The sequence below is a fragment of the uncultured Brevundimonas sp. genome (assembly GCF_937863155.1).
GTDB lineage: Bacteria > Pseudomonadota > Alphaproteobacteria > Caulobacterales > Caulobacteraceae > Brevundimonas.
On the sequence record NZ_CALMFB010000020.1, the window covers coordinates 1 to 45294 of the forward strand.

Sequence of the window (45294 nt, forward strand, 5' to 3'; positions counted from 1 at the left end):
CGCCAGGGTCAGGGCGTGGTCGATCCCTGGTTCGGCGACGAGGCCGGCTTTGACGTCACCTGGGCCGAGGTGACGGCGGCCGCGCAGGGGCTGACGGACCGGCTTCAGCGTCCGTTTTAGAGACTCAGCGCCTCGACCACGCCGCCAGCCAGGCCGCCGGACACGACTTCGCCGCCCGCCAACGCATAGACCACGCCGCCTGCCGCCACGCCCGCCAGCCCATGCCGGGGCGTTCGCATCGGCGGCCCGGATCGCCAGGCGTCCCGCTGCGGCTCATAGATCCAGGTTTCGGCGAAGACGCCGCCGCCCGAGCCTCCGCGTGGGCCGAACCATTCCCCGCCAAAAGCGACCAATCGCCCCCCGACCGCCGCCATGGCCAGACCGCCGCCCACCTGTTGGCCGCCCGCCGACACTGGAATGGGCGCCAGGGTGTCCCAGCGGTCGCCTGCGGGATCATAGCGATCCAGTCGGCCCGTGCCGCCGCCTTCGACGGTGCGGCCGCCCGCGACATAAAGGGCGCCGTCCAGCACCGCCCCGGCCGCGCTGTTGCGGGCCATCGGGCAAGGGCGCGCCTGATCCCAGACGCCGTCGGCCGGATGGAAGACCAGATGGGTCGCCACGTCGCCCTGATCGTTCCAGCCGCCATTGGCCGCCCCCTTGGGCGAACGACCGGTGACCAGGTGGATGCGGTCGCCCAGCACGGCGCCCACGGTTTCGCTTAGGAGCTGCGGCATGGCCGAGACCGGGGTCCAGCCGTCATCATCCAGTCGCCAGACCTCGCTCATGGCCGTCCAGTCGCCGCCTTCGCCCGCGCCATAGCCGCCGAAGGCGTGGATGCGTCCGGCCACATCGGCCACGATCATCGGATGATGCCGCGGCGACGGCAGGCGCGGCCCCTCGGCCCAGGCGTCGGCGGCGGGATCGTACAGCCCCGTACGATCCTCGATCCGCAGGCCCCGCCCCTGGCGCACCAGCCCGCCGGTCAGGACGATCCGGCCCCGGCCATCGACGGCGGCGTAGATTTCCTGAACCGGCCACGGCAGAGCGGCGCGCGGCGCCCAGGACCGACCCAGTTCCGCCTTCGCCCAGGCCAGGGACGGACCGGCGGCCATCGCGGCGGCCAGCAGGGTGCGACGATCAATCAGGGTCATGGCGCCAGCCTAGGCCGGGACTGCCTGTCGCGCTATCCCGCCGCGACCCGCAGGAACAGCACCCGCGCGGCGCCATAGTCGCGCGCGTCCAGCCGCTGATAGCCGGGTGTGTCGATCTCAGGCTCGTCCGATCCCCGCTCGAACACCACGAGGGCGCCGGGGACCAGCCAGTCGCCTTCCAGCAGTTTCGCCAGCGTCTGTTCCCCCAGCCCCTTGCCATAGGGCGGGTCCAGGAAGGCCAGGGTGAAGGCTTCGCCCGCCGAACCGGGCCGGGCGCCCAGGTCGGTGGCGCTGCGGCGATGCACGCGGGTGCGGCCCATCAAGCCATAGGCGTCGGCGTTCTCGCGGATGGCGCCGCGCGCCTCGTCGTCGGTTTCCACGAACAGGGCGAAGGCCGCGCCCCGGCTGATCGCCTCGAAGCCCAGGGCGCCGGAGCCGGCGTACAGGTCGATGACCCGCGCATCAGCGATCGGTTCGGCCCAGGCGGCGTGTTCCAGCACGTTGAAGATGGCCTGGCGCGCGCGGTCGGACGTGGGGCGCGTGCCCTGCCCGTCCGGCGCCACGATGGCCCGGCCCTTCAGAGATCCGGCGACGATCCGCATGGATCAGCCGCCCGAACGCGGTCCGCGCGGGCCGCCGGGCCGGCCGCCGCCAGGTTTGGCGCCGCCCGGCTTGCCGCCACCGGGACGCCCCTTGGCGAAGCCGCCGCCCGGATCTTTGCGAGGCCCGCCCGCGCCACGAGGCGCGCCGTCGCGGGGCTTGAACTCGCGCTTGGGTCCGCTGCGGCCGGCAGGCTTGCCGTCACGGGCCCAGGTGTCGGATTTCGGCCCGATGATCTTGTCCTCGCGCGGCTTGAAGGCGCGTTTCGGACGCTCGCCTTCGGTTTCCGCGCCATCAGGGCGGGCGCGGGGTTTGAAGTCGCGTTTGGGATGCTCGAACTTCGGCTTGGCCTTGGCCCAGCCGTCGGGTTTTTTCGCCGGGCGTTCGCGCTTGGCCACGGCGTCTTCCTGGGCGGCCTCGGCGGCGCGGACCCGGCTGGGCTTGCGCGAGGGGTCCGACATGGCCGAGCCGGACTTGCCGCGCACGACCGGGCCGCTGGGCCGACGCCCGGGAATGGGCGCAGGGGTTTCGACCGTGTTGCCGGTGGGCAGGTTCTCGGGCCGGATGTGGTCGGCCAGCAGTTCGCGGATCACGCGGGGGCCGACCTCTTCCACCGTGTTGACGTCCAGCGTGCCCAACTGGAACGGGCCATAGGCCAGGCGGATCAGGCGGTTCACCCGAAGGCCCAGATGCTCCAGCACCTTGCGGACCTCGCGGTTCTTGCCCTCGGTGATCGAGACGCTGATCCACAGGTTGGCCGGGGCCTTGCCGTCGTCGGATGTCTCCTTGGCCTTGTCCAGCTTGGCCTCGATGGGGCCATAGCTGACGCCGTCCACCGTCACGCCGTCTTTCAGCGTATCCAGCTTCTCCTGGGTCACCCGGCCATGGGCGCGCGCTCGATACTGGCGCACCAGGGCGGTGGTCGGCAGCTCAAGCGCGCGGCTCAGCTCGCCGTCATTGGTCAGCAGCAGCAGCCCCTCGGTCGCCAGGTCCAGCCGCCCGACCGAGATCACGCGCGGCAGGCCCGCCGGCAGGGCGTCGAACACCGTCGGACGGCCCGCCGGGTCGTTGTGGCTGGTCAACAGACCCGCCGGCTTGTGATAGCGCCACACCCGCGTGGCCTGGGCCGCGCCGATCGGCTTGCCGTCCACGGTGATGACGTCGTCGCGGGTGACCAGAGTGGCGGGCGTGTCCAGGATGCGGCCGTTCACCGCCACCTTGCCCAGGCCGATCAGCCGCTCGACCTCGCGGCGCGAGGCGATGCCGGCGCGGGCCATGGCCTTGGCGATGCGTTCGGTGCGCTTGGGTTCAGCCGGCGCCTTGGCGTCCTTGCCGCCCTTCCCGCCGGGCTTGTCGGCGGAATAGCGCTTGCCGCGGATGCCGCCGGCGTCGGATTTGCGCGGGCCGCGCTCGCCATCGGCTTGACGCGGGCGGGGCTTCTTGTCGTTGTCGGAGGTATGACGGACCATGATCTGCGGTTCATGCGCATGGCGCTGGACCTAGCGCAAGCGGCGGCGGACGCCGGAGAGGTGCCCGTGGGCGCCGTCGTGGTCGATCCGGCCACGGGTCAGGTGGTCGCCACCGGCTTCAACGCCCCGATTTCCGGGCACGACCCCACCGCCCATGCGGAGATTCAGGCCATCCGCGCCGCGGCCCAGGCGCGCGGCAACTATCGGCTGATGGACCTGACACTGTACGTCACGCTGGAACCCTGCGCCATGTGCGCCGGGGCCATCAGCCACGCCCGCATCGGCCGCGTGGTCTGGGGCGCCGACGATCCCAAGGGTGGGGCGGTGATCCATGGCCCCCGCGTGTTCGACCAGCCGACCTGCCACTGGAAACCCGCGATCCAGGGCGGGATAGAGGCCCAGGCGGCGGCGGAACTGCTGCGGTCTTTCTTTCGCCTCAAGCGGGGCGGAACGGCGGCGCCGGCGTCGCGTTAAGGCGGCATGAAGTCGTCCCTGAACGTCGATCCCCAGGTCATCGTCTATGTCGGTCTGGGCCTGTTGGCCCTGATGGTCGGGCTGTCGGCCTGCAGCGCCGAGCCGCGCGCGGCCCCCACCGATGGCGAAGCGGTCAAGCAGCGGGCCATCGAGGCTCAGACCGCCAAGCGCCGCACGGGCGCCGAGCTTCAGGACCGGGCCATGAACCGCACCATCCGCGCCGTCTATCTGTGCAACGACGGGGAACGGCTGTCGGTCGATTTCGACAATCCGCGCCAGATGGCCACGGTGCGAAACTCCACCGGCGAGGCGGTGGACCTGTTCCAGGCCCGCGCCGCCGACGGCATCTGGTATCGCGCCTCGGGCTATGAACTGCGCGGACGCGGGGCGATGGCCAGCTGGTCCGCCGACGGCCGCGCGCCAACCGACTGCCGCGCGGTGGATTAGGCCCCGGCCCCTTCGGTCAACAGAAACGCGCGCAACGCCGCCGGATCGACATCCCGGGCCACAAAGGCGCGGCCGATCCCGTGGGCCAGGATCAGCGTCAGCCGCCCGCCCTCGGCCTTCTTGTCGCCTGCCATCCGCTTCAGCAGGGCGTCGGCGTTGAACGCCCCGGCCTGATCCAACCGCGTCGGCAGGCCGGATGCGGCGATGCCCGCCTGCGCCCGCTCGGCCTCGGCCGCGTCGCACAGCCCCTGGGCCGCTGAAAAGCGGAAGGCCATGGCGCAGCCGATAGCCACCGCCTCGCCATGGGTCAGGGCGTCGCCAAAGCCCAGCTCGGCCTCCAGCGCATGGCCGAAGGTGTGGCCCAGGTTCAGCAGGGCGCGGCGGCCGGATTCGCGTTCGTCCTGACCCACCACCTCGGCCTTGATCTGGACCGAGCGGACCACGGCCCGCTCCAGCGCCGCCGCATCGCCCGCCGCCCCGGCCGCGCCCGCCCCGCCCAGCCATTCGAACAGGTCGGCGTCGCAGATCAGCCCATGCTTCAGCACCTCGGCCCAGCCGGATCGCAGCTGGCGCGGCGGCAGGGTGGCCAGGGCGTCGATGTCGGCGATGACCCGGCGCGGCTGGTGGAAGGCGCCGACCAGATTCTTGCCGCGCGGCGTGTCGATGGCCGTCTTGCCGCCCACAGAACTGTCGACCTGGGCCAGCAGTGTGGTCGGAACCTGCACGAAGTCGACGCCGCGCATGAACAGGGCCGCCGCCAGACCGGCCAGGTCACCCACCACGCCGCCGCCCAGGGCCACGACCAGATCCGACCGGTCCAGCCCGGCCGCCAGCATCCGATCCAGCACCCGCTCCAGCTCGGCGAACGACTTGGACGCCTCGCCCGCCGGAACGGCGACCAGACGCGGCTTCAGCCCGGCGGCCTCCAGCGCCTCCAGCACCGTCGTCCCATGCAGGGCGGCCACCGTCTCGTCCGTGACCACCGCCACCCGCCCGCGCGCGAACGGCGCACAGAGCGCGCCCGCCTGGGCCAGCAGGCCGCGGCCGACCACAACCTGATACGGGCTGAACCCCGCCCCCCGGACCTCGATCATTGTCATGATGCGGCCTGCCGTTCTGTCTGGCGCCAGTGACGGCGCAACTGGCGCAGGATGGCCTCGACCGCCTGGGCATGGGCGCCGGCGCCGACATCGACCGTCAGATCCGCCTCGGCGTAGAGCGGATAGCGCGCCTCGGCCAGGGTCGTCAGCGTCTGAAGCGGATCGCGGCCGCGCAGCAGGGGCCGGGTGTCGCGCCTCTGCACCCGTTCGGCCACCACGGCCAGGTCGGCGCGCATCCAGACGCTGGTGGCGGCCTGTTTCATCAGGGCGCGGGTATCGGGGTTCAGCATGGCCCCGCCGCCGGTGGCCAGGACGATAGGCGGGCCTTCCAGCAGCCGCCGCATCACCCGCGCCTCGCCCGCGCGAAACTCGGCCTCGCCCAGGCTGGAGAAGATGTCGGCTACCGTCATGCCGGCGGCCTCCTCGATCTCGTGGTCGGCGTCGACGAAGGGCATGGTCAGGCGCTGGGCCAGGCGTCGGCCCACGGTCGATTTCCCCACCCCCATCAGCCCGACCAGGGCTATGGTGCGTCGCGCGGGGGCCGCGGCCGAATCGACGGCGCTCATGGCCTTGCTCGCAAGGCGATGGAAACAGGACGGACGGCCAAGGCGGACATGATCGCCCTACCCTCTACACCAAGCCCGGCGGCAGGCCAGCGGTGACCACGCCCCAGATCGAGGCCTTTCTAGAGATGATGGCCGTCGAACGCGACGCCTCGCCCCACACCCTGGCCGCCTATGGGCGCGATCTGGCCGATGCTGAGGCCGGAACCGGTGGCCTGATGACGGCGGACGCCGAGGGAGTAGAGGCCTGGTTCGCCGACCTGTCGCGGCGCGGCCTGTCGGCGGCGACGGCGGCGCGGCGGCGCTCGGCCGTGCGGCAGTTCTATCGGTTCGCCCTGTCCGAGGGCTGGCGCGCCGACGACCCCACGCGGCGGCTGGATGCGCCGAAACAGGGCCGCCCCCTGCCCAAGGTGCTGAGCCGCGACGAGATCGACCGCCTGCTGGCCGCCGCCGCCACCCATGAAGGGGCCGCCGGGCCGCGCCTGCTGGCCCTGATGGAGCTGTCCTACGCCTCGGGCCTGCGGGTGTCCGAGCTGCTGGCGCTGAAGGTCGAGGCGGTGCGGCGCGATCCGGCCTTCCTGATCGTGCGCGGCAAGGGCGGCAAGGAGCGTCTGGCCCCCCTGAACACCGCCGCCCGCACCGCCGTCCAGGCCTGGCTGGCCGTGCGCGACGCCGGAAAAAAGCCCGAGGCGCCCGACAGTCCGTGGCTGTTCCCCTCCAGCGGCGCATCCGGCCATCTGACGCCGCGCCGGTTCGCCCAGTTGCTGGACCAGGCGGCGATCCAGGCCGGGATTGAGCCTTCCCGCGTCAGCCCGCACGTCCTGCGCCACGCCTTCGCCACCCATCTGCTGGAAGGGGGCGCCGACCTGCGCGTGGTCCAGACCCTGCTGGGCCACGCCGACATCGCCACCACCCAGATCTACACCCACGTCGCCACCGACCGTCTGAGCGAAGTGGTGCGGTCCAACCATCCCTTGGCGCGTGACGACTGAGAGCGCATAGTCAGGCCATGACCCAGTCTTTCTACGTCAAGGCCATCTGGGACGCCGAGGCGAGCGTCTGGTGCAGCGAGTCCAATATTCCAGGGCTGGTGATCGAGACCGCGACGTTGACGGAGTTCGAGTCCCTGGCCCGTCATTTTGCTTCTGAATTGCTGGCCGAGAACCTCGGCATTCACGGTCAGGTACCGATCCGCTTTGAGGCCGTTGGCGGCTTTGACGTCATCGCGGCATGAGGCGGCTGTTGTTTCCGGGCGTTAAACAACAGTCGTTGGATTGTGGCGTTTGGCCTCGTGACGGCAGGCTTCGCTGATCGAAAGGCGAAGCGAAATGCCCAAGGATTTTTATCTCGAGCTGACCGCCTTGCTGCACGCCGCTGGTTGGCGTCGTGTGACGAACGCAAAAGGCAGTCATGAGAAATGGCGCCACCCCGATCATTCTCACTCGGTGATCGTGCCGCGATCAAAAAGCCGACATACCGCCAATGAAGTCCTCAAACAGGCCGGACTGCCCAAGGCGTTCTGAACCCGCGCTTGCCCCCCGGCGTTCAGGACACTAGGTTCCGCCGCCTTCCGACTGGGCGTTCGCGCCCGCTGTTCCCGGACGCCTTCATGGCCACGCACTATCTCGATTTCGAAAAGCCGATCGCCGATCTGGAAGCCAAGATCGAGGAGCTGAGCCTGCTGTCCTCGACCGCCGGTTCGTTCGATTCGGAAATCGAGGGCCTGCGCAAGAAGGCCGAACAGCTGCGCAAGAAGACCTATGGCCAGTTGGACCCCTGGATGAAGACCCAGGTGGCGCGCCACCCCCAGCGGCCGCATTTCGTCGATTATGTCGACGGCCTGTTCACCGACTTCACCGAACTGCACGGCGACCGTCAGTTCGGCGACGATCAGGCGATCATCGGCGGTCTGGCGCGGTTCCGCGGCCGCCCCGTGGTCATCATGGGCCACGAAAAGGGCCACGACACCGCCACCCGCCTGACCCACAATTTCGGCATGGCCCGGCCCGAGGGGTATCGCAAGGCGGTGCGCCTGATGGACCTGGCCGAACAATACGCCCTGCCGGTGCTGACCTTCGTGGACACCGCCGGCGCCTATCCGGGCCTGGGGGCGGAGGAACGCGGCCAGGCCGAGGCCATCGCCCGCTCGACCGAACGCGGCCTGACCCTGGGCACGCCGTCGATCGCCACCATCACCGGCGAAGGCGGATCGGGCGGCGCCATCGCCATCGCTGCCGCCAGCCGTGTGCTGATGCTGGAACATTCCATCTATTCGGTCATCTCGCCCGAAGGGGCCGCCGGCATCCTGTGGCGCGACGGCGCGCGGGCCAAGGACGCCGCCATGGCCATGAAGATCACCGGGCCGGACCTGATCGGCCTGAAGATCGTCGACCGCCTGATCGAAGAACCCGTCGGCGGCGCCCACGCCGACCGCGAGGCCGCCATCACCCGCGTGGGCGATGTTCTGGCCGAAGAGCTGGAGGCCCTGTCGGGTCTGACGCCGGCTCAGGTGCGCCAGGCGCGGGCCGACCGCTTCTACGCCATCGGCCGGCTGGAAAAGGGCGGCTGACGCCCATCGCGACCCGGCGCGTTAACGTCGCGTCCACTCGCCACGCCGCAAGCTGGCCGTCACCACATCTGACGCGGGTTCGCCGGTGCTGACGCCTCTGCTGGAAGGTCTTCGCGACAGCGCGGTCGTCAATCTGGGCGGCGCGGTGACCCTGGTCGTGGACGATTCGCCGTTCTCGCTGGAACTGACGACCCAGGCGCTGATGGGTTTCGGCATGCCGGTCCGCTATGTCTGCCACAGCGCGCCCGAGGCGATGGAGATCCTGAAGGATCACACCGTCGACCTGCTGTTCGTCGACGTCGAGATGCCCGGCATGGACGGGTTGGAGCTGGTCAGCTGGCTGCGGCGGTCGGGCTTGGACCCCAACGCCTTCGCCCCCGTCATCATGACCGGCGGCCATGTGCGCAAGGACAAGCTGAACCGAGTGCGCGACTGCGGCGCCAACTTCCTGCTGACCAAGCCGTTCAGCGCCACGACCCTTCTGGAGCGCATCGTGTGGACGGCGCGGGACACCCGCCCCTTCCTCGAGGTGGGCGATTATTTCGGGCCGGACCGCCGGTTCCGCAGCGGATCGGGGCCGGGCGGCGTCGAACGCCGCGCCGACCTGATCCGCAAGGCCGAACTGGAAGCCGCCCGCGCCGCCGAAAAGGCCGCCGCCGGAGACGAAGCATGACTGTCGTCAGAACCATTCCGCGCAAGTCCCGGCTGTCCAGCCTGATCGACACGTCCGGCGGCGTCAGCGTCGGCGTGGCGCGCCGTCAGGCCAACGCCAACCTGGAGGCCATGAAGGAGCGCAGCCAGGCGTTGATCAGCGAGCGGTTGACCGCCCTGGCCGCCCTGGTCGAGCCCGCCACGCCGCAAGACGTCCTGCCGGCCCGGGCCGAAGCCTATCGCCTGTCCAGCGAGATCATCGACGCGGCGGGGATGTTCGACATGGGATCGCTGTGTCAGGCGGCCCGGGGGCTGTGCGACTATCTGGACGCCCATGACGGCCAGGGGCGCATGGACTGGCGCGTGGTGACGGTTCACGCCCATTCAATGCGGCTGCTGACCTCCCTGCCCGACGCCGCCGAGCCACAGCGCTCGGCGGTGCTGGAGCATCTGGCCAAGGTGTTGCAGCACAAGCTGGGGCCGAACGCGGCCGATTGACGCCCGAAGGCGCTCAGACGGTGCGCATAGCAGCCAGAAGCTCGTCCACCGCCTGTTCCGCCGTGGCCCAGGAACAGACGAACCGCACCGAGCCGTCGTCAAAGCGATAGCAGGCCCAGCCGGCGGCCGTCAGACGCGCATGGGCGGCCTCGGACATCCGCACGAAGACCGTATTGGCCTCGACCGGGTGCGCCAGCACGAAGGGCGTTCCCGCGACAATGCCTTCCGCCAGACGCGCCGCCATCAGATTGGCGTGGGCGGCCCCCGTCTCCCAGGCGCCGCTTTCCAGCAGACCCAGCAGCGGCGCGACCAGGAACCGGCCCTTGGACGCGGTCTGGCCCGCCTGTTTCAACCGGTTGTCGATGCGCCGCGCCAGGCTGCGGTCGAACATCACCACCGCCTCGACGCAACTGGCGCCCGCCTTGGCCCCGCCGAACACCAGCAGATCCACGCCCAGACGCGCGATCTGCGTCAGGTCGAACCCCGCCGCCGCCGCATTGGCCAGCCGCGCCCCGTCCAGATGCACCCCCATGCCGCGCGCCTTGGCCGGTTCGATCAGGCGGCGCATCTCGTCCACCGTATAGACCGTGCCGTATTCGGTGGACTGGCTCAGGCTCAGCGCCGCTGCCGGCTGGCGATGGCCGACCTCGGGCTCTTCCAGCGCCGCCAGCAGGGCCGCCTCTTCGATCTTGCCCGAGAAACCTGGCAGGCCGATCAGGCCCATGCCCTGGCCAAAGAACCCCGGCGCGCCGGTCTCGTCGGTGCAGACATGAGCCGCATGATGCGCCAGCACCGCCTCATAGGGCCAGGCCAGCATCGACAGGGCGATGGCGTTGCCCGCCGTGCCGGAAAAGACGAACCGCACCTCGGCGTCCGCATCCAGGCGTTGGCGGATCACGTCGGCGGCGCGGGCGGTGATGTCGTCGCGTCCATAGGCGGGCGCCGGCCCGGTATTGGCGGCGATCAGCGCCTCCAGGGCGGGGGGCGCCAGGCCGGCGGTGTTGTCGGACCCGAAATCGTAGCGCACGTCAGCCCCTCGCCTTTCGCGGGCGCGGCGCAGGCTCGGGTTCCGGCTCGGCGTCGCCATAGGGAACCGCGACCTGGTGCGGGAAGGGAATCTCGATCCCCGCCTCGTCCAGCGCCTCCTTGCCGGCCTGCATCAGATCGGCCTTGGTCTGCCACCAGTCCTCGACCTTGACCCAGGCGTGAAGGGTGATCTGCACCGCGCTGTCCAGCAGGGCCGTCACCCCGGTCCAGGGCGCGGGATCCTCCAGCACCTTGTCATGCAGCGACGCCACCGCGGCCAGAACCGCCCGCGCCTGGGCCAGGTCGCTGGAATAGCCAACGGTATAGTTGATCTCGATCCGGCGGGTCTTCTGGCCCGTCAGGTTGATGACGACGTCGCTCAGAACCTTGGCGTTGGGCACGGTGATCCTGTGGTTGTCGGCGTTCGACAGTGTGGTGGTGAACAGGTCCAGCCGCTTCACCGTGCCGGCGACGCCGTTCAGGTCGATCACCTCGCCCACGCGATAGGGACGCAGCACCAGCAGCATCACCCCCGCCGCCACGTTCGACAGCGTGCCCTGCAGGGCCAGGCCCACGGCCAGGGACGCCGCGCCCAGAACGGCGATGATCGAGGTGGTCTGGACCCCCAGCCGCTGCAGCACGGCGATCAGGCCCATGATCAGCACCACGACCCGAACCACCTGCACGGCGAAACTGAGCACCGTCGGGTCATGGCGGAAGCCGCGCACCCGCCCCAGCATGCGCCGCGCCGCGCCGGACGCCCAGCGCGACACGAACAGGGTGGCGACGAAGATCAGCGCCGCGATGGACAGGTTGATGGCGAAATCGCCGGCCATCTCGGTCAGTTTGGCGATCACGGCCGCATCCACGGCCACGGCGCGCTCACCCGCTTCCAGGGCGTTGCTCAGAGAGGACGGCAGATCGGTCATGCGCCGCATCTAACGCCTTGGCGACGGATTGGAAGCCCACGGCGACGAAAGAACGCCGTCAGGCCGCCATGGCGTTGCGGGTCGTCTCGCCCAGGGCGCGCAGGGCCGTGCGCCCGCCCGACACCTGGCCCATCAGGGCGGCCAGGGCGGCGAAGTCGATCGGCTTGTTCAGATAGGCGTCGGCGCCGGCCTCCAGCCCCGCTTCATGGTCTTCGTTGCGGGCCGAGGCGGACAGCACCACCACCGGCGTGTCGCGGTTGGGGCCTTCGCCGTCGCGGATCAGGCGCGTCGCGGTCAGGCCATCCATCACCGGCATGTTCACGTCCATGATGATCAGGTCGAACGGCTGGGTCGCCGCCGCATCGACCGCGATCTGGCCGTTTTCGGCGGCCGAGATGATGTGGCCGGCCGAACTCATCCAGGCTTCCAGGATCATGCGGTTGACGGGGTGATCTTCGACCACCAGCACGTTCAGACGCTCGCCGCCCTCGACCTCGGCGTCGATCACCTCGTCGGGCTGGGCCTCGGCCCATTCCACGACTTCGGCTTCCAGCGACAGAACGAAGGTCGATCCCTTGCCCAGCACGGACTGAACCGTGATGTCGCCGCCCATGATGTTGGCCATGCGCCGTGCGATGGTCAGGCCCAGGCCCGTGCCCCCGAACCGCCGGGTCGAAGAGGCGTCCACCTGGGTGAATGGCTGGAACAGGCGCTCCAGATCATGCGGGGCGATGCCGGCGCCGCTGTCGGTCACGATGAAGTCGAAGCGGACGCGGGTGTCCGACAGGCGTTCGCCGCGAATGCGATAACGGATTTCGCCCCGGTCGGTGAATTTGACGGCATTGGACAGCAGATTCTGCACCACTTGGCACACGCGCAGGGGGTCGCCACGCACCACGGCGGGCACTTCGCCTTCGAACTCGGACACGAAAACCAGCCCCTTGGCCTCGGCCTGGGCCTCGAACGGGCCGGTGACCCGGCGGTTCAGGTCGGCGATGCTGACGTCCACGACCTCGAAGGTCATCTTGCCCGCCTCGATCTTGGTCATGTCCAGGATGTCGTTCAGCAGGCTCAGCAGATTGTCGCCCGAGTTGCGGATGATCGACAGATATTCCCGCTGGGTCGCCTCCAGCCGGGTGGCGCTCAACAGCTGGGCCGCGCCCAGGACGCCGTTCATCGGCGTGCGCAGTTCGTGCGAAATGACGCCCAGGAAGTTGGACTTGGCCTCGGATGCGGCATTGGCCTTGTCGCGGGCGCTTTCCAGCTCCTCGATCAGATGGGCCTGATGCTCCTGGAAGGTGCGGATGCGCTCTTCGCGCAGCATGGTCATGGTCACCAGCACGAACAGGCCGGCCGCCGTCAGCGGCACCGAGGCCAGGAACGGCCAGAACAGCGGCCCGCCCCACAGGCTGGCCACAATGGCCAGCGCGCCGACGCCATAGGGCGACGAGATCACCATGGCCTGACGCGGCGAACTGCGCAGCTGGGCGAACACCAGAACATAGCCGGCGACCAGCAGGGTCACGGCCAGCTCGTGCCCGAACGGCTTGCCCGAGAACCAGGCGATCACCGGGGCCGTGGCCCACACCGCCGTGGTCGCGGTCGCCACGGCCGGGAACATCAGGCCCCAGCCCGAGCCGACGCGCTCGCTCAGATGACGTTCAAAGGCGCCGCGCAGGGCGCCCGCGCCGATGGTGGCCACGAACCACAACAGCGCGATCTGCCAGCCGACGACGCTGAGCAGGCCCACCGCCCAGCTGGCGATGATCAGATAGCGCAGATACTGGGTCTGCAGGATGGCGGTCAGGGCCTGCGCCGCTTCGCCCGGCCGTTGTTCGGCCGTCAATCCCGTCGCGACGCCTTCTGATCCGACCATGCCCCCGCCCCGTATCGGTTTCCCTCGGGGCCAGACGCTAGGATGAACCTTCTAAGACGAAGTGAACGCTGATTTCCCTCAAATTTTAACGGGTGGCGTCTTCGCCGGGCGTCAGGGCGCGGATGGAAAGGGCGTGGACCGGCCCGGCCAGCTCGTCTTTCAGCGCCGCATTCACCGCCCGCTGGCGCGCCACGCGGGTCATCCCCTCGAAGGCGTCCGACACGACCAGCAGGTTGAAATGGCTTTCACCGCCGTCACGGCCATCCATGCCGCCTTCGTGGTGGTGGCCCGCATGGCGCGCGCTGTCGTCCTGGATCTCCAGCCGGGTCGGAGTGAGGGATTGCGACAACTTGCGACGGATTTCCTGCGCGACGGGGCCTTCTGACACGGTGATTTCCTTGATGGCGTCCAATTCAGCCTTACAATTGGGGCGATGTCGGCGTCATTCCAGTACAAACCCCGCTTTCGCGACATGCGCGTGCGCCCGCCCCAGGACGATGAGGCGGCGGCGGCCGAGGACGTCCTGCGCCTGAAACCCGGCGAAAAGCCGTGCCAGTGGCCCGACTGCACCCGCCCGGCGACGGCGCGCGCGCCCCGATCGCGCGAGCAGCTGAATGAATTCTATGACTTCTGTCAGGGTCATGCCGCCGAATACAACAAGGGCTGGAATTTCTACGCCGGCATGAGCGAGGGCGAGGTCCGCGCCATGCAGGAGAATGAGGCCATGACCGGCGGCCGCCCGACCTGGGAGATGAAGGCCGGGAAATTCACGCGCGAGGCGGCGGCCTTCGCGGCCAAGGTCGGCACCAGCAATACCGCCGGCGCCGGCTCATGGCGCGACAGTTTCGGCCTGTTCGGGCGACGCGGTGAACCCCAGGCCAAGGCGGCCGACGCCGGGCCGCGGCTGGGCAAGCTGGAACGCAATGCGCTGGCCGACCTGGATCTGGAGCCGGGGGCCGGCAAGGCGGACATCAAGGCGCGCTATCACGACCTGCTGAAACGCTGTCACCCCGACACCAACGGCGGCGACCGGGGCGCCGAGGCCAAGCTGCAGCGCGTCATCAAGGCCTGGAAGACGCTGAAAAAGGCCGGGATGGTCTAGGGGCGTCGACTCAGCGGCGAAGGCTCAGGGCCGGCCGCGCGCCGTGGTGCGGGCGTCCGCCACCATCGTCGGCGTCTCGGGCTGGGTGAAATAGCGGTCGATCGACTGGGCCACCGCCCGCATCATGCGCCGGCGCGACCGTTCGTCGGTCAGGGCGCGTTCGTCGTCGGCATTGGTCATGAAGCCCATTTCCAGCAGCACCGCCGGAACGTCGGGCGCCAGCAGAACCTCGAACCCCGCATCGCGATGGCTGCGACGCAGCAGGGCGCGGTCGTCCGCTTCCAGATGGCTGAGCAGCACCCGCGCGAACTGAGCCGAACGGTTCTGGGTCGCCCGCTGGGTCATGTCCAGCAGGATGCGGTCCACAGACGGATCACGCCCCGGCAGGCGCATGTCGCGGGCCCAGTCGCCTTCGCGCAGCACCTGGCGCACGGCCCGCGTCGCCCCCTGTTCGGACAGGGTATAGACGCTGGCGCCGCGCGTGGCCGGATCGGGGCTGGAATCGGCGTGCAGCGAAATGAACAGGTCGGCCCCCGCCTCGCGCGCGATCTGCACGCGGCGCGGACGGGTGACATAGACATCGGTGTTGCGCGTCAGCACGACGCGATAGCGGCCCAGCCGCTCCAGCTCGGCCTTCAGGGCCTGGGCCGCCGGCAGGGTCACCTGGCGTTCGGTCGCATTGGCGCCGCGCGTGCCGGGATCATGGCCGCCGTGGCCGGCGTCAATGACAATCAGGGGCCGCTCGTTGCGCGGCGCGGCGCGGCGCGGCGCGGGCGCTGGGGCGTTGCGGGGCGCAGGCGCCGCCACGGCCGGTGCGGCGCCCGACTTGGCCTTCAGGTCGATGACATAACGATAGTGCCGCACACCGTCGCCGGGCGGCAGCAGGAAGCGGCGCTCGATCTCGGCGGTCTTGGCCAGGTCCAGATGCACGCGCGAGGCGCCCGTGGCCCCTGCGATGCGATAGCCGCTGACCAGGCCGGACCCCGCGCCGTTCAGGCCACGGCCCGAGGCGACCCCCGCCAGCGCCAGGGTGACGCGGCCCGTGGTTCCGTCCTCGATCACCGATCCGCGGGCGGTGCGTTCCAGGTCCACGACCACGCGGGTGCGTTCACCATCGCCGCCGAAGCGGACGCCCAGCACCTCGCCCGCCGCCGCCGAAGCCAGGCCCCGGCCGGCCGTCAACAGCACGACGCAGATCACGACGAAGGCCACCGCCGTCATCGTCCATTCGCGTGCGCGCCAGCGGCGCAGGTTGAAAACGCTTTGACCGTACATTCTTACGGCGCCCACAAACTGTTCTGATCGCCCAGTCTGCCAGATCAGTCCTTGCATAGGGTTAAGAGCGAGGCGGCTTTCAATTCACACGCGCAATCCCTATGATTTGTCTGATCGCGAACCGATCGCGCCTGTCCGCCTGCGGATTTCTGGGCGCGCCCTCCTCGCGACAAAGACGTTTTCACCCATCCGAGAATCGACCGGGCCCGCCCGACGGTTCGACGACCGGCCCTCCGAAACGGCGCGACCGCGCGTGGACGGGGCCAGAACCAGACTGAAACCCATGGGCCTGATCGCCTGCGCTCCCATCGCGCTCCTTGGAGCCACAGCCGCCATCGGCGGCGGGATGACGCGCGTGCCGGCCCCCCATCCCATTCGGCGAGCCGCCCACGACCGGAGACATCCTCTTCGGCCGCCCGGCCTGGCGCGCCAGAGAGAGACTTCTGATGTCAAAGACCATGCTTATCGATGCGGCGCACGCGGAAGAAACCCGCGTCGCCATCGTGGACGGCCGCCAGCTTGAGGAATTCGACTTCGAGTCGAAAACCAAGCGCCAGCTTCGCGGCAACATCTATCTGGCCAAGGTCACCCGCGTAGAGCCCAGCCTTCAGGCCGCCTTCGTGGAATACGGCGGCAACCGCCACGGCTTCCTGGCCTTCAACGAAATCCACCCGGATTATTACCAGATCCCGGTCGCCGACCGCGAAGCCATCATGGCCGAGGCGGACAGCGACGAGGATCACGAAGACGATCTGGGCCGTGAATCGACCGACGACGAGGCCGATCCCGAAGCCAAGCTGGCCGACGAGGAGCGCCTGAAGCGGCGCCTGATGCGGCGCTACAAGATCCAGGACGTCATCAAGCGCCGTCAGATCCTGCTGGTTCAGGTCGTCAAGGACGAGCGCGGCGGAAAGGGCGCGGCCCTGACCACCTGGCTTTCGCTGGCCGGCCGCTACTGCGTCCTGATGCCCAACACCGGCAAGGGCGGCGGCATTTCGCGCAAGATCACCAGCGCCACCGACCGCAAGCGCCTGAAGGCCGCCGCCTCGGCCCTGAACGTGCCCAAGGGCATGGGCCTGATCATCCGCACGGCCGGCGCCAAGCGCACCAAGGCCGAGATCAAGCGCGACTATGAATATCTGCTGCGCCTGTGGGAGACGATCCGCGAGACGACGCTGCGGTCACACGCCCCCTCGGTGATCTACGAGGAAGAAAACCTGGTCCGCCGCGCCGTGCGCGACATGTATGACAAGGAGTTCGACGGCATCCAGGTGGAAGGCGTCGAAGGCTTCAAACAGGCACGCGATTTCATGCGCGTGCTGATGCCGTCCCAGGCCAAGAAGATCCACCTGTACCAGAGCTCGCGCCCGCTGTTCGCGGCCAACGGCATCGAGGAGATGCTGGGCCAGATTCACCAGCCGGTCGTGTCGCTGAAATCCGGCGGCTATCTGGTCATCAACCAGACCGAGGCCCTGGTGGCCATCGACGTCAACTCGGGCCGCGCCACCAAGGAACGGAACGTCGAGCAGACGGCCTTCAAGACGAACATGGAGGCCGCCGTCGAGGCGGCGCGCCAGCTGCGCCTGCGCGACCTGGCCGGCCTGATCGTCATCGACTTCATCGACATGGAGGAGTCGAAGAACAACCGCGCCGTCGAAAAGGTGCTGAAGGACGCCCTGGCCCGCGACCGCGCGCGCATCCAGATGGGCCGCATCTCGGGCTTCGGCCTGATGGAGATCAGCCGCCAGCGCCGCCGCCTGGGCGTGATCGAGGGCGCCACCGAGGTCTGTCCGCACTGCCAGGGCGCCGGCCGCATCCGCTCGGCCGAGAGCGCGGCCCTGATGACCCTGCGCGCCGTCGATATCGAGGCGGGCAAGAACGGGGCCGGTTCGGTCACCCTGCGCCTGTGCACGGCGGTGGCCCTGTATATCCTGAACCACAAGCGCGATTATCTGCAGCGCCTGCTGGAACGGCGCGGCCTGAATGTCGTCATCCAGATCGACGACAGCCTGGCCCAGGGCGAGCACAACCTGGACCGCACCGAAACCAACGAGGACTTCACCCCGCCCGAGACCGGCGCCGACCTGGCCGAGATCGACGACGGCTATGACGATTCCGCCTGGTCCGAGGAAGACGACGCCGACGACGACGAGATCATCGACGACGACGACGATCTGGACCGTGAAGACGGCGACGACGACGAACCGCGCGAACGTCTGGAGCGCGCCGAGGGCGAAGGTCGCGGCCGCCGCCGTCGCCGCCGCGGCGGACGCGGTGATGATCGCGAAGACCGCGACGAGGCGCCGCCCGTCGCCGCCGAGGACGATGACGATTCCGAGGCCGGCCGCCGTCGCCGCCGGGGCCGCCGGGGCGGTCGCCGCGTGCGCGAAGACGGCGACCGCGACGTCTACGGCTGGGTTCGCGCCCGCACGCCGTCGCTGGATGACCCCTATGTCTGGTTCGACCCGCTGAACTCGGAACGTCCCGAACGCACGACCTCCGACGCCGCCGCGCCCGCGCGCGATGTCGAGGAGCCGGTGGGCGAACGTCCCGATGGCGAGATCGGCGGCGAGGGCGAAGGCCGCGGCCGTCGCCGGCGGCGTCGTGGCCGCGGTCGCGGCGGTCTGACCCACGAGGTCAAGGTCGAGGCCCGCGCCACCAGCGAAGGCATGCCGCCGGACGGATCGCCCGACACGCCCCCGGCGGTCATGATCCCCGACGCCGAGATCGCCGCCGAAGAGGCCGCCGCTCCGGCCGAACCCAAGCGCCGCCGCGTGCGCCGCAAGGCGTCGTCGTCGGCCACCAACGAGTCCGACTTCCCCGCCACGGTCGAGCCGAACGAGGTCGAGACCGAGGGCGAGCCGGCGGTGCTGGACGTCGCGCCAGAACCTGAACCGGCGCCTGAGCCGGCGCCGGAACCCGAGGCCGAGCCGGAACCCACACCCGCCGTCCTGGCCGAACCCACGCCGCCGCCGACGCCCGAGGCCGATCTGGCGTCGATCATCGCCGACGATCCGGCCCAGATCGCCGCACCGCCCGCCAAGCCCAAGCGCGGCTGGTGGGGACGCCGCTAAACGCCTTGCCCGGGGCGTCGATCTGGCGAAAGCCTTATTGACGCCCCAGGTTCAGGGTTCGCAGGGGGCGGGGGCCGTCGCAGAGGAGTTCGCCATGTCCTGGCTGTCCGCCATCCGCACCCGCTGGATCGCGCCGGTTCTGGCGTCGGCGGCGTTGGCTCTGACGCTGGCCCTGCCCGCCCCGGCTTCGGCCCAGAGCATCATTCGCGACACCGAGATCGAAGGCATCATCCGCGAATGGTCCGACCCAGTCTTCGTGGCCATGGGGCTGAATCCCGAGGATGTCGAACTGCTGCTGGTCAATGACGCCAGCCTGAACGCCTTCGCCACGCGCGGGCGGATCATGGGCGTCAACACCGGACTGATCCTGCGCACACAGTCGCCCAATCAGCTGCTGGGCGTGATCGCCCACGAAGCGGGGCACATCAAGAACCGGCACACCCTGCGCGACGGGGCCCAGGCGGCCGGCGCCCAGCCCTTCTGGATGTCGATGGCCCTGGGCGCCCTGGCCATCGCCGCCGGCGCGCCGGATGCGGGCGCGGCCTTGATCAGCTCCAGCCAGTTCTTCGGCACCATCGGCGCCTTGAAATACATGCAGGCCCAGGAAGGCGAGGCCGATGTCTCGGCCTTGCGCGCGCTGGATCGGGCCGGGGAATCCGGCCGGGGGCTGGTGGAGTTCTTCGAGAATTTCCGCTCTCAGGAGGTCTTCTCCGAGGCGCGGCGCTATCCCTATTTCCGCAGCCACCCGCTGTCGTCGCAACGGATCGAGGCCCTGCGCCGCCCGGCCGAAGCCTCGGCCCACTATAGCAGCGCCGACAGCCCCGAACGCATGGCCCAGCACGCCCTGGTTCTGGCCAAGATCCACGGCTTCATGGACCACCCCAATGCGGTGTTCCGCGAGTATCCCGAAACCGACGACAGCCTGCCCGCCCGTTATGCGCGGGCCATCGCCTGGTATCGCGACGGCCAGACCGACCGGGCGCTGACCGCCGTCGACGCCCTGATGGAGGGCGATCCGCAGAACCCCTATCTGTGGGAACTGCGCGGGCAGATCCTGTTCGAGGAAGGGCGGCCGACCGAGGCCATCGGCGCCCATCAGCGCGCCGTCGAACTGAAGCCCGACGCCCCGCTGCTGCGGGTCAATCTGGCCCACGCCCTGCTGGAAAGCGGCGACGCCGACAATCTGGACGCCGCTGTCGATCAGTTGAAGCGCGCCGCCGCCATGGAGAACGACAACACCATGGCCTGGCGCCTGCTGGGCCAGGCCTATGACCGTCAGGGCAAGGAGGGCGAGGCCCGCCTGGCCTCGGCCGAAATGTATTTCGCGGCCCGCAACAGCCAGCAGGCGACCCAGTTCGCCCTGCGCGCCCGTGATCTGTTGCCCCAGAATTCGGCCGAATACCGGCGCGCCCTGGATATCGTCTTCGCCTCGGGCGCTACCCAGGACGATCTGGACGACCTGGAACGCCGCCAGCAGCGCCGCAACAACAACACCCCCGAATTCCGCCCCGTACCTTAAAGCCCGTACCCTAGAGACATCGATGACCGACGATTCCGGCCTGCCGCCCTCGCCTGCCCGTTCGCGCCACTGGCTGACGGACCCCCGCCTGGGCGTCGTGTCGCTGGGGGTTTCGGCGGCGGCCCTGGCTCTGTCGGCGGGCCTGTGGCTGGGCGGGATGGACGGTCGGGTGCGGGCCTATCTGCTGAACCACCCCGAAATCCTGGATCAGATGGTCCAGGCGCGCCAGGCCAATGAGGACCGCCAGCGGGTCGAGGCGATCAACACCGCCGCCGCCGCCAATCCGTCTCTGCTGGCCGTCGATGCGCGCGACCCCGCCTTCGGCCCCGCCGACGCCAAGGTGACGGTCATCGAATTTTTCGACTTCCGTTGCCCGGGCTGCAAGGCGGTGACGCCCCAGTTCCTGCAGATGATGCGGTCGCACCCCGAGGTGCGGTTCGTGTTCAAGGACTGGCCCATCCTGGATCGTCCAGGCAGCGAGCCGATGTCGCAACTGGCCGCCCGCGCCGCCCTGGCCGCGCACCAGCAGGGCAAATATCTGGCCGTCTATGAGGCCCTGATGCGCGAACCGGCGGTGGACGAGGCGGCGATCCAGCGCATCCTGGCCGCCAATGGCGTCGATCTGGCCCAGGCCCAGGCGACGATCAATGCGCCCACGACGTCGCGCCACCTGACCGACATCCACACGACCGCCAGCGCCCTGCGCCTGACCGGCACCCCCACCTTCTTCGTCAACGGCAAGACCTCGGCCAGCATCGACCCGGCCGAGATCAACCGCATGATCGAGGCGGCGAAGACGGCGCCGCCGCCCGCCAGCCGGTAACTCAGGCCAGCTTCAGGTCCATCGCCCCGCCGATCCATTCGACGCCCGCGCGGCGACGCGCGTCGGCGGCGGCGTCTGCATTGCCAAGGGCGGTCTCCGCCTCGGCCAGCACGAACAGGCTGTAGGGGTCGCTGGGCCAGTCTTCCAGCAGCTCCAGCACCTTGGCCCGCGCGCCGGCGGCGTCGCCGTTCATCAGCATGGCCGCCGCCAGGCTGCGCCGCGTCGGATACCAGATCATCGGCGGGTCGCCGCCCTCCTGCCCCCGTTCCCCCGCCTGGATCTGGGCGGCGCGGGTGAAGGCGGCGATTGCGGCGTCTCCATTGCCTTCCAGCATGGCGGCGCGGCCTTCCAGGATGCGCTGCGAGATTTCGGTGAAGTCGCCGCGCATGGTGTTCATCCGCCCCTGCAGCGGCGTCATGGCTCCACGCAGGGCTTTGATCGCCTCGGCCTCGGCCCGCACGGCGGCCGCATCGCCCCGCCGCGCCGCCGCCTCGCCCCGCGCATAACGCCACGAGATACGCAGCATGGGCCGCGCCGCCTCTGGTTCGGCCAGGCCCTCCACCTTGGCGTCGTCGGCATAGCGGCCGTAAATCGCATAGGCGTTGTGGGCCATGGCCTGGCGCCAGACGTTCTGGGCCGGGATGTCCGGGAAGGTGCTCAGGAACCAGTCGGCCAGGGCTTCGCCGTCCTGGGCGCCGCCGGCCATCAGGGCGCCGCCCATGCCGAAATGGATGTTATGCCCATGCAGCGGCATGCCCGGCACCCCGCCCGGCGGCCGCGCCAGCTGGTCATAGCGACGATCCAGCGCCACGGCGTTGACGTTGGACCGCATGGCGTCCTTGTAGCGGCCCACGCGATAGAAGGTGTGCGACGGCATGTGCACCAGATGGCTGGCCCCCGGCGCCAGGGCCGCCAGCCGTTCGCCATACGGAATGGCCTTGTGCGGGTCGTCCGACCATTCGGTCAGATGGATATACAGGTGGATGGCCCCCGGATCGTCGGGGTTCACGCCCAAGGCGTGCTCCAGCAGACCCATGGCGCGGATGATGCCGGGGTCGGCAGCCTCGCCCTCAGGCGTCCACCAGTTGTCGGCCTTCAGCATCCAGGCGTCCGAGGTGATGGCCGCCACCGTCACATCGTCGGGGTTGGCCGTGGCGATCCGGTCCATGGCGCGGGCGAAGCGCAAGGACCGGCTGCTGGTCTTGCCCGAATAGCGCTGGATCAGGGCGTCGATCAGCTGGCGCTGCATCGGCGTGGCGTTGCGGGCCATACGGCGGGCCTTCTTGGCCTGGTCCCGCGCGATGGTCAGGGAGCGGTCGTCATTGTCGCCGCCGTTCAGGTTCGGCCCGATGGCCCAGGCCTCGCCCCAGACGCACATGGCGCAGTTGGGGTCCAGCAGTTGCGCCTTGCGGAAGGCGCGCACCGATTCCGAATGCTCGAACGCCCAGCGCAGCTTGACCCCATGATCGAACCAGGCCTGGGTTTGGGGGTTTTCCGTGTCGATCAGGAAGCCGCCGGTCCCGAAGCCGTCGACCATGACCATGTCCGCCGCCGGGTCGCGGCTGTCGGCCGAGCCGCCTTCGCCGCAGATGGGCGGGTTCTGGATCATCTCCAGCAAGGCCGCATCGGCGGTGGCGTCAGCCACGGCGGCCGGCGCCGCGACACTCAGGGCCAGGGCGCTGAACGCCAGCAGGGTCTTGCGCATGATGAAGCCTCCCGGCCCCACCTTCGCCTGACCAGCGCTGAAATCAAAGCGTTAGATCAGGCCGTTCAGCGGTGAAGACGCGCTGGCGTACATGCGTTTCGGCATCCGGCCCGCCAGATAGGCCTCGCGCCCCGCGATGACGGCGTGCTTCATGGCCCGCGCCATGCCGATGGGGTCTTTCGCCGCCGCGATGGCGGTGTTGGCGATCACCGCGTCACAGCCCAGTTCCATGGCGATGGCCGCGTCCGAGGCCGTGCCGACCCCGGCGTCGACCAGCACCGGCACCCTGGCCTGTTCGACGATCAGACGGATGTTGACGCGGTTCTGGATGCCCAGGCCCGAGCCGATCGGGCTCGCGGCCGGCATGATGGCGGCCGCGCCAGCGTCTTCCAGTCGCTTGGCCATGACCACATCGTCGGTGCAATAGACCATGACGTCGAAGCCGTCCTTGACCAGCAGGTCCAGCGCCCGCAGCGTCTCGACCATGTCGGGATACAGGTGCGCCGTGTCCGACAGCACCTCCAGCTTGACCAGACCCCATCCCCCCGCCTCGCGCGCCAGACGCAGGGTCCGCACGGCATCCTCGCCCGTGAAGCAGCCCGCGGTGTTGGGCAGGAAGGTGAACCGGTCGGGCCGCACATGGTCCACCAGCATCGGCTGGCTGGGGTCGCTCAGATTCACCCGGCGCAGGGCCACGGTCACGATCTCGGCCCCCGCCGCCTCGGCCGCCGCGGCGTTCTGGGCGTAGTCGGCGTATTTGCCGGTGCCCACGATCAGGCGCGAGGTGAAGGTGCGACCGGCGACGGTCCAGGTGTCGGTGGTGCGGGTCATGCTCGGGATTTAGGCTGTGACGGACGCGGAGGAAACCCCTGTGCGTGAGTCTGCAAGCCATCGCGTGGCGCTTGCCAATCTGCAATTTTGGAGTAGCGTTTCATAGTTATCTTAGGAGCTGCCCCATGCGCCTGATCGCCCTTTGCTCGGTTTCCGCCCTGCTGGTCTCCAGCGTCGCCGCAGCCCAGGTTCCCGGGAACCCCAGTCCGCCCCGCATGCCCGAATACAACGCGCGCCTGGGTCAAGGCAGCAACATGCAGGACAAGCTGACCAATGAGCTCATGGAGCGGGAACGCAACGGCGGCCAGTCCTCTGAACGCGCCGATCTGATCGAACGCCTGGCGCCGCTGGTGGCTCAGGGGCAATGCAATGAAGCTCGCCGTATCGCCAGACAAGAAGGCGACCGCGACGTCTCGCGCCGCATCGGTCAGGTCTGCGTCGAGGGGCGACCGACCCCCATGCCCGAAACTCCGGCGGTCTAACCTCCGGCGTCACCCGCCACCGACGAATTGCACCACCTCGAACCGGTCGCCCTCTGCCACCGGCGTGGCGTTGTGCAGGCTCTTGGGCACGATCTCCAGATTGCGCTCGACCGCCACCTTGCGGATGTCCAGGCCCAGTTCGGCGACCAGGGCCGACACGGTCTGCGCCTGTGTCTCGTGCCGTTCACCGTTGACCTGGATGCGCATGACGCTACGTCACTCTTTCCGGCGCGCGGTTTGATTACCGTGTCACCTCAGCTAAAAGGCCGATCCGAATCCGCCCGGTCGGCGCCATCATCTCGAGCGAATGCCCGAAGCCCCCGTCCTGTACGTCCTGAACGGCCCCAACCTCAACCTGCTTGGGGTGCGCGAGCCTGAAATCTATGGGGCGCAGACCCTGGATGACGTGCGGGCCCTGTGCGAAGACGCCGCCGGAGCCGCCCAGGTGGTGTTCCGCCAGACCAATCACGAAGGCGTGCTGATCGACTGGGTGCAGGAGGCCCGCACCCAGGCCCAGGCGCTGGTGATCAATCCGGCCGCCTATGGCCACACCTCCATCGCCCTGCTGGACGCGCTGAAGACGCTGAACATTCCCGTCGTGGAATGCCATCTGTCCGATCCGTCGACCCGCGAGGCCTTCCGCCACCACTCCTATGTGTCGCTGGCGGCCGACGACATCATCACGGGCCAGGGCGCACAGGGCTATGCAGCCGCCGTCCGGTCTGCTCTGAAACTGGCACAGGAACGGGCGGCGGCCTGACGCCGTTCGATCCCATAGATTAGAAGACGAGGCTCCGAAGTCCCATGGCCGACGACAAGAAGATCAAGAACGAACCGTCGCAGGAAATCGACACCGCCCTGGTGCGCCAGCTGGCCGAGATCCTGAAGGAAACCGACCTGACCGAGATCGAGGTCGAACGCGACGAACTGCGCATCCGCGTGGCGCGCGAACTGTTCGCCGCCCCCGCGCCGGTCCAGTACGCCGCCGCGCCGGCCCCGGCGGCTGCGCCCGCTCCGGCCGCCGCGCCGCTGTCGATGCCGTCTGATCCGGCCACCATCGTCGCCCGCAATGGCGAAGAGGTGAAATCGCCCATGGTCGGCACCGCCTATCTGCAGGCCTCGCCCGAGGCGCCGGCCTTCATCAAGCGTGGCGACAAGGTCAAGAAGGGCCAGACCCTGCTGATCGTCGAAGCCATGAAGACCATGAACCCCATCCAGTCGCCGCGTGACGGCGTGGTGGCGGAAATCCTGGTCGGCGACGCCCAGCCCGTCGAGTTCGGCGAGGCCCTGGTCGTGCTGGAAGCCTGATCGCCATGTTCACCAAGGTCCTGATCGCCAACCGCGGCGAGATCGCCCTGCGGGTCCATCGCGCCTGCAAGGAGATGGGCATTTCGACCGTCGCCGTGCATTCCGAGGCGGATCGCGGCGCCATGTGGGTGCGCCTGGCGGACGAAAGCGTCTGCATCGGCCCGGCGCCGGCGGCCAAGTCCTATCTGAACATCCCCTCGATCATCGCGGCGGCCGAGATCACCGGCGCCCAGGCGATCCACCCCGGCTATGGCTTCCTGTCGGAAAACGCCCGCTTCGCCGAGATCATCGCTGCCCACGGCATGACCTTCATCGGCCCGACGGCCGAACATATCCGCGTCATGGGCGACAAGATCACCGCCAAGAAGACGGTGATGGAGGCGGGCATTCCCGTGGTCCCCGGCTCTGACGGCGAGGTCGAGACGGTCGAGGCGGCCATCGAAGCGTCCAAATCCATCGGCTTCCCCCTGATCGTCAAGGCGGCGGCCGGCGGCGGCGGGCGCGGCATGAAGGTGGCCATGACGCGCGACGATCTGGTCGAGGCCGTCCAGACCGCCCAGTCCGAGGCCAAGGCCGCCTTCGGCAACGGCGCCGTCTATATGGAGCGCTATCTGCAGAAGCCGCGCCATATCGAGATCCAGGTCATCGCCGACAGCCACGGCAATGTGGTGCACCTGGGCGAGCGCGACTGCTCGCTGCAACGCCGCCACCAGAAGGTGCTGGAAGAGGCCCCCTCGCCCGCCCTGTCCGCCGAAGGCCGCAAGAAGATCGGCGAGACGGTCAACAAGGCGATCGCCGCCATCGGCTATCTGGGCGTCGGCACAATCGAGTTCCTGTGGGAGGACGGCGAGTTCTTCTTCATCGAGATGAACACCCGCCTGCAGGTCGAACACCCGGTCACCGAAATGATCACCGGCGTCGATCTGGTGCGCGAACAAATCCGGGTCGCGGCGGGCCTGCCGCTGTCGTTCACCCAGGCCGACATCCATTTCGAGGGCCACGCCATCGAGGTGCGCGTCAACGCCGAGAATTCCGAGACCTTCACACCCTCGCCCGGCACGGTCACCGACTTCCACGCCCCCGGCGGCCTGGGCGTGCGGCTGGATAGCGCCATCTACGCCGGCTATTCGATCCCGCCCTTCTACGACAGCCTGATCGGCAAGCTGATCGTGCATGGCCGCGACCGCGAGGAATGCGTCGCCCGCCTGCGCCGCAGCCTGAACGAAATGGTCGTGGGCGGCGTCGATACGACCATTCCGCTGTTCCAGAAGCTGTTGCAGGAGCCGGACATCCTGTCGGGCGATTACGACATCCACTGGCTGGAGAAATGGTCCAAGCGCCAGAAGGGCGAGTGACGGAGCCGGACTTCAGCGCCGCCTCTGCTGACGGCTTCACCGCCGACGATCTTCTGGCCTGCTACGCCTCGGGCGTCTTTCCGATGGGCGAGGCGCGCGACGATCCGCGCGTCTTCATCATCCAGCCGGACCAGCGCGGGATCATCCCGCTGGACCGCTTTCACATCCCCGCCCGCCTGCGCCGCACGGTGCGGGCCGAACCGTTCGACATCCGCGTGGATACCGCCTTCGACGCCGTGGTGGCCGGCTGCGCCCAGGCGGCCCAGGGGCGCGAGGATACCTGGATCAACGATCCCATCCGGCGCCTGTACGCCCAGCTTCACGCGCGCGGTTTCGCCCATTCCATCGAATGCTGGCGGGACGAACGGCTGGTCGGGGGCCTGTATGGCGTGACGCTGGGCGGCGCCTTCTTCGGTGAGAGCATGTTCAGCCGCGAACGGGATGCGTCCAAGGTCGCCCTGGTGCATCTGGTCGCCCGCCTGCGCCTGTGCGGCTGGACCCTGCTGGACGCCCAGTTCATGACCGATCATCTGGCCGGGTTCGGGGCGGTGGAGACGCCGCAGTCGATCTATCTGCGCCTGCTGAAGGCGGCGATGCGGCTCACGCCGGACAAGGCGAGGCTGCGGGCGTCCTTGAGCGGAGATCAGGCCGTTACGGCGGCGATTCAGCCCTTACAGCCGACCACCCAGGCGTCATAGATCGGGTGCTGCAGCCCGTTCACGCTGGGCGACGAGGCGAACATCCAGCCGCGGAAGATCTGGCGCGGGTCCGTGCCCGGCGCCGCGCCGCGCGGTTGCAGCGACACATCGACATAGGCGATGGCGTCTTCGGTCTGTTCGTCCCCGGCCGAGACTTCGCAGGCGCGGACGCTGAAGATCAGCGACTTGTTGAACCGCACCGGGCGGCCGCCGACCTGGACTTCGAACTGCATGGTCTCGGCGGTGATCTTGTCGATGGCCTGGATGACGGCGACCGGGCGGCGCTGGCGACGGCCCGGCGCAGCGGGCGTTTCGGCCTTTTCGTCCGCCTTGGCGTCATCGGCCGCCGGTTCGTCCTCGTCCAGGGCCGCGGCCTTTTCATCGACCTGGGCCACCGCCACCGGATCGGTCGGGGTGATGACGATGGGCCGGTTCGGAGCCGGATCGCCCGCCGGCGCGGTTTCGACCGGCGCCTGGGCCGGCGGCTGCGGCGACGGGGTCGGATTGGCGCGCAGGATGTCGCCAATGGGATCGGGCGTGGCCGGCGTCGCGTCCTGCGGCAGATCCATCAGCGCGCCCGCGCCCACGGCCCCGGCCGTCAGCAGCAGGGCGCCGACTGCAACCGCCGTCAGGGCGCGGCGCGTCCTCATTCGGGGGTCCAAGCCTGATAGTCGCCGGTGGCGGCGGGGCGGCGCGCCTCGGCGGCCAGCGAGCCTTGCGGACGCCAGGCCATCGGGGTGCCGGTCAGATTGGGCGTATAGTCCGTCTCCCACGCCTTGCGCGGCAGCTGAACCTCGGTCGGCGGCTCGTCCAGGGTGTAGTGCAGCCAGCCGTGCCATTCCGGCGGCACCTTCGAGGCCTCGGCATAGCCATTGTAGATCACCCAGCGGCGCTTGCGCCCGTCATAGCTGACGTTGTCGCGCGACTGGTAATAGCGGTTGCCGAAGGCGTCGGTCCCGACCAAGGCGCCGCGCTTGGCGATGGTGAACAAGGTGCCGATCGTGGCGCCGTTCCACCAGGAGAAGATCTTGCTCAGCACGTCCGGCACACCCACGCGAAATCCCGCCGCGCGAGGGTGCGCGACGCAAGCGCGATCATAGAAACCGCAAGCCTCGCCGTCCAGCGCCGCCCACGCTTTCCTTCGGGCAATATCTTGGGGGTAACCCAAGCTCAAACCGCAACATCTATTGGCGCGCGCCGGATGAACGGCCTAGCCTGACGGCAAGCCGCCCCCTGGGCGACAGATCAGACAGGCCCATGCGTTTTTCGCCCCGCTTCGCCCGCTTGCCCGCCCCCGCGCTGGAACGGCGCCGCATCGAGCGGCCGACGCAGGTCGTGACGACCCTGGCGCCCGCCGGATGGACAGACGCCCAGGTCGAGGCGTGGCTGGACTGGGCCGACGCCCTGCCCGGCGATCCGCCCCGGCTGGAAACCGCGACACGCCATGACCCGGCCGCGGCGTTGAACGGCGGCGTCGCCGGCTGGGCCGCGCGACTGGCGGCCTGGGGCCGGGCCGTGGGCGTGTTCGACGCCCGCAACGCCGAGACCTTCCGCGCCGAACTGGAGGCCAGCGTGATCTTGGGTCTGGCCGCGCCCGTTTCGGGTCCGACAGACGGGCCACGCATTCATCCTGTCGCCGACGATCCGGCCCAGGCGACGCCACTGGCGCCGGTGCTGGACCTGAACGAGCCGGGCGCCGAGGTCCGGCTGAACGCCCTGATCAACCGGCGCCGCGCCCTGCGTGACGCCCAGGCCGCGCTGGACGCCCGCGCCCAGGCGCTGAACGCCGTGGTCGTCGCCGTTGACCGGTGCGAGGGGCCGGCCGCCGATTGCGGCGATCCGGCGCGCAACCCCGCCCTGGCCCGCGCCGCCGCCCAGGCCCGCCGGTGCGGGGCCGGCGACGCCGACATCCTGAGGGCGCTGGACGGCGAGGTTCCGGCCGTGGAACCGGCGTCCGCCCCCAATCCGCCGCCGCTGGTTCTGCTGGCGTCGCGCGATCTGGCGGCCTCGGGCGCGCGCCAGGCCCTGCTGGCCGCCGCCGGCCTGCTGGACGGCTGCGCCATCGTGGCCTTCGACCCCGTGGACGCCGAGGCCGCCGCCGACGCCGCCATTGCGGCCCACGCCCTGATCGATCTGCCGCGCCTGAGCGCCTTGGCCGGGGCGGAATTCGACGATGCGCTGGAAGCCCTGGTCCGGCTGTGGACCACGGCGCTGGACATCAGCCTGGCCTGCGATCCGGCCGTCGATGCGCCCGCCGCCCGCCGTCGCTGGGCCGTGCGGCCGATCAGCCTGGGCCTGGCGGGTCTGGGCGATCTGTGCCTGGCCGATGGCGAAGCGGCGCCCGCCCACGTCGCCGCCCTCGCCGCCCTGACCGCCGCCTCCGCCCGCGCCGCCTCGGCCGAACTGGCCCAGACCCTGAAACCGGCGCTTGAGGCCGATGCGGCCCTGAACGCCGAACGCGCGGGCCAGCGCGCCGATCTGGCGGGCCGGTCACCGCACGCCGCCGCCGAGCGGGCGCGCGCCCTGCTGTCGCAAAAGGCGGCGGCCTTGCGCCACGCCGCCATCGGCCTGTTCGTCGATGACGCCGAGACGGCCCTGCGCCTGGGGCGCGGCGATCTTCGGGTGCTGGACCTCTGGCAGACCGCGGATGGCGAGGCGGTTCGCCGGCTGAACCCGGTCGTGGCGCGCGCCGTGGCGATGCAGGGCGGCGATCCCGCCTCGGCCGAGCGGTGGCTGTTGGGGCACGGGACTCTGGTCGAGGCGCCGGGCCTGGATCATGCAATCCTGCGCGGCCTGGGCTTCACCGATGTGGAGCTGGAAGCGGTCGAGCGTGCACTGCGGCATGTCGACCGGCTGGATCAGGCCTTCGCCGCGCCGGTTCTGGACGCCGGCTTCATTCGCGACGTCCTGGGCGTCGATCCGGAGGCCGATGGGTCGCTGTTGGGGCGGCTGGGTCTGGCGCCGGACGCCGTGATGCAGGCCGAGGCGTATGTGTTCGGTCATGGCGACCTGGCCGACTGGCCCGACGCCCCTGCGGCCCTGCGCGGCCCCCTGGGCGATCCTGCGGGGTTCGAGGCCGCCCTGCGCGCCGCCATCGCGCCGTTCAGCGATCTGCCCGACCTGACGCCGGTCGCCCTGCCGTGGCGCGAAACGGCGGCGCAGGCCGCGCGGCGGCTGGGCCAGTCCGCGCGCGACGGATGCAGAGCCGTGGCGATGAAACGCGCCGCGCCGCCGCCGGGGCCGCTGCTGCATATCCCCGAGATCGACGACCTGCCGACGCGCCGCACCGAGACGGTGCAGCCCACCGAAGCGCCCGCCGTGGTCGAGCGCGTGGTCGAACGCGACCGCACGCGCCGCAAATTGCCCGACCGCCGCAAGGGCTATATCCAGAAGGCGGCCGTGGGCGGGCACAAGGTCTATATCCACACCGGCGAATACGACGACGGCGAGCTGGGCGAGATCTTCATCGACATGCACAAGGAAGGCGCCGCCTTCCGCAGCCTGATGAACAATTTCGCCATCGCCATCAGCATCGGCCTGCAATACGGCGTGCCGCTGGACGAGTTCGTCGACGCCTTCGTCTTCACCCGGTTCGAACCGGCCGGGCGGGTGACGGGCAACGATTCCATCAAGTCCGCCACCTCGATCCTGGACTATATCTTCCGCGAACTGGGCGTCAGCTATCTGGACCGGCACGAACTGGCCAACGCCGACGCCGACCCCCTGGCCGCCAAGGGGATGGGGGCGCTGGAAGGCGAACCGGATCAGGCCGAGGCCGTGCCCGCCGCCCGCTTCATCTCCAAGGGGTTCGCCCGCGGCGCGGCGCCCGACAATCTGGTGGTGCTGCCGTTCGGAAAACGCGCGGACGCGAACCCCACAGCGCAGGTCGAGGCCACCGAAGCCGTCGCCTGCCCGGCCTGCGGCGACTTCGCCCTGCAACAGCGCGGGGGAGACTGGATCTGCGACACCTGCGGCGCGGCGCCGTCGATGCCGGAAGGCGCCAACGGCTGACCCTTTGCAGGGCTCGGTTAACGGCTTTGCGATTAGGGTGATCGCCTGTCCGTTCCGGTCGGAGCCCCGCCTGATGCGCACCCTGTCCCGAATCCTGGCCGTCGCCGCCCTGGCGACCGTGACGGCCGGCCCGGCCCTGGCCCAGAATGCGGGCCAGATCGCCCGCGTGCGCGGCGGCGCGTCCTGCCCCGGCTGCAATCTGTTTCAGGGGGATTTTTCGGGCCTGGAGGCACGCGGCCTGAACCTGACCGGCGCGCGTCTGCGCCAGTCGGATCTCAGCCTGGCGGTGATGAACCGCGCCCGCTTCCGCAACGCCGACCTGCGCGATGTCGAAGCCTACGGCGGCGTCTTTTCCGGTGCAGACTTCAGCGGCGCCAACCTGACCAACGCCAGTTTCGTGGGGGCCTATCTGGAAGGGGCGGCGTTCGGGGGCGCGACCCTGGACGGCGTCAATCTGTCGGGGGCGCAGCTGATGCGCGCGACCGGCCTGACCCAGGCGCGACTGAACCGGGCCTGCGGCGACGAGGCCACGGCTCTGCCCGCCGGCCTGCGCATTCCGGCCTGCTGACGACCGCGATCCTTACGGCGATTTAAGTGGTCTTTACGAACCGACAGGGTCATCTTCAGTATGTGAAGACGCTCGCCCGCACCACGACCCGTCTGTTTCGCGCCGCCGCGCCGGCCCTGGCCCTGATGGCCGGCGCCGCCGCGACCCCGGCCGCAGCCGACAGCATCATCCTGGCGCCCTTCCTGCCCGACATTCAGATTCAGGAACGCGACGTCGCGCGCATGGTCTCGCTGGGCGGGTCGTGCAATCGCTGCGAGCTGTCGGGTCGAAACCTGAACGGTGCCACCTTCACCGGGGCCACCTTCATCAACGCCACCCTGGTGGGCGCCAATCTGCGCGGCGCCGAACTGGTGGCCTCGAACTTCACCGGCAGCGACTTCACCCGCGCGGATCTGCGCGGCGTCAGTCTGGTGGGCGCCAACTTCTCCTCCACCGTGTTCCAGCGCGCCGACCTGTCGGGCGCCGAGGCCCAGGGCGCCGTCTTCGTGCGCGCCAACATGCAGGAGGCCGACCTGTCGGACGCCGAGTTCGGCGGGGTCAATTTCAACGGCGCCAATCTGGTGCGCGCTGATTTCAACGACAGCGAGCTGTTTGGCGCCACCCTGGCCAATGTGCGGGCCACCGGCGCGAAATTCCGCGATGCGGACCTGAGCGGCGCCAACCTGGCCTCGGGCGACTTCACCAACGCCGATTTCCGCGAGGCCGATCTGACCGGCGCGCGACTGACCGGCGCCCGTTTCGACCTGGCGAACTTTTCGGGCGCCGACCTGGACCGGGCCGACATCCGCGGCGTGAACCTGTCGCGAGTCCGCGGCCTGACCCAGAATCAGGTCAGCCGCGCCTGCGGCGACGGCGCGACCCGCTTGCCGGGCCGCATGACCGTGCGGTCGTGCACCACCACCCGGCTGCGGATCATCGCGGCGCCGCCGACCCCGCCGGTTCCGCCCGCCCCGCCCTATGCGATCGCCACGCGCGACCGATAAGGCGCTGGCTCAGCCCTTCAGCGGCAGAGCCTGACGGATCGACAATTCCTTCAGCTGACGCTCCTCGGCCTCGGCCGGGGCGTTCATCAGCAGATCCTGGCCCTGCTGGTTCAGCGGGAAGGCGATGACCTCGCGGATCGCGGTCTGGTTGGCCAGCAGCATGACGATGCGGTCGATGCCGGGCGCCAGGCCGCCGTGCGGCGGCGCGCCATAGCGGAAGGCGTTCAGCATGCCGCCGAACTGCTCCTCGACCACCGAGGCGTCGTATCCGGCGATATCGAAGGCCTTCAGCATGATCTCGGCCTTGTGGTTCCGAATGGCGCCCGAGCACAGCTCATAGCCGTTGCAGACGATGTCATACTGATAGGCGCGGATGGTCAGCGGGTCCTGGGTCTCCAGGGCCTCCAGCCCGCCTTGCGGCATCGAGAAGGGGTTGTGGCTGAAATCGACCTTCTTCTCTTCCTCTGACCACTCGAACATCGGGAAGTCGACGATCCAGCAGAAGCGGAACTGGTCTTCATCCACCAGCTTCAGCTCGGTGGCCACGCGGGTGCGGGCCAGGCCGGCGAATTTGGCGAACGCCGACGGCAGGCCGGCGACGAAGAAGGCCGCATCGCCCTGGCCCAGGCCCAGCGACGTCATCAGGGCCTCGGTCGGCTCCTGACCCAGGTTCTTGGCGATGGGGCCGCCCCAGGCGCCCTGGTCGTCGGACCAGAAGATATAGCCCAGGCCCGGCTGGCCCTCGCCCTGGGCCCAGCTGTTCATGCGGTCGCAGAAGGCGCGCGACCCGCCGGTCGGGGCCGGGATCGCCCAGACGGCGTTCTTGTCGTCGGCGCCCAGAATCTTGGCGAACAGGCCGAAACCGCCGTCGCGGAAATGGTCCGACACCACCTGCATCTTGATCGGGTTGCGCAGGTCCGGCTTGTCGGTGCCATACCAGGCCATCGACTGGGCGTAGGTCAGGCGCTCGAAGCCCTTGTGCTCGAAGCGGTCGCCAAAGTCGTTGATGAAGGTGTGCGTCCCGTCGATGGGCGAGACCGGCTTGCCGTCCGCGAACTCCTCGAACACGCCATGCATGACCGGTTCGATGGCGGCGAAGACGTCTTCCTGCGTGACGAAGCTCATCTCCACGTCCAGCTGATAGAACTCCAGCGAACGGTCGGCGCGCAGGTCTTCGTCGCGGAAGCACGGCGCGATCTGGAAATAGCGGTCGAAGCCCGAGACCATCAGCAGCTGCTTGAACTGCTGCGGCGCCTGGGGCAGCGCATAGAATTTGCCCGGATGCATGCGTGACGGCACCAGGAAGTCGCGCGCGCCCTCGGGGCTGGAGGCCGTCAGGATTGGCGTCTGATATTCCAGGAAGCCCTGGGCCACCATCCGCTTGCGGATCGAATCGATCACGCGCGAGCGCAGCACGATGTTCCGGTGCAGCGTCTCGCGACGCAGGTCCAGATAGCGGTGCTTCAGGCGGATGTCCTCGGGGTATTCCGGCTCTCCGAACACCGGCAGCGGCAGTTCGGCGGCCTCGGACAGCACCTCGACCGACTGGACCCGCACCTCGACTTCGCCGGTCGGCAGGTTGGCGTTGACGGTCGACCCTTCGCGCAGGACCACCTCGCCGTCGATCTTGATCACGCTTTCGGCGCGCAGGCGCTCGACCACGTCAAAGCCTGGCGTCTCGGGGTGAAAGACCAACTGCGTCAGGCCGTAGTGGTCGCGCAGGTCGATGAACAGCAGGCCGCCGTGGTCGCGTTTGCGGTGCACCCAGCCCGAAAGCCGGACATTGGCCCCAGCATCGGTCGAACGAAGGGCGCCGCAGGTGTGGGTGCGATAGGCGTGCATGGTCGGAAATCGTCTGCAAACGGCCGTGCGGAACGGCGGGAATTGGGAGGGGCGGAAGGGCGCATCATCGCCCCGGAAAGTCAAGGCTGGCGGGCCTCGTCCTGGTCCTGACGCGCGGTTCGGTCAGGTTTTGAACACCTACGTGGGCTTGTCCACCGGATTGGATGGATGTTTCGTTTTCGGACAGTCTGCTGCTGCTATGGCCCCTTGCATGACCGTGCGTCGTCCCCCGCCACCCCAGATGCGCCTGCCTTTGCAGGCCGAAGACGGCGTGCGCGCCCAGGATCTGGTGATCGGCGACAGCAACCGCGCCGCCGCCGAACGGCTGGACGGCTGGCCCGACGGCCTGGTTCCGGTTCTGGCCCTGTATGGCCCCCCCGGCTGTGGCAAGAGCCGCCTGGCCGCCCGCTGGGCCGAGCGCACCGGGGCGGTTCCCCTGCACGGCGCCGAGGCGGCCCTGATCGATCCGCTGGAGCTGGAGGGCCGCCCCGTCCTGCTGGACGACGCCCAGGACGCCGACGACGAGACCCTGTTTCACCTGTTCAACCTGGCGCGGGCGCCGGGCGGAGCCTTGCTGCTGGTTGCGCAGACGCCGCCGGCGAACTGGCGTGCCGCCCTGCCCGATCTGCGATCCCGGCTGGACGCCACGCCGGCCCTGGCCATCGAGACGCCGGACGATGCGGTTCTGGAGGCCATGCTGCGCGGCCGGTTCGCCCAGCGCGCCATCACCCCGTCCGACGATCTGATCGCCTATCTGCTGCGGCGGATCGACCGTTCGGCCCAGGCGGCGGCGGATATCGTGGACCGGCTGCATGCCGACCCGCGGCCGGCGACGCGCGCGACGGCGCGTCTGCTGCTGAACGATCCCGGCTGACGCGCGCGGTTCGCCGCATCCGTCTTGCCCGTGTCGCATCAAGGCGGCAGAACCGACGCATGAGCGACACCCCCATCAAGGACGCCTCCACCGGCGAGGAAATGCCGTCGTCGCGGGCGACCCAGGCGACGCCCGATCCGGCGCTGATGGAATCGCCCTCGCGCTTCTTCAATCGCGAGCTGTCGTGGCTGGCCTTCAATGCGCGGGTGCTGGAGGAAGCGGGCAATCCGAACCATCCGCTGCTGGAGCGGCTGCGGTTCCTGTCGATCTCGGCCAACAATCTGGACGAATTCTACATGACCCGCGTCGCCGGCCTGAAGGGTCAGGTGCGCGAACGGGTGCGGGTCGTCTCGCCCGACGGCCTAACCCCGGCCGAGGCGCTGGAGAAGGTCAACGCCGCCGCCGGCGCCCTGATGGCCGAACAGCAGGGCCGCTGGGGCAGGCTGCGCCGCGAACTGGCGACGACGGCGGGCATGGAGGTGGTCGACATCGCCAAGGTCACACGCACCGAGCGCGAGCGGCTGGAGCCGGAATTCCTGACGCAGCTGTTCGCGGTTCTGACGCCGCTGGCGGTCGATCCGGCCCACCCCTTCCCCTTCCTGCCGAACCTCAGCTTCTCGCTGGCGTTGCGACTGCGGCGGATCAAGGACGGGCGGGTGCAATACGCCCTGGTGCCCGTGCCGACCCAGGTGCGGCGCTTCTGGCGGCTGACGGGGGATGGCCGGTCGCGGCCGGGGCGCAAGCGTTATGTCACGCTGGAAACCCTGCTGCTGCTGTTCATCGACCATCTGTTTCCCGGCTTCGAGGTCATGGACAAGGGCGTGTTCCGCCTGATCCGCGACAGCGATATCGAGGTCGAGGAAGAAGCCGAGGATCTGGTTCTGGAGTTCGAAGAGGCGCTGAAGCAGCGGCGCCTGGGTTCGGTCGTGCGCATCAAGATCGAGGCGTCCATGCCCGACGATCTGCGCGCCTTCATCATCGACCAGTTGGAGGCGGCGCCCCAGGATGTGGTGCTGGTCAACGGCATGCTGGGTCTGGCCCAGCTGGACGAGCTGATCCGCGACGGCCATCCCGACCTGAAATTCCCGGCCTTCGAGCCACGCTTCCCCGAGCGGGTGCGCGACCAGTCGGGCGACGTCTTCGCCGCCATCCGCGAAAAGGACATGCTGATCCACCATCCGTTCGAGAGTTTCGACGTGGTGGTCCAGTTCCTGCGCCAGGCCGCGCGCGACCCCAACGTCATCGCCATCAAGCAGACGCTGTATCGCACGTCGAAAGACAGCCCCATCGTCGCCGCCCTGATCGAGGCGGCCGAGAACGGCAAGAACGTCACCGCCCTGGTCGAGATCAAGGCCCGGTTCGACGAAGAGGCCAATCTGCGCTGGGCGCGGGCGATGGAGCGGGCGGGCGTCCACGTCGTGTTCGGCTTCGTGGCCTACAAGACCCACGCCAAGGTCTCGGTGGTGGTGCGGCGCGAGGGCGAGGGCCTGCGCACCTATTGTCACTTCGGCACCGGCAACTATCACCCGGTGACGGCGCGCATCTACACGGACCTCAGCCTGTTCTCGACCGATACGGCCCTGTCGCGCGATGCGACGCGGGTGTTCAACTACATCACCGGCTATGCGCCGCCCGACGATCTGGAAGCCCTGGTCGTCTCGCCGCTGAACATGAAGCGGACGCTGCTGGACCTGATCGGCAAGGAGATGAGCGCGGCGACCCAGGGCAAGCCCGCCGCCATCTGGGCCAAGATGAACAGTCTGGTCGACCCGGAGATCATCGACGCCCTTTATCGCGCCAGCCAGTGGGGCGTGCGGATCGATCTGGTGATCCGCGGCGTCTGCTGCCTGCGACCGGGGGTGACGGGCCTGTCCGAGAACATCCGCGTCAAGTCGATCGTCGGCCGCTTCCTGGAGCACAGCCGCATCGTCTGTTTCGCCAACGGCCACGACCTGCCGCACGACAAGGCCAAGGTCTATATTTCCTCGGCCGACTGGATGCCCCGCAACCTGGATCGCCGCGTCGAACTGATGACCCCGGTGCTGAACGCCACGGTACACGATCAGGTGCTGGATCAGATCATGGTCGCCAACCTGAAGGATGACGCCCAGTCCTGGGCCCTGTCGCCGGACGGAAGCTATCGCCGCATCGCGCCGGTGGACCCGGAACGGCCCTTCTCGGCCCACCGCTATTTCATGACCAACCCCAGCCTGTCGGGGCGCGGGCGCAAGGTGAAGACCCGGCCCGCCCGCCTGCGGTACGAGCGGCCGTGACGCCCCTTTCCCAGCCCCCGCGTGAGGTCGCGGTCATCGACATCGGCTCCAACTCGGTGCGGATGGTGCTGTATCGGCTGGAAGGCCGGGCGGTGTGGACCGTGCTGAACGAAAAGGTGCTGGCCGGGCTGGGCCGCGACCTGGCCTCGACCGGGCGGCTGTCGCCCGAGGGTTGCGCCATGAGCCTGACGGCGCTGCGCCGCTTCGCCGCCCTGCTGGAGGGCGTGCAGCCCCAGGCCCTGTTCGTCGCCGCCACCGCCGCCGTGCGCGAGGCCAGCGACGGCGAGGATTTCCGCAACCGCATCACCGCCGAGACCGGGCTTCAGGTCCGCGTCCTGTCCGGCGAGGACGAGGCCCGCTATGCCGCCCTGGGCGTGCTGGCCGGCGCGCCGTCGGCCGGCGGAGTGGTGGCCGACATGGGCGGCGCCAGTCTGGAGCTTGTGCGTATCGCAGACGGCGCGGTCGGGCGCGGGGTCACCCTGCCCCTGGGTCCGTTTTCCCTGACCGGCAAGAAAGGCTTTGATCCCCAGCGGGTTCAGGCGGCGGCCGACAAGGCCCTGAAGGACGTCGCGGCCGACTATCGCGCCCAGACCCTTTACGCCGTGGGCGGCGCCTGGCGCAGCCTGGCTCAGGTGCGGATGGCCTTCAGCGGTCACCCCCTGCGCATCGTGCATCAGTTCGCCATGAGCGCCGAGGAGGCGCGCGACCTGGCCCGCCTGATCGGCCGCGCCTCGCCCGGATCGCTGGACAAGGTTCCGGGCCTGTCGAAGAAGCGGGCCGAGACCCTGCCCCACGCCGCCGTCATTCTGGACCGGCTGATCGATCATCTGGACCTGTCGCGGATCGAATTCTCGGCCTGGGGCGTGCGCGAGGGCCTGCTGTTCGAATCGCTGGACCCCGAGACCCTGGCCATCGACCCGCTGTTGGCCGGCAGCGCGGCCCTGGGCGCCCGCCAGGGGGTGTCGCCCACCCTGCCCGCCGCCCTGGACGCCTGGATCGCGCCCATATTGACCGCCCTGCCGACGGCCTTCGGGCCGGAGCGCGACGCGGTGCTGGCCCGCGCCGCCTGCAACGTCGCCGACCTGGGCGCCCGGCTGCATCCCGATCACCGGGTCGAGCTGGTGTTCGATCAGGTGCTGCGGGCGCCGGTTCCGGGCCAGACCCATGCCGAGCGCGCCTTTCTGGCCAGCGCCCTGAACGCCCGCTATGGCGGCGCGCCCGCCACGCCGGAACCGGAGGCCATGACCCGCCTTCTGCCGCCCGTCGCCGCCACCCGCGCCCGCGCCCTGGGCCTGGCCATGCGTCTGGGCTGCGACCTGTCCGGGCGGTCGCCGCACCTGCTGGCCAACGCCGGGGTTCAGATCACCGGCGGCGCCCTGCGGCTGACGGCGGCGCCGGGGTATGCCGATCTGCTGCTGGGCGAACAGACGCGGCGGCGCGCCCGGGCCCTGGCCGACACCATGGGGCTGGCGCTGGAGATCTGAGGCCGTGGCGCTGACGCCCTGACCCCGTTCAAGCCTCGGGGGGCGAAACCTAACCGGCCGAGACGTTCGCCGGGGTCTGTTTTTCCTTCAGCGTCACCAGTTCCTCGGCCATGGTCGGGTGGACGGCGCACGCAGCGTCCCATTGCGCCTTGGTCAGGCCGGCCTTCACCGCGATAGCCGCCAGCTGGATCATCTCGGGTGCCTCTGGCCCCACGATGTGCACACCGACGACCTTCTGGCTGGTGGCATCGACCACCAGCTTCATCAGCACCCGCTCGTCCGAGCCGGTGAAGGCGTATTTCATCGGCCGGAACCGGGTGACATAGACATCCACCTCGCCCGGACAGGAATGGCGCGCCTCGCTCTCGGTCAGGCCCACGGTGCCGACCGGCGGCTGGCTGAACACGGCCGTGGCCACGGCCTCGTAGTCGAAGGCCATGGGGTTGTCGCGATAGACGGTCTCGTGGAAGGCCACGGCCTCGCGGATGGCGACGGGCGTCAGGTTCATCCGGTCGGTCACATCGCCGATAGCCCAGATGTTGTCGGCCGTGGTTTTCGAGAATTCATCGACCTTGATCGCCCCGGCCTCGGTCAGTTCGACCCCCGCCGTCTCCAGCCCCAGATCCTTGACGTAGGGAACTCGGCCGGTGGCGAACATGATGATGTCGGTCTCGATCTCCATGCCGTTTTCCAGCCGGTTGACCAGGCCCGTCTCGGTCTTCTCGATCGCCGTGTGCTGGCACCCCAGGATGACCTTGATCCCGCGCTTCTCGATCTCGCCCGCCAGATGCGCGCGCACGTCGTCGTCGAAGCCGCGCAGGATGTTCGGCCCGCGATAGATCAGCGTCGTCTCGACCCCCAGGCCCGCGAAGATGCCCGCGAACTCCACCGCGATATAGCCGCCGCCCGCGATCAGGATGCGCTTGGGCAGTTCCGGCAGATGGAAGGCCTCTTCGGAGGTGATGGCGTGTTCGATGCCCGGCATGTCGGCCGGAACCCAGGGCCGGCCGCCGGTGGCGATCAGGATCTTCTCGGCCGTGATGGTGCGGCCCTTGCCGATGATCTCGACCGTATGGGCGTCCTTCAGCACCGCCCGGCCATGCACCAGATCGACCCCCGCCTTGCCCAGGTTGGCGGCGTAGATGCCCGACAGCCGCCCGATCTCGACATCCTTGGCGTGGATGAAAGTCGGCCAGTCGAAGGTGGCGTCGGGGATGGTCCAGCCATAGCCCTCGGCGATCTCCAGCGCGTGGCTGACCTCGGAGGCCATGACCATGAATTTCTTGGGCACGCAGCCGCGCACCACGCAGGTGCCGCCGACCTTGAACTCTTCGGCGATGGCCACCCGCTTGCCGCCCAGCGCCGTAAGACGCGCCGCCCGCACCCCGCCCGAACCCGCGCCGATGACGAAGAGGTCGTAGTCGTAGTCAGCCATAGGAACGCTCGATCATGGGAGGGGTCACGGAAATAGGATCTGAACCCCGTCATCGCCACCGATGATCGCCTCATCGGCCAGGTCCAGGAACAGGCCGTGCTCGACCACGCCGGTGACCAGCTTCAGATCATCAGCCAGACGCGCGGGGTCGTGGATGGCGCCGCATCGGGCGTCATAGATCAGATTGCCGCCATCGGTCCGCACCAGTCCGCGCTCGGCCTGACGCACCCGCGCGGGCATGGCGATGTCATGGTCGGCCAGGACATCGGCGATGCGGTTGGCGGTGGTCTTGTGCCCGAAGGCGACGACTTCGATCGGCAGGGGAAAGGCGCCCAACACCGGCACGACCTTGGCCGCGTCGGCGATGACGATGCATTTCGCCGAGGCTTCCCACACCAGCTTCTCGCGCAGCAGGGCCGCCCCCCCGCCCTTGATCAGGGCCAGGCCCGGCCCGACCTCGTCGGCGCCGTCGACCGTCAGGTCCAGGCGCGGCGTGTCTTCCAGGGTGGTCAGCGGCAGGCCCAGTTCGCGGGCCAGTTCGGCCGTCGCCTCGGACGTCGGCACACAGCGCAGGTCCGGCAGGCCCCGCGCCGCCAGCGCCTTGACGAACCAGGCCGCGGTCGAGCCGGTGCCCAGGCCAACCACCATGCCCGCCTCGACCCGCTGGGCCGCCGCCTCGCCGGCGCGGCGCTTCTGATCGTCCGCGCTCATTTTCCGGCCGCCTTCTTCGCCTTCATCATCGCCAGGAAGCGCGCGGCCCAGCCGGGCTTCACCTCCTGGCGCGCGCGGGCCAGGGCCAGGGCGCCGTCGGGCACATCCTGGGTCACCACCGAGCCGGAGCCGACCATGGCTCCCGCACCGATGCTCACCGGCGCCACCAACGAACTGTTCGAGCCGACGAAGGCACCTTCGCCCACCGTGGTGCGGTGTTTGAATACCCCGTCATAGTTGCAGAAGATCGTCCCGGCGCCGATGTTGGCGCCCGCGCCCACGGCGGCGTCGCCCAGATAGGCCAGGTGATTGGCCTTGGCGCCGTCGTCCATGCGGACGTTCTTCACCTCGACGAAATTGCCGATCTTGACCCGGGCGCCCAGGTCCGCGCCGGGGCGCAGGCGGGCATAGGGGCCGACCTCGGCGCCCGGTCCGACCGCGGCGCCCTCCAGATGGCTGAAGGCGCGGATGCGGGCGCCGGCGGCCACCGTCACGCCGGGGGCGAACACCACATAGGGCTCGACCGTCGCCCCGCCCTCGATACGGGTGTCCCAGGCGAAATGGACGGTGTCGGGCGCCGGCATCATGACCCCGGCGGCCAGGGCCGTCTCGCGCTGGACCTTCTGGAACAGGGCCTCGGCCTGGGCCAGCTCGGCCTGGGCGTTGACGCCCATGACCGCATCCTCGGCCGCAGGCGTCACCCGCGTGGAAGCGCCCGCCGCTCGGGCCAGGGCGACCACGTCCGTCAGATAGTATTCGCCCTTGGCGTTGTCGTTTCGTACCTGGGCCAGCAGGTCGAACAGCAGGCCCGCCGGCGCGGCCATGACGCCCGAGTTGCACAGGGTGATGGACAGCTGATCCGCCGTCGCCTCCTTGTGCTCGACGATGGCTTCCAGTCCCCCGTCGGCGTCGGTCAGCAGGCGGCCATAGCCGGTCGGATCGCGCGCTTCGAAGCCGACCACGGTCACGCCGTCGCCGCCGAACGCCGCCTCGATGTCGCCCGCCTTCAGCAGGGGCACGTCGCCATAGGTCACGACCACCCGGCCGTCGAAGCCCGCCAGGGCGTCTTTGGCCGCCAATACGGCGTGGCCGGTGCCCAGGGGTGGGTCCTGAACCGCCACCGCATCGGCGCCCAGCCGCGCCTCGACATGGGCGCGCACCTGGGGCGAATGGTCGCCCACCACCACCACGATCCGCTCGCAGCCCAGCCCTTCAGCCGCGTCGATGGCGTGATCCAGCATGGCGCGGCCGCCCACGGGGTGAAGCACCTTGGGCAGGGGCGACTTCATGCGCGTGCCCTGTCCGGCGGCGAGGATGATGGCGGCGCGTGCGGTCATGATGGGTCCGGCGGCTTGTGGTCCGGGTCGATCTAGCCCAAAGCCCGCCTCTTCGTCAGTCGGAGAATGGGCCATGACCGTGAAAGACCTGACCGGCGTGACCGTTCTGTTCGACCTGGACGGCACACTGGTCGACACGGCGCCGGACCTGATCGGCACGCTGAACCGCCTGCTGGTCCAGCGCGGCTATCGGCCGGTGGCGGTCGCCGAATCGAAACATCTGGTCGGACACGGGGCGCGGGCCTTGCTGGAGCATGGCTTCGCCGAGGCGGGCGCCGCCCAGCATGAGGCGACCGACCCGGCCCTGTTCGACGCCTTTCTAGCCGACTATGTCGCCCACATCGCCGACCACAGCCGCCCGTTCGAAGGGGCGGTGGCGGCGCTGGAGCGGCTGGCGGCGCGCGGGGCCATCCTGGCGGTCGCCACCAACAAGCGTACCGATCTGTCGCTGGCCTTGCTGGACGCCCTGGACCTGACCCGCCATTTCGCCGCCGTGGTCGGGCCTGACCGGGTGTCGGCGCGCAAGCCCTCCGGAGCCCATCTGCATGAGGCCGTCGTATCCGCCGGAGGCGACCCCGCCCGCGCGGTCATGGTCGGCGACAGCACCATCGACACCGGCGCGGCCCGCGACGCCGCCATGCCCTGCATCGTCGCGGGCTTCGGCTATAATGACGCGGCGCCCGCCGCGATGGGCGGCGATGCGACCCTGGACCATTACGATCAGATCGACGCCCTGATCGACCGGCTGTTGAGCGCCAACTGACGCCTGCGCGGTTGCAGTTTGCTGCACCGCACCACACATGGACGTCTCTGCGCCACTCATGGACGTCGCTGATGCTGAAACGGTTCTTCGCCATTCCCCTGTGGCAGCGCACGGCGGCGGGGTTCGTGCTGGGCATCGTGGCGGGGCTGATCCTGCGTGAACAGGCGACGGTCTGGCTTCAGCCGATCGGCGATGTCTATCTGAACCTGATCCGCATGGTGGTGGCGCCGCTGGTGCTGTTCACCATCGCCAGTTCGATCGCCCGGCTGGGCGAAGGCGTCGGCGCCGTTCGTCTGGGCATGCGCACCCTGATGTGGTTCGCGATCACTTCGCTGCTGGCCGTGCTGGTGGGCTTCGCCTTCGGCCATCTGATCAATCCCGGCCTGGGCCTGTCGAACCTGCCCCTGGGCGAGGTGAAGCCGCGCGAGATCCCCACGCCGCTAGACGTGCTGATCGGCATCGTGCCGCGCAATCCCTTCGCCGCCCTGGCCGAAGGCAAGGTGCTGCAGATCATCTTCTTCTCGGCCCTGGTCGGGGCGGCGCTAGTGGCCTTGGGGGATCGCGCCCAGGGGGTGCGGCGACTGGTCGATGAAGGCGCCGCCGTCATCTTCCGCATCACGCGCTGGATCATTCAGCTGACCCCCATCGGCGTGTTCGGCCTGATCGGCTCGGTCGTCGGGGGCTATGGCTGGGAGGCGCTGCTGCCGCTGGGCAAATTCATCTTCGCCATCTATGCGGCCTGCCTGTTCCATATCCTGATCGTCTATTCCGGCCTGCTGAAGCTGCATGGCCTGGGGGTGGTCAACTTCTTCCGCGGCGCCTTCGCGGCCCAGCAGACGGCCTTCGCCACCTCTTCGTCTCTGGGAACCCTGCCGATCACCCTGCGCCAGACGGTCGAGCGACTGGGCGTGCCCCAGGCCTATGCCGCCTTCGCCGTGCCGCTGGGCGCCAATGTGAAGATGGATGGCTGCGGCGCCATCTATCCGGCCATCGCCGCCATCTTCATCGCCCAGTACTTCGGCATCGAGCTGAGCCTGACCCAGTATGTGCTGATCGGCCTGACCGCCGTGCTGGGTTCGCTGGGCACCGCCGGGGTGCCGGGAACCAGCATCGTCATGCTGACCCTGACCCTGTCGACGGCGGGCCTGCCGCTGGAAGGCATCGGCTACATCATCGCCATCGACCGGATCATCGACATGATGCGCACCGCGACCAATGTCACCGGCCAGATGCTGGTGCCCGTCCTGGTCGCGCGCGAGGAAAACATCCTGAACCGCGACGTCTATGACGGGCGGGTCGCCTGGCTGCCCGGCGACCCCGACGCCGAGACGCCCGAGACGGTTCGCGCCGCCGGCATCTAACGCTTGCGCGGGGCGAAGGGCCGGGCTATGTCCGCGCCTCCCCGATCTGATGGATGCGTAGCTCAGCGGGAGAGCACCTCGTTCACACCGAGGGGGTCACAGGTTCAATCCCTGTCGCATCCACCAT

Annotated in this window: 44 protein-coding genes and 1 tRNA gene; 26 read left to right on the forward strand and 19 right to left on the reverse strand. The window is 69.4% G+C overall.

Annotated features, from left to right (window positions below; translation table 11 throughout):
- Positions 1–116: 116 nt before the first annotated feature.
- From Q0581_RS02880 to Q0581_RS02890, 3 genes are read right to left on the reverse strand one after another with little or no spacing between them, the layout of a single operon-like run.
- On the reverse strand, positions 117–1151 hold the full coding sequence (locus tag Q0581_RS02880; protein WP_298697435.1) for a kelch repeat-containing protein: 1035 nt from the start codon (positions 1149–1151) through the stop codon (positions 117–119).
- Between the two features lie 32 nt (positions 1152–1183).
- Positions 1184–1753, reverse strand: coding sequence for a 16S rRNA (guanine(966)-N(2))-methyltransferase RsmD (gene rsmD, locus Q0581_RS02885; RefSeq protein ID WP_298697437.1), 570 nt, complete (start codon positions 1751–1753; stop codon positions 1184–1186).
- A gap of 3 nt (positions 1754–1756) precedes the next feature.
- Positions 1757–3220 (reverse strand): pseudouridine synthase, encoded by a 1464-nt coding sequence (locus tag Q0581_RS02890; RefSeq protein ID WP_298697439.1) that lies wholly within the window; start codon positions 3218–3220, stop codon positions 1757–1759.
- Positions 3221–3232: 12 nt separating this feature from the next.
- Between Q0581_RS02890 and tadA the strand changes: the two genes are divergently transcribed.
- Both tadA and Q0581_RS02900 read left to right on the forward strand, forming a co-directional pair.
- A complete protein-coding gene (gene tadA / locus Q0581_RS02895; protein ID WP_298697511.1) occupies positions 3233–3694 on the forward strand; it encodes a tRNA adenosine(34) deaminase TadA in 462 nt (153 codons plus the stop codon).
- Positions 3695–3700: 6 nt separating this feature from the next.
- Positions 3701–4141: an MliC family protein gene (locus tag Q0581_RS02900; RefSeq protein WP_298697441.1), complete on the forward strand. Its 441-nt coding sequence runs from the start codon at positions 3701–3703 to the stop codon at positions 4139–4141.
- On the opposite strand, the gene aroB is transcribed toward Q0581_RS02900, so the two are convergent.
- Positions 4138–5241 carry a 3-dehydroquinate synthase gene (aroB, locus tag Q0581_RS02905; RefSeq protein ID WP_298697443.1) on the reverse strand — a complete coding sequence of 368 codons (1104 nt, stop codon included), beginning with the start codon at positions 5239–5241 and terminating at the stop codon, positions 4138–4140. The two genes, Q0581_RS02900 and aroB, sit on opposite strands and share 4 nt — an antisense overlap.
- Positions 5238–5807 carry a shikimate kinase gene (locus tag Q0581_RS02910; protein ID WP_298697445.1) on the reverse strand — a complete coding sequence of 190 codons (570 nt, stop codon included), beginning with the start codon at positions 5805–5807 and terminating at the stop codon, positions 5238–5240. Before Q0581_RS02910 ends, aroB begins: the two co-directional genes overlap by 4 nt.
- A gap of 92 nt (positions 5808–5899) precedes the next feature.
- Between Q0581_RS02910 and Q0581_RS02915 the strand changes: the two genes are divergently transcribed.
- The 6 genes from Q0581_RS02915 to Q0581_RS02940 all read left to right on the forward strand — a co-directional run bounded on the left by Q0581_RS02915 (position 5900) and on the right by Q0581_RS02940 (position 9522).
- Positions 5900–6796 (forward strand): tyrosine recombinase, encoded by an 897-nt coding sequence (locus Q0581_RS02915; protein WP_298697447.1) that lies wholly within the window; start codon positions 5900–5902, stop codon positions 6794–6796.
- Between the two features lie 17 nt (positions 6797–6813).
- Positions 6814–7038, forward strand: a complete 225-nt coding sequence (locus Q0581_RS02920; protein WP_298697449.1) for a DUF1902 domain-containing protein — start codon at positions 6814–6816, stop codon at positions 7036–7038.
- A gap of 94 nt (positions 7039–7132) precedes the next feature.
- A complete protein-coding gene (locus Q0581_RS02925; RefSeq protein ID WP_298697450.1) occupies positions 7133–7327 on the forward strand; it encodes a type II toxin-antitoxin system HicA family toxin in 195 nt (64 codons plus the stop codon).
- A gap of 86 nt (positions 7328–7413) precedes the next feature.
- Entirely contained in the window at positions 7414–8373 is a 960-nt protein-coding gene (locus Q0581_RS02930; protein ID WP_298697453.1) for an acetyl-CoA carboxylase carboxyltransferase subunit alpha, read from the forward strand.
- A gap of 85 nt (positions 8374–8458) precedes the next feature.
- Entirely contained in the window at positions 8459–9046 is a 588-nt protein-coding gene (locus Q0581_RS02935) for a response regulator (RefSeq protein WP_298697455.1), read from the forward strand.
- Positions 9043–9522 carry a chemotaxis protein CheE gene (locus tag Q0581_RS02940; RefSeq protein WP_298697457.1) on the forward strand — a complete coding sequence of 160 codons (480 nt, stop codon included), beginning with the start codon at positions 9043–9045 and terminating at the stop codon, positions 9520–9522. Before Q0581_RS02935 ends, Q0581_RS02940 begins: the two co-directional genes overlap by 4 nt.
- Positions 9523–9535: 13 nt before the next feature.
- Here the strand turns inward: Q0581_RS02940 and Q0581_RS02945 are convergent, their stop codons facing one another.
- The 4 genes from Q0581_RS02945 to Q0581_RS02960 form a co-directional block, all read right to left on the reverse strand.
- Positions 9536–10549 carry a beta-eliminating lyase-related protein gene (locus Q0581_RS02945; RefSeq protein ID WP_298697459.1) on the reverse strand — a complete coding sequence of 338 codons (1014 nt, stop codon included), beginning with the start codon at positions 10547–10549 and terminating at the stop codon, positions 9536–9538.
- 1 nt (position 10550) lies between these two features.
- Positions 10551–11477, reverse strand: coding sequence for a mechanosensitive ion channel family protein (locus Q0581_RS02950; protein ID WP_298697462.1), 927 nt, complete (start codon positions 11475–11477; stop codon positions 10551–10553).
- A 58-nt stretch (positions 11478–11535) separates the two neighbouring features.
- Positions 11536–13353 (reverse strand): ATP-binding protein, encoded by a 1818-nt coding sequence (locus Q0581_RS02955; RefSeq protein WP_298697464.1) that lies wholly within the window; start codon positions 13351–13353, stop codon positions 11536–11538.
- Between the two features lie 85 nt (positions 13354–13438).
- A complete protein-coding gene (locus tag Q0581_RS02960; protein ID WP_298697466.1) occupies positions 13439–13741 on the reverse strand; it encodes a BolA family protein in 303 nt (100 codons plus the stop codon).
- A gap of 45 nt (positions 13742–13786) precedes the next feature.
- Here Q0581_RS02960 and Q0581_RS02965 point away from each other — a divergent pair, with 45 nt between their 5' ends.
- A complete protein-coding gene (locus tag Q0581_RS02965) occupies positions 13787–14455 on the forward strand; it encodes a J domain-containing protein (protein ID WP_298697468.1) in 669 nt (222 codons plus the stop codon).
- A gap of 24 nt (positions 14456–14479) precedes the next feature.
- Here the strand turns inward: Q0581_RS02965 and Q0581_RS02970 are convergent, their stop codons facing one another.
- Positions 14480–15730, reverse strand: coding sequence for an N-acetylmuramoyl-L-alanine amidase (locus Q0581_RS02970; RefSeq protein WP_298697470.1), 1251 nt, complete (start codon positions 15728–15730; stop codon positions 14480–14482).
- Between the two features lie 446 nt (positions 15731–16176).
- Between Q0581_RS02970 and Q0581_RS02975 the strand changes: the two genes are divergently transcribed.
- The 3 genes from Q0581_RS02975 (at position 16177) to Q0581_RS02985 (ending at position 21146) form a co-directional block, all read left to right on the forward strand.
- Entirely contained in the window at positions 16177–18804 is a 2628-nt protein-coding gene (locus tag Q0581_RS02975) for a ribonuclease E/G (RefSeq protein ID WP_298697472.1), read from the forward strand.
- Positions 18805–18898: 94 nt separating this feature from the next.
- Complete coding sequence (locus tag Q0581_RS02980) at positions 18899–20323, forward strand: M48 family metalloprotease (protein WP_298697473.1); 1425 nt, start codon at positions 18899–18901, stop codon at positions 20321–20323.
- Positions 20324–20345: 22 nt separating this feature from the next.
- Positions 20346–21146: a thioredoxin domain-containing protein gene (locus Q0581_RS02985; RefSeq protein ID WP_298697475.1), complete on the forward strand. Its 801-nt coding sequence runs from the start codon at positions 20346–20348 to the stop codon at positions 21144–21146.
- A gap of 1 nt (position 21147) precedes the next feature.
- Here Q0581_RS02985 and Q0581_RS02990 read toward each other — a convergent pair whose 3' ends face one another.
- Positions 21148–22851 carry a hypothetical protein gene (locus tag Q0581_RS02990; protein ID WP_298697477.1) on the reverse strand — a complete coding sequence of 568 codons (1704 nt, stop codon included), beginning with the start codon at positions 22849–22851 and terminating at the stop codon, positions 21148–21150.
- Between the two features lie 51 nt (positions 22852–22902).
- Positions 22903–23682: a thiazole synthase gene (locus Q0581_RS02995; protein ID WP_298697479.1), complete on the reverse strand. Its 780-nt coding sequence runs from the start codon at positions 23680–23682 to the stop codon at positions 22903–22905.
- A gap of 125 nt (positions 23683–23807) precedes the next feature.
- Between Q0581_RS02995 and Q0581_RS03000 the strand changes: the two genes are divergently transcribed.
- Positions 23808–24164 (forward strand): hypothetical protein, encoded by a 357-nt coding sequence (locus tag Q0581_RS03000; protein ID WP_298697480.1) that lies wholly within the window; start codon positions 23808–23810, stop codon positions 24162–24164.
- Positions 24165–24173: 9 nt separating this feature from the next.
- Here the strand turns inward: Q0581_RS03000 and thiS are convergent, their stop codons facing one another.
- Complete coding sequence (gene thiS / locus Q0581_RS03005) at positions 24174–24371, reverse strand: sulfur carrier protein ThiS (RefSeq protein ID WP_298697482.1); 198 nt, start codon at positions 24369–24371, stop codon at positions 24174–24176.
- Between the two features lie 100 nt (positions 24372–24471).
- Between thiS and Q0581_RS03010 the strand changes: the two genes are divergently transcribed.
- Genes Q0581_RS03010 through aat form a run of 4 tightly spaced genes read left to right on the forward strand, consistent with a single transcriptional unit; the run spans position 24472 to position 27525 of the window.
- Positions 24472–24924, forward strand: a complete 453-nt coding sequence (locus Q0581_RS03010) for a type II 3-dehydroquinate dehydratase (protein ID WP_298697484.1) — start codon at positions 24472–24474, stop codon at positions 24922–24924.
- A 44-nt stretch (positions 24925–24968) separates the two neighbouring features.
- Positions 24969–25472, forward strand: coding sequence for an acetyl-CoA carboxylase biotin carboxyl carrier protein (gene accB, locus Q0581_RS03015; RefSeq protein WP_298697486.1), 504 nt, complete (start codon positions 24969–24971; stop codon positions 25470–25472).
- A gap of 5 nt (positions 25473–25477) precedes the next feature.
- Entirely contained in the window at positions 25478–26827 is a 1350-nt protein-coding gene (gene accC, locus Q0581_RS03020; protein ID WP_298697488.1) for an acetyl-CoA carboxylase biotin carboxylase subunit, read from the forward strand.
- Positions 26800–27525 carry a leucyl/phenylalanyl-tRNA--protein transferase gene (gene aat / locus Q0581_RS03025; protein ID WP_298697490.1) on the forward strand — a complete coding sequence of 242 codons (726 nt, stop codon included), beginning with the start codon at positions 26800–26802 and terminating at the stop codon, positions 27523–27525. The genes accC and aat overlap by 28 nt, the downstream gene beginning before the upstream one ends.
- Here aat and Q0581_RS03030 read toward each other — a convergent pair.
- Together Q0581_RS03030 and Q0581_RS03035 are read right to left on the reverse strand one after the other, a co-directional pair.
- Positions 27492–28175, reverse strand: a complete 684-nt coding sequence (locus tag Q0581_RS03030; protein WP_298697491.1) for a DUF2155 domain-containing protein — start codon at positions 28173–28175, stop codon at positions 27492–27494. The genes aat and Q0581_RS03030 overlap by 34 nt on opposite strands.
- Positions 28172–28564: an NADH:ubiquinone oxidoreductase subunit NDUFA12 gene (locus tag Q0581_RS03035; protein WP_298697492.1), complete on the reverse strand. Its 393-nt coding sequence runs from the start codon at positions 28562–28564 to the stop codon at positions 28172–28174. Before Q0581_RS03035 ends, Q0581_RS03030 begins: the two co-directional genes overlap by 4 nt.
- A 218-nt stretch (positions 28565–28782) precedes the next feature.
- Between Q0581_RS03035 and Q0581_RS03040 the strand changes: the two genes are divergently transcribed.
- The 3 genes from Q0581_RS03040 to Q0581_RS03050 all read left to right on the forward strand — a co-directional run bounded on the left by Q0581_RS03040 (position 28783) and on the right by Q0581_RS03050 (position 33087).
- The gene (locus Q0581_RS03040) at positions 28783–31536 is read left to right on the forward strand and encodes a TSCPD domain-containing protein (RefSeq protein ID WP_298697493.1); all 2754 of its coding nucleotides are present in this window, start codon (positions 28783–28785) and stop codon (positions 31534–31536) included.
- A 73-nt stretch (positions 31537–31609) separates the two neighbouring features.
- Positions 31610–32104, forward strand: a complete 495-nt coding sequence (locus Q0581_RS03045; protein WP_298697494.1) for a pentapeptide repeat-containing protein — start codon at positions 31610–31612, stop codon at positions 32102–32104.
- A gap of 62 nt (positions 32105–32166) precedes the next feature.
- Positions 32167–33087: a pentapeptide repeat-containing protein gene (locus tag Q0581_RS03050; RefSeq protein WP_298697496.1), complete on the forward strand. Its 921-nt coding sequence runs from the start codon at positions 32167–32169 to the stop codon at positions 33085–33087.
- Positions 33088–33096: 9 nt separating this feature from the next.
- Here the strand turns inward: Q0581_RS03050 and aspS are convergent, their stop codons facing one another.
- Complete coding sequence (gene aspS / locus Q0581_RS03055; RefSeq protein ID WP_298697498.1) at positions 33097–34929, reverse strand: aspartate--tRNA ligase; 1833 nt, start codon at positions 34927–34929, stop codon at positions 33097–33099.
- 211 nt (positions 34930–35140) lie between these two features.
- Here aspS and Q0581_RS03060 point away from each other — a divergent pair, with 211 nt between their 5' ends.
- The 3 genes from Q0581_RS03060 to Q0581_RS03070 all read left to right on the forward strand — a co-directional run bounded on the left by Q0581_RS03060 (position 35141) and on the right by Q0581_RS03070 (position 39560).
- Complete coding sequence (locus Q0581_RS03060; RefSeq protein ID WP_298697500.1) at positions 35141–35803, forward strand: chromosomal replication initiator DnaA; 663 nt, start codon at positions 35141–35143, stop codon at positions 35801–35803.
- Between the two features lie 59 nt (positions 35804–35862).
- Complete coding sequence (locus Q0581_RS03065; protein WP_298697501.1) at positions 35863–38076, forward strand: RNA degradosome polyphosphate kinase; 2214 nt, start codon at positions 35863–35865, stop codon at positions 38074–38076.
- A gap of 62 nt (positions 38077–38138) precedes the next feature.
- Positions 38139–39560 carry a Ppx/GppA phosphatase family protein gene (locus Q0581_RS03070; protein WP_298697513.1) on the forward strand — a complete coding sequence of 474 codons (1422 nt, stop codon included), beginning with the start codon at positions 38139–38141 and terminating at the stop codon, positions 39558–39560.
- A gap of 49 nt (positions 39561–39609) precedes the next feature.
- On the opposite strand, the gene gor is transcribed toward Q0581_RS03070, so the two are convergent.
- From gor to glmU, 3 genes are read right to left on the reverse strand one after another with little or no spacing between them, the layout of a single operon-like run.
- The gene (gene gor, locus Q0581_RS03075; RefSeq protein ID WP_298697503.1) at positions 39610–40995 is read right to left on the reverse strand and encodes a glutathione-disulfide reductase; all 1386 of its coding nucleotides are present in this window, start codon (positions 40993–40995) and stop codon (positions 39610–39612) included.
- Positions 40996–41019: 24 nt separating this feature from the next.
- Complete coding sequence (rpiA, locus tag Q0581_RS03080) at positions 41020–41706, reverse strand: ribose-5-phosphate isomerase RpiA (RefSeq protein ID WP_298697505.1); 687 nt, start codon at positions 41704–41706, stop codon at positions 41020–41022.
- Positions 41703–43043, reverse strand: coding sequence for a bifunctional UDP-N-acetylglucosamine diphosphorylase/glucosamine-1-phosphate N-acetyltransferase GlmU (gene glmU / locus Q0581_RS03085; protein ID WP_298697506.1), 1341 nt, complete (start codon positions 43041–43043; stop codon positions 41703–41705). Before glmU ends, rpiA begins: the two co-directional genes overlap by 4 nt.
- A gap of 73 nt (positions 43044–43116) precedes the next feature.
- Between glmU and Q0581_RS03090 the strand changes: the two genes are divergently transcribed.
- From Q0581_RS03090 to Q0581_RS03100, 3 genes are all read left to right on the forward strand, one after another.
- Positions 43117–43806: an HAD hydrolase-like protein gene (locus Q0581_RS03090; protein WP_298697507.1), complete on the forward strand. Its 690-nt coding sequence runs from the start codon at positions 43117–43119 to the stop codon at positions 43804–43806.
- A gap of 71 nt (positions 43807–43877) precedes the next feature.
- A complete protein-coding gene (locus tag Q0581_RS03095) occupies positions 43878–45167 on the forward strand; it encodes a dicarboxylate/amino acid:cation symporter (RefSeq protein ID WP_298697509.1) in 1290 nt (429 codons plus the stop codon).
- 51 nt (positions 45168–45218) lie between these two features.
- Positions 45219–45293, forward strand: a tRNA-Val gene (locus Q0581_RS03100).
- The last annotated feature ends 1 nt before the right edge of the window (position 45294 follow it).

Excerpts from the sequence above, each read along its gene's own strand:
- Q0581_RS03065 (WP_298697501.1), top strand. The coding sequence starts at position 35,863 with ATGAGCGACACCCCCATCAAGGACGCCTCCACCGGCGAGGAAATGCCG.
- Q0581_RS02955 (WP_298697464.1), bottom strand. The coding sequence starts at position 13,353 with ATGGTCGGATCAGAAGGCGTCGCGACGGGATTGACGGCCGAACAACGG.
- Q0581_RS02940 (WP_298697457.1), top strand. The coding sequence starts at position 9,043 with ATGACTGTCGTCAGAACCATTCCGCGCAAGTCCCGGCTGTCCAGCCTG.
- aat (WP_298697490.1), top strand. The coding sequence starts at position 26,800 with ATGGTCCAAGCGCCAGAAGGGCGAGTGACGGAGCCGGACTTCAGCGCC.
- Q0581_RS03030 (WP_298697491.1), bottom strand. The coding sequence starts at position 28,175 with ATGAGGACGCGCCGCGCCCTGACGGCGGTTGCAGTCGGCGCCCTGCTG.
- Q0581_RS02975 (WP_298697472.1), top strand. The coding sequence starts at position 16,177 with ATGTCAAAGACCATGCTTATCGATGCGGCGCACGCGGAAGAAACCCGC.
- Q0581_RS02930 (WP_298697453.1), top strand. The coding sequence starts at position 7,414 with ATGGCCACGCACTATCTCGATTTCGAAAAGCCGATCGCCGATCTGGAA.
- Q0581_RS02920 (WP_298697449.1), top strand. The coding sequence starts at position 6,814 with ATGACCCAGTCTTTCTACGTCAAGGCCATCTGGGACGCCGAGGCGAGC.
- rpiA (WP_298697505.1), bottom strand. The coding sequence starts at position 41,706 with ATGAGCGCGGACGATCAGAAGCGCCGCGCCGGCGAGGCGGCGGCCCAG.
- rsmD (WP_298697437.1), bottom strand. The coding sequence starts at position 1,753 with ATGCGGATCGTCGCCGGATCTCTGAAGGGCCGGGCCATCGTGGCGCCG.
- glmU (WP_298697506.1), bottom strand. The coding sequence starts at position 43,043 with ATGACCGCACGCGCCGCCATCATCCTCGCCGCCGGACAGGGCACGCGC.
- Q0581_RS03040 (WP_298697493.1), top strand. The coding sequence starts at position 28,783 with ATGCGTTTTTCGCCCCGCTTCGCCCGCTTGCCCGCCCCCGCGCTGGAA.
- accC (WP_298697488.1), top strand. The coding sequence starts at position 25,478 with ATGTTCACCAAGGTCCTGATCGCCAACCGCGGCGAGATCGCCCTGCGG.
- Q0581_RS03010 (WP_298697484.1), top strand. The coding sequence starts at position 24,472 with ATGCCCGAAGCCCCCGTCCTGTACGTCCTGAACGGCCCCAACCTCAAC.
- Q0581_RS03060 (WP_298697500.1), top strand. The coding sequence starts at position 35,141 with ATGACCGTGCGTCGTCCCCCGCCACCCCAGATGCGCCTGCCTTTGCAG.
- Q0581_RS02970 (WP_298697470.1), bottom strand. The coding sequence starts at position 15,730 with ATGTACGGTCAAAGCGTTTTCAACCTGCGCCGCTGGCGCGCACGCGAA.
- Q0581_RS03070 (WP_298697513.1), top strand. The coding sequence starts at position 38,139 with ATGGTGCTGTATCGGCTGGAAGGCCGGGCGGTGTGGACCGTGCTGAAC.
- Q0581_RS02925 (WP_298697450.1), top strand. The coding sequence starts at position 7,133 with ATGCCCAAGGATTTTTATCTCGAGCTGACCGCCTTGCTGCACGCCGCT.
- Q0581_RS03090 (WP_298697507.1), top strand. The coding sequence starts at position 43,117 with ATGACCGTGAAAGACCTGACCGGCGTGACCGTTCTGTTCGACCTGGAC.
- Q0581_RS03045 (WP_298697494.1), top strand. The coding sequence starts at position 31,610 with ATGCGCACCCTGTCCCGAATCCTGGCCGTCGCCGCCCTGGCGACCGTG.
- Q0581_RS02990 (WP_298697477.1), bottom strand. The coding sequence starts at position 22,851 with ATGCGCAAGACCCTGCTGGCGTTCAGCGCCCTGGCCCTGAGTGTCGCG.
- Q0581_RS02950 (WP_298697462.1), bottom strand. The coding sequence starts at position 11,477 with ATGACCGATCTGCCGTCCTCTCTGAGCAACGCCCTGGAAGCGGGTGAG.
- Q0581_RS02910 (WP_298697445.1), bottom strand. The coding sequence starts at position 5,807 with ATGAGCGCCGTCGATTCGGCCGCGGCCCCCGCGCGACGCACCATAGCC.
- Q0581_RS02995 (WP_298697479.1), bottom strand. The coding sequence starts at position 23,682 with ATGACCCGCACCACCGACACCTGGACCGTCGCCGGTCGCACCTTCACC.
- aspS (WP_298697498.1), bottom strand. The coding sequence starts at position 34,929 with ATGCACGCCTATCGCACCCACACCTGCGGCGCCCTTCGTTCGACCGAT.
- Q0581_RS02880 (WP_298697435.1), bottom strand. The coding sequence starts at position 1,151 with ATGACCCTGATTGATCGTCGCACCCTGCTGGCCGCCGCGATGGCCGCC.
- Q0581_RS02900 (WP_298697441.1), top strand. The coding sequence starts at position 3,701 with ATGAAGTCGTCCCTGAACGTCGATCCCCAGGTCATCGTCTATGTCGGT.
- accB (WP_298697486.1), top strand. The coding sequence starts at position 24,969 with ATGGCCGACGACAAGAAGATCAAGAACGAACCGTCGCAGGAAATCGAC.
- Q0581_RS02980 (WP_298697473.1), top strand. The coding sequence starts at position 18,899 with ATGTCCTGGCTGTCCGCCATCCGCACCCGCTGGATCGCGCCGGTTCTG.
- aroB (WP_298697443.1), bottom strand. The coding sequence starts at position 5,241 with ATGACAATGATCGAGGTCCGGGGGGCGGGGTTCAGCCCGTATCAGGTT.
- gor (WP_298697503.1), bottom strand. The coding sequence starts at position 40,995 with ATGGCTGACTACGACTACGACCTCTTCGTCATCGGCGCGGGTTCGGGC.
- tadA (WP_298697511.1), top strand. The coding sequence starts at position 3,233 with ATGCGCATGGCGCTGGACCTAGCGCAAGCGGCGGCGGACGCCGGAGAG.
- Q0581_RS02890 (WP_298697439.1), bottom strand. The coding sequence starts at position 3,220 with ATGGTCCGTCATACCTCCGACAACGACAAGAAGCCCCGCCCGCGTCAA.
- Q0581_RS02985 (WP_298697475.1), top strand. The coding sequence starts at position 20,346 with ATGACCGACGATTCCGGCCTGCCGCCCTCGCCTGCCCGTTCGCGCCAC.
- thiS (WP_298697482.1), bottom strand. The coding sequence starts at position 24,371 with ATGCGCATCCAGGTCAACGGTGAACGGCACGAGACACAGGCGCAGACC.
- Q0581_RS02965 (WP_298697468.1), top strand. The coding sequence starts at position 13,787 with ATGTCGGCGTCATTCCAGTACAAACCCCGCTTTCGCGACATGCGCGTG.
- Q0581_RS03095 (WP_298697509.1), top strand. The coding sequence starts at position 43,878 with ATGCTGAAACGGTTCTTCGCCATTCCCCTGTGGCAGCGCACGGCGGCG.
- Q0581_RS03000 (WP_298697480.1), top strand. The coding sequence starts at position 23,808 with ATGCGCCTGATCGCCCTTTGCTCGGTTTCCGCCCTGCTGGTCTCCAGC.